Source organism: Lachnoclostridium sp. An138, assembly GCF_002160765.1.
Taxonomy (GTDB): Bacteria; Bacillota; Clostridia; order Lachnospirales; family Lachnospiraceae; genus Laedolimicola; species Laedolimicola faecalis.
Map to the genome: position 1 here is coordinate 1 of NZ_NFLF01000002.1, position 57,671 is coordinate 57,671.

At 50.9% G+C, this 57,671-nt stretch carries 51 protein-coding genes, 2 tRNA genes and 1 pseudogene (1 of these 54 running past the window's edge); 7 read left to right on the forward strand and 47 right to left on the reverse strand.

What is annotated here, in order from left to right:
- Positions 1–332: 332 nt before the first annotated feature.
- The 3 genes from B5E82_RS01760 to B5E82_RS18370 form a co-directional block, all read right to left on the reverse strand.
- A complete protein-coding gene (locus tag B5E82_RS01760) occupies positions 333–1,283 on the reverse strand; it encodes a hypothetical protein (protein WP_087305700.1) in 951 nt (316 codons plus the stop codon).
- A 394-nt stretch (positions 1,284–1,677) separates the two neighbouring features.
- Positions 1,678–3,354 carry an alpha,alpha-phosphotrehalase gene (treC, locus tag B5E82_RS01765; RefSeq protein WP_087305923.1) on the reverse strand — a complete coding sequence of 559 codons (1,677 nt, stop codon included), beginning with the start codon at positions 3,352–3,354 and terminating at the stop codon, positions 1,678–1,680.
- Positions 3,355–3,430: 76 nt separating this feature from the next.
- Positions 3,431–3,781, reverse strand: a complete 351-nt coding sequence (locus B5E82_RS18370; protein ID WP_242966222.1) for a PTS sugar transporter subunit IIA — start codon at positions 3,779–3,781, stop codon at positions 3,431–3,433.
- On the opposite strand from B5E82_RS18370, the pseudogene B5E82_RS18375 reads away from it, so the two are divergent.
- Positions 3,713–4,081 (forward strand): annotated as a pseudogene (locus B5E82_RS18375) (UTRA domain-containing protein); the annotation flags it as partial. The gene B5E82_RS18370 and the pseudogene B5E82_RS18375 sit on opposite strands and share 69 nt — an antisense overlap.
- 184 nt (positions 4,082–4,265) lie before the next feature.
- Here the strand turns inward: B5E82_RS18375 and B5E82_RS01775 are convergent.
- The 11 genes from B5E82_RS01775 to B5E82_RS01825 all read right to left on the reverse strand — a co-directional run bounded on the left by B5E82_RS01775 (position 4,266) and on the right by B5E82_RS01825 (position 14,016).
- Positions 4,266–4,583: a LiaI-LiaF-like domain-containing protein gene (locus tag B5E82_RS01775; protein ID WP_087305702.1), complete on the reverse strand. Its 318-nt coding sequence runs from the start codon at positions 4,581–4,583 to the stop codon at positions 4,266–4,268.
- Positions 4,552–5,124: a hypothetical protein gene (locus tag B5E82_RS01780; protein WP_087305703.1), complete on the reverse strand. Its 573-nt coding sequence runs from the start codon at positions 5,122–5,124 to the stop codon at positions 4,552–4,554. The genes B5E82_RS01775 and B5E82_RS01780 overlap by 32 nt, the downstream gene beginning before the upstream one ends.
- A gap of 4 nt (positions 5,125–5,128) precedes the next feature.
- Entirely contained in the window at positions 5,129–5,545 is a 417-nt protein-coding gene (locus B5E82_RS01785) for a hypothetical protein (RefSeq protein ID WP_087305704.1), read from the reverse strand.
- Entirely contained in the window at positions 5,542–6,057 is a 516-nt protein-coding gene (locus B5E82_RS01790) for an RNA polymerase sigma factor (protein WP_087305705.1), read from the reverse strand. The genes B5E82_RS01785 and B5E82_RS01790 overlap by 4 nt, the downstream gene beginning before the upstream one ends.
- Positions 6,058–6,482: 425 nt before the next feature.
- The gene (locus B5E82_RS01795) at positions 6,483–7,409 is read right to left on the reverse strand and encodes a YitT family protein (protein ID WP_242966223.1); all 927 of its coding nucleotides are present in this window, start codon (positions 7,407–7,409) and stop codon (positions 6,483–6,485) included.
- Positions 7,406–7,972: a xanthine phosphoribosyltransferase gene (locus B5E82_RS01800; RefSeq protein ID WP_087305706.1), complete on the reverse strand. Its 567-nt coding sequence runs from the start codon at positions 7,970–7,972 to the stop codon at positions 7,406–7,408. Before B5E82_RS01800 ends, B5E82_RS01795 begins: the two co-directional genes overlap by 4 nt.
- Before the next feature lie 96 nt (positions 7,973–8,068).
- Positions 8,069–8,860, reverse strand: a complete 792-nt coding sequence (locus tag B5E82_RS01805; RefSeq protein ID WP_087305925.1) for an SIR2 family NAD-dependent protein deacylase — start codon at positions 8,858–8,860, stop codon at positions 8,069–8,071.
- Between the two features lie 228 nt (positions 8,861–9,088).
- A complete protein-coding gene (locus B5E82_RS01810; protein ID WP_087305707.1) occupies positions 9,089–10,273 on the reverse strand; it encodes an NAD(P)-dependent malic enzyme in 1,185 nt (394 codons plus the stop codon).
- Between the two features lie 236 nt (positions 10,274–10,509).
- Positions 10,510–12,045 (reverse strand): RsmF rRNA methyltransferase first C-terminal domain-containing protein, encoded by a 1,536-nt coding sequence (locus tag B5E82_RS01815; protein WP_087305708.1) that lies wholly within the window; start codon positions 12,043–12,045, stop codon positions 10,510–10,512.
- Between the two features lie 2 nt (positions 12,046–12,047).
- On the reverse strand, positions 12,048–13,250 hold the full coding sequence (locus B5E82_RS01820; protein WP_087305926.1) for a class I SAM-dependent rRNA methyltransferase: 1,203 nt from the start codon (positions 13,248–13,250) through the stop codon (positions 12,048–12,050).
- Positions 13,251–13,374: 124 nt separating this feature from the next.
- Positions 13,375–14,016: an endonuclease III domain-containing protein gene (locus tag B5E82_RS01825; protein WP_087305709.1), complete on the reverse strand. Its 642-nt coding sequence runs from the start codon at positions 14,014–14,016 to the stop codon at positions 13,375–13,377.
- Between the two features lie 252 nt (positions 14,017–14,268).
- On the opposite strand from B5E82_RS01825, the gene B5E82_RS01830 reads away from it, so the two are divergent.
- A tRNA-Val gene (locus B5E82_RS01830) sits at positions 14,269–14,342 on the forward strand.
- Positions 14,343–15,096: 754 nt separating this feature from the next.
- Here B5E82_RS01830 and B5E82_RS01835 read toward each other — a convergent pair.
- The 3 genes from B5E82_RS01835 to B5E82_RS01845 all read right to left on the reverse strand — a co-directional run bounded on the left by B5E82_RS01835 (position 15,097) and on the right by B5E82_RS01845 (position 17,598).
- Positions 15,097–15,819 carry an amino acid ABC transporter ATP-binding protein gene (locus B5E82_RS01835; RefSeq protein ID WP_087305710.1) on the reverse strand — a complete coding sequence of 241 codons (723 nt, stop codon included), beginning with the start codon at positions 15,817–15,819 and terminating at the stop codon, positions 15,097–15,099.
- A complete protein-coding gene (locus tag B5E82_RS01840) occupies positions 15,806–16,537 on the reverse strand; it encodes an amino acid ABC transporter permease (RefSeq protein ID WP_242966224.1) in 732 nt (243 codons plus the stop codon). The genes B5E82_RS01835 and B5E82_RS01840 overlap by 14 nt, the downstream gene beginning before the upstream one ends.
- Positions 16,538–16,725: 188 nt before the next feature.
- Positions 16,726–17,598, reverse strand: a complete 873-nt coding sequence (locus B5E82_RS01845; protein ID WP_087305711.1) for an ABC transporter substrate-binding protein — start codon at positions 17,596–17,598, stop codon at positions 16,726–16,728.
- A gap of 267 nt (positions 17,599–17,865) precedes the next feature.
- Here B5E82_RS01845 and B5E82_RS01855 point away from each other — a divergent pair, with 267 nt between their 5' ends.
- The gene (locus B5E82_RS01855; RefSeq protein ID WP_206415609.1) at positions 17,866–18,690 is read left to right on the forward strand and encodes an undecaprenyl-diphosphate phosphatase; all 825 of its coding nucleotides are present in this window, start codon (positions 17,866–17,868) and stop codon (positions 18,688–18,690) included.
- 167 nt (positions 18,691–18,857) lie between these two features.
- On the opposite strand, the gene B5E82_RS01860 is transcribed toward B5E82_RS01855, so the two are convergent.
- The 13 genes from B5E82_RS01860 to B5E82_RS01920 all read right to left on the reverse strand — a co-directional run bounded on the left by B5E82_RS01860 (position 18,858) and on the right by B5E82_RS01920 (position 33,683).
- On the reverse strand, positions 18,858–20,144 hold the full coding sequence (locus tag B5E82_RS01860) for an aminotransferase class I/II-fold pyridoxal phosphate-dependent enzyme (protein ID WP_087305713.1): 1,287 nt from the start codon (positions 20,142–20,144) through the stop codon (positions 18,858–18,860).
- 58 nt (positions 20,145–20,202) lie between these two features.
- On the reverse strand, positions 20,203–20,817 hold the full coding sequence (locus B5E82_RS01865) for an HD domain-containing protein (protein ID WP_087305714.1): 615 nt from the start codon (positions 20,815–20,817) through the stop codon (positions 20,203–20,205).
- 81 nt (positions 20,818–20,898) lie between these two features.
- Positions 20,899–22,188, reverse strand: a complete 1,290-nt coding sequence (locus B5E82_RS01870; protein WP_087305715.1) for a homoserine dehydrogenase — start codon at positions 22,186–22,188, stop codon at positions 20,899–20,901.
- 144 nt (positions 22,189–22,332) lie between these two features.
- Positions 22,333–23,100, reverse strand: coding sequence for a TIGR03915 family putative DNA repair protein (locus B5E82_RS01875; RefSeq protein ID WP_087305716.1), 768 nt, complete (start codon positions 23,098–23,100; stop codon positions 22,333–22,335).
- Positions 23,101–23,155: 55 nt separating this feature from the next.
- Positions 23,156–24,493, reverse strand: coding sequence for a putative DNA modification/repair radical SAM protein (locus tag B5E82_RS01880; protein WP_087305717.1), 1,338 nt, complete (start codon positions 24,491–24,493; stop codon positions 23,156–23,158).
- 218 nt (positions 24,494–24,711) lie between these two features.
- Positions 24,712–25,533: an Mrp/NBP35 family ATP-binding protein gene (locus B5E82_RS01885; RefSeq protein WP_087305718.1), complete on the reverse strand. Its 822-nt coding sequence runs from the start codon at positions 25,531–25,533 to the stop codon at positions 24,712–24,714.
- 108 nt (positions 25,534–25,641) lie between these two features.
- Entirely contained in the window at positions 25,642–27,084 is a 1,443-nt protein-coding gene (locus B5E82_RS01890; RefSeq protein ID WP_087305719.1) for a TrkH family potassium uptake protein, read from the reverse strand.
- A 59-nt stretch (positions 27,085–27,143) separates the two neighbouring features.
- Positions 27,144–28,502, reverse strand: coding sequence for a Trk system potassium transporter TrkA (trkA, locus tag B5E82_RS01895; RefSeq protein WP_087305720.1), 1,359 nt, complete (start codon positions 28,500–28,502; stop codon positions 27,144–27,146).
- A gap of 18 nt (positions 28,503–28,520) precedes the next feature.
- Positions 28,521–28,976 carry a DUF1653 domain-containing protein gene (locus B5E82_RS01900; protein ID WP_162610677.1) on the reverse strand — a complete coding sequence of 152 codons (456 nt, stop codon included), beginning with the start codon at positions 28,974–28,976 and terminating at the stop codon, positions 28,521–28,523.
- Positions 28,977–29,019: 43 nt separating this feature from the next.
- Positions 29,020–30,168 carry an AI-2E family transporter gene (locus B5E82_RS01905; RefSeq protein ID WP_087305722.1) on the reverse strand — a complete coding sequence of 383 codons (1,149 nt, stop codon included), beginning with the start codon at positions 30,166–30,168 and terminating at the stop codon, positions 29,020–29,022.
- 88 nt (positions 30,169–30,256) lie between these two features.
- Positions 30,257–30,712 (reverse strand): Lrp/AsnC family transcriptional regulator, encoded by a 456-nt coding sequence (locus tag B5E82_RS01910; RefSeq protein WP_087305723.1) that lies wholly within the window; start codon positions 30,710–30,712, stop codon positions 30,257–30,259.
- Between the two features lie 293 nt (positions 30,713–31,005).
- A complete protein-coding gene (locus B5E82_RS01915; RefSeq protein WP_087305724.1) occupies positions 31,006–31,959 on the reverse strand; it encodes a 4Fe-4S binding protein in 954 nt (317 codons plus the stop codon).
- A gap of 95 nt (positions 31,960–32,054) precedes the next feature.
- Positions 32,055–33,683, reverse strand: coding sequence for an FAD-dependent oxidoreductase (locus B5E82_RS01920; protein ID WP_087305929.1), 1,629 nt, complete (start codon positions 33,681–33,683; stop codon positions 32,055–32,057).
- Between the two features lie 187 nt (positions 33,684–33,870).
- Here B5E82_RS01920 and B5E82_RS01925 point away from each other — a divergent pair, with 187 nt between their 5' ends.
- A complete protein-coding gene (locus B5E82_RS01925) occupies positions 33,871–34,773 on the forward strand; it encodes a LysR family transcriptional regulator (protein ID WP_087305725.1) in 903 nt (300 codons plus the stop codon).
- A gap of 9 nt (positions 34,774–34,782) precedes the next feature.
- Here the strand turns inward: B5E82_RS01925 and B5E82_RS01930 are convergent, their stop codons facing one another.
- The 11 genes from B5E82_RS01930 to B5E82_RS01980 form a co-directional block, all read right to left on the reverse strand.
- Positions 34,783–35,733, reverse strand: a complete 951-nt coding sequence (locus B5E82_RS01930; RefSeq protein WP_087305726.1) for a TIGR03943 family putative permease subunit — start codon at positions 35,731–35,733, stop codon at positions 34,783–34,785.
- A 23-nt stretch (positions 35,734–35,756) separates the two neighbouring features.
- Positions 35,757–36,884 carry a CobW family GTP-binding protein gene (locus B5E82_RS01935; RefSeq protein WP_087305727.1) on the reverse strand — a complete coding sequence of 376 codons (1,128 nt, stop codon included), beginning with the start codon at positions 36,882–36,884 and terminating at the stop codon, positions 35,757–35,759.
- Positions 36,885–37,062: 178 nt separating this feature from the next.
- Positions 37,063–37,419, reverse strand: a complete 357-nt coding sequence (rplT, locus tag B5E82_RS01940) for a 50S ribosomal protein L20 (RefSeq protein ID WP_087165852.1) — start codon at positions 37,417–37,419, stop codon at positions 37,063–37,065.
- A 58-nt stretch (positions 37,420–37,477) separates the two neighbouring features.
- On the reverse strand, positions 37,478–37,675 hold the full coding sequence (gene rpmI, locus B5E82_RS01945; protein ID WP_087165851.1) for a 50S ribosomal protein L35: 198 nt from the start codon (positions 37,673–37,675) through the stop codon (positions 37,478–37,480).
- A gap of 114 nt (positions 37,676–37,789) precedes the next feature.
- Entirely contained in the window at positions 37,790–38,287 is a 498-nt protein-coding gene (infC, locus tag B5E82_RS01950; protein WP_087305728.1) for a translation initiation factor IF-3, read from the reverse strand.
- A 270-nt stretch (positions 38,288–38,557) separates the two neighbouring features.
- Positions 38,558–43,138 (reverse strand): hypothetical protein, encoded by a 4,581-nt coding sequence (locus B5E82_RS01955; protein WP_087305729.1) that lies wholly within the window; start codon positions 43,136–43,138, stop codon positions 38,558–38,560.
- 24 nt (positions 43,139–43,162) lie between these two features.
- Positions 43,163–43,462 carry a hypothetical protein gene (locus tag B5E82_RS01960; RefSeq protein WP_140393062.1) on the reverse strand — a complete coding sequence of 100 codons (300 nt, stop codon included), beginning with the start codon at positions 43,460–43,462 and terminating at the stop codon, positions 43,163–43,165.
- 16 nt (positions 43,463–43,478) lie between these two features.
- Positions 43,479–45,158, reverse strand: a complete 1,680-nt coding sequence (locus tag B5E82_RS01965) for a serine/threonine protein kinase (protein ID WP_087305731.1) — start codon at positions 45,156–45,158, stop codon at positions 43,479–43,481.
- A gap of 383 nt (positions 45,159–45,541) precedes the next feature.
- Entirely contained in the window at positions 45,542–46,771 is a 1,230-nt protein-coding gene (locus tag B5E82_RS01970) for an ABC transporter permease (RefSeq protein WP_087305732.1), read from the reverse strand.
- A 3-nt stretch (positions 46,772–46,774) separates the two neighbouring features.
- Positions 46,775–48,577: an efflux RND transporter periplasmic adaptor subunit gene (locus tag B5E82_RS01975; protein WP_087305733.1), complete on the reverse strand. Its 1,803-nt coding sequence runs from the start codon at positions 48,575–48,577 to the stop codon at positions 46,775–46,777.
- Positions 48,578–48,696: 119 nt separating this feature from the next.
- On the reverse strand, positions 48,697–49,395 hold the full coding sequence (locus tag B5E82_RS01980) for an ABC transporter ATP-binding protein (protein ID WP_087305734.1): 699 nt from the start codon (positions 49,393–49,395) through the stop codon (positions 48,697–48,699).
- A 207-nt stretch (positions 49,396–49,602) separates the two neighbouring features.
- Between B5E82_RS01980 and B5E82_RS01985 the strand changes: the two genes are divergently transcribed.
- On the forward strand, positions 49,603–50,301 hold the full coding sequence (locus tag B5E82_RS01985) for a gamma-glutamyl-gamma-aminobutyrate hydrolase family protein (RefSeq protein ID WP_087305735.1): 699 nt from the start codon (positions 49,603–49,605) through the stop codon (positions 50,299–50,301).
- Here B5E82_RS01985 and B5E82_RS01990 read toward each other — a convergent pair.
- The 6 genes from B5E82_RS01990 to B5E82_RS02015 form a co-directional block, all read right to left on the reverse strand.
- On the reverse strand, positions 50,290–51,363 hold the full coding sequence (locus B5E82_RS01990) for a dipeptidase (RefSeq protein WP_330398233.1): 1,074 nt from the start codon (positions 51,361–51,363) through the stop codon (positions 50,290–50,292). The two genes, B5E82_RS01985 and B5E82_RS01990, sit on opposite strands and share 12 nt — an antisense overlap.
- Before the next feature lie 266 nt (positions 51,364–51,629).
- Positions 51,630–53,858, reverse strand: coding sequence for a HAMP domain-containing sensor histidine kinase (locus B5E82_RS18380; RefSeq protein ID WP_242966225.1), 2,229 nt, complete (start codon positions 53,856–53,858; stop codon positions 51,630–51,632).
- Positions 53,821–54,531, reverse strand: coding sequence for a response regulator transcription factor (locus B5E82_RS02000; protein WP_087305737.1), 711 nt, complete (start codon positions 54,529–54,531; stop codon positions 53,821–53,823). The genes B5E82_RS18380 and B5E82_RS02000 overlap by 38 nt, the downstream gene beginning before the upstream one ends.
- Before the next feature lie 142 nt (positions 54,532–54,673).
- Positions 54,674–55,228, reverse strand: coding sequence for a hypothetical protein (locus B5E82_RS02005; RefSeq protein ID WP_087305738.1), 555 nt, complete (start codon positions 55,226–55,228; stop codon positions 54,674–54,676).
- Positions 55,225–56,271 carry an HAAS signaling domain-containing protein gene (locus B5E82_RS02010; RefSeq protein ID WP_087305739.1) on the reverse strand — a complete coding sequence of 349 codons (1,047 nt, stop codon included), beginning with the start codon at positions 56,269–56,271 and terminating at the stop codon, positions 55,225–55,227. The genes B5E82_RS02005 and B5E82_RS02010 overlap by 4 nt, the downstream gene beginning before the upstream one ends.
- The gene (locus B5E82_RS02015; RefSeq protein WP_087305740.1) at positions 56,264–56,587 is read right to left on the reverse strand and encodes a PadR family transcriptional regulator; all 324 of its coding nucleotides are present in this window, start codon (positions 56,585–56,587) and stop codon (positions 56,264–56,266) included. Before B5E82_RS02015 ends, B5E82_RS02010 begins: the two co-directional genes overlap by 8 nt.
- Before the next feature lie 212 nt (positions 56,588–56,799).
- Between B5E82_RS02015 and B5E82_RS02020 the strand changes: the two genes are divergently transcribed.
- Together B5E82_RS02020 and B5E82_RS02025 are read left to right on the forward strand one after the other, a co-directional pair.
- Positions 56,800–56,870: transfer RNA gene (locus tag B5E82_RS02020), tRNA-Trp, on the forward strand.
- A gap of 308 nt (positions 56,871–57,178) precedes the next feature.
- Positions 57,179–57,671: the 5' end (the start) of a hypothetical protein gene (locus B5E82_RS02025; RefSeq protein WP_087305741.1), read on the forward strand. Its footprint extends 620 nt past the window's final position; the window shows 493 of its 1,113 coding nt (coding positions 1–493); it begins with the start codon at positions 57,179–57,181; the stop codon falls past the right edge of the window.

Here is a 57,671-nt window from a genome sequence, read left to right on the forward strand (position 1 = left end):
ACCGAACTGACATTCGGTTTTTTGAAATACATACCGAAGGTCTATTAAAGTTACCCTTTTTTCTGAAAAACACATCAAAATCATCTTCAAAAAGTTCTTGACATATCACCAGAATGCTTCGTATCAGTGGAATGTACATTCTACTTATTAGACCATATAATGAGGGACTTGGATACATGAAAAATAAAAAATAAATGGGAGCCTGCCGCATGGGAACAGCACGACGGCAAAATCATACCGTTTTCACACAATAAAACAGCGCCCTGCACACAGCAGAACCCTGTCCACTGTATACCGGCGCCGTTTTTTCTTCACGTTTTTCTGATGTATTCTTATAAAATATTCAGTTCTTTCATCAATTTCTTCTGATAGTCTCTGTCTCGCAGGGCTCTTTGCAAATCCTCCATGCGATCTGATTCCAGCAGCTTCTTCATCAGAAGAAGCGCTCTGTCTTCTCCCTGCTCTATTCCCTGTTCTATCCCCTGTTTAAAGCCTTCTGCCCTTCCTTCCTCCAGTCCAAGCTCAATCGCTTCTTTTCGGAGATATTCTCTTTCCGCTTTCTCATCATATTCTGTCAACAGCATGTTCCGCACCTCCATCTTACTTTTGCTCAGAATATCAGCCAGTATCCCCTGTTCTATGCAGGTGTTCATTGCCTGATCCACAGCGTCCTCCAGCATCATCCCTTTCCGTAAATTCCGGCGGATTTCCTCGATGAACGCAGAATAGTCCCTTAATCTGGGGCAGCGCTCCATAACTGCCTGATTATGTCCATGGTTAATGTTTAGAACGAGAACTCTGCATTCCAGGCTGGGAGTTTCGTCCTTTTTCTGTCCCAGAAAAGAATCTGAAAGTAAAAGCTGTGTCTGATCAGGTTCCTCTTTTGTACCGTTGTAGAATACCACATATCTGGGAAATGGAAGCGGAAGCCTTTTCCCGATTCCGGTCAGGCGGTATCCGTTCTTCTTCAGATATCTCTGATATAAATCGGAAAAATAGAACAGGCCCCGCAGAGGCATGTTTTCGTTCCAGGTGCTCTGATGCTCATACAGATTTATGGAAGAGCACAGCAGAAAGGAAAGATCGTTTTTCATGCCCAGATAAAGCACATTTTCCAGCGTATTGATTTCCAGTTCCTTTGTATCTTTGTAATCTGTTCCGTTTATCGCATTGTACAGCTCCAGCAAATCCTTTTTATCATGAAAGACAAAGCGAAACAGCCTGTCCTTGTATCTGCGGTTTATCTTCTGTATGGTTTTAAAATAATACCGCTTTTTTGCCACTCAGTCAGCTTCTCCTCTCATTATACGTTTTCAGCGTCTGTTTTGCAAGATTGGAAAACGACAGTCAAGGGCATCATCTCCTTTATTTCCGCAGGGTATTGAACTGCTGCGTGATATGGAACTGAATTCTCAGTTTCGGGAAATGGAAAACAGAATTGCTTTCCTCAGCAGACGCGCGGCCGGCTTCCAAATGGACTCAAAGCCTGCCCGCAGATCCAGAATTTTATGACATTTTCAGAATAGCACAGCCACGCCTGTCCTGCAAGCGGAAATGTGAGAAAAGTGAGAAAACGGCCGCGGAAAGACGAAAATCCACCGGGGCGCTACTGTTCCGTCATCCGCAAAGATGTGGGACAAAGCTCTCTGCCCGGTGGATTTTTCTTTATACAATTCCTTACATGGTTTCCCTGTACCAAACCATGGACTCATAGGGGCGGAGAGTCCACTCGCCGGTCTCCGAAGCCGGATTCTCGTCCGCATAGTTGGTTAAAACACAGCGGTATCCTTTCATGGAAAGACCGGATTTCCAGGTGCACTCCTTCTCATAGAAATTATTCACCACAATCAGGTCCTGATTCTCATACGCCCGTCTGTAGGCCAATACCGACGGATGCTTCTCGGCCAGCGGCTCAAAGGAGCCATAGGCTATCACATCCAGGTCTTTTCTCATCTGTACCAGTTTCCGGTAATGGCTGAAAATGGAATTCTCATCCTCTGTCTGAGAGGCAGCATTGATGCGGTCATGGTTGGAATTGACGCCGATCCAGGGCTCCCGGGCGGAATCCGCGTCAGTAAAGCCTGCGTACCTGCTTCCATCCCACTGCATGGGCGTGCGGCCATTGTCGCGGGAATGAATCTGAACGATACGCAGAGCGTCCCGGGCTGCCAACCCTCTGTCCTGGAGGATCTGATAATAATTCAGGCTTTCCACATCCCTAAACTGGCCAATCTCTGTGAAATCCGTATTGGTCATGCCGATTTCCTCACCCTGATAGATGTAGGGTGTGCCGCGCATACAGTGAATCACGGTTCCCAGCATCTTTGCCGACTCTTTCCAGAGCCCTCCCTCGTCGCCGAAACGGGAAACCACACGGGGCTGATCATGATTGCACCAGAATACAGCGTTCCATGCGTTATGCTCTTCCATCTTTGTCTGCCAGGTGAACAGGATATCCTTCAGCTTTCCGAAATCTGCCGGGACCAGAACCCATTTTTCATTTCCCATAAAATCCACTTTCAGGTGATGGAAACTGAACACCATAGACAGCTCCTGAGTATCCGCGCCCGCATAGGAATAGCAGTTCTCAATGGAAGTGCTGGACATTTCGCCCACCGTAATGATCTCCGCGTCTGTTCCAAAGGTAGCCTGATTCAGTTCATGAAGATATTGATGCACATTGGGGCCGTCCGTGTAATACTTCCGTCCGTCTCCAGTCTCATCATCCTCAAAGCACCTCTTGCTGATCAGATTCACGACGTCGAACCGGAAGCCTTTTACGCCCTTTGCCATCCAGAAACGGATGACCTTCTGAAGCTCTTTTCTTACATTCTCATTATCCCAGTTCAGGTCCGGCTGGGTCACATGGAAAAGATGCAGGTAATACTCATCAAACTTCTCCACATACTCCCAGGCGTTTCCCCCGAACTTGCTCTCCCAGTTGGTGGGAGGCTCACCGTTCTCCTTTCCCTTGCGGAAGAAGAAGAAATCTTTGTAATAGGGATCTCCTTCCATGGCTTTACGGAACCACTCGTGGCGGCTGGATACATGGTTGAATACCATGTCAAACATCAGGCGGATGCCCCTCTTACCTGCCTCCGCAATCAGTTCCTCCAGATCCTCCATAGTGCCGTACCTGGGATCAATATTGTAATAGTCCTCTACATCATAGCCGTTGTCATTCTGGGGAGATACGAAAAACGGAGTCATCCAGATATAATCCACGCCAAGCTTCTGAAGGTAATCCAGCTTTCCAATGACCCCACGCAGATCGCCCAGGCCATCGCCGTTGCTGTCGCAGAATGATTTCGGATAAATCTGATAAACCGTACTTTTCTTAAAATCCTGTGCCATATGATTTTCCCTCTCTATTCCCTCTCTGTTTCCTCTCAGTTTTCTCTCTGTTTCCTTCTGTCCGGTCCTGTATCTTTTATTCATAGGTGATAACCGTAGTCTCCGCTGCCTTCGCCTCTATGCCGGAATGCATCGCCACATTTTTCGCGTCTCCTTCACCGGTCACAATCAGCATCGTGGTCAGCGGATGGCCTGCCGCCCTGATCTTTTCCGGGTCAAACTGAATCAGAGGATCTCCCGCGCGGACCTTCTGTCCCTCATCCACAAAGAGCTCGAAGCCGTCTCCGTTCATATCCACCGTATCGATTCCCACATGAATCAGAAGCTCCAGTCCGTTTGCCAGGGTCAGGCCGCAGGCATGGGAACCCAGCTCTACTACCTGCAGCGGCTCCGGTATCTGGATGATGTCCCGCTGATCCTGGATCACAATTACTTTCTGAAAGAACTGATGCCGGGACTGACCCCCGAAATCGCAGAGCATTCCATCTATGAGTATCTGGAGCAGACGCTTGGCTTCACTATCTCCACCAGCAAACGGACCATGACCGTGGAGCGGGTCACACAGGTGGACGAAACCTATCTGGATATGAACGACTACAACTGCATGGCTGTCATCTCCAGCCAGACCTTCAACGCCGACGGCATTCAGTTTGAATACACCCAGTCCCGCCACCGCCCGGATCATTTTCAGTTTCAGGACGTGGCAGTCCGGAAAAAGAACAGCTGATCATTTCTACGGGTGCCGCGCCGGAACCGGCCTTCATTTCCACGCTCAGATACTGAAACCGAGATACCGCGCAAAAAGCCCGCGGTCCGAAGTTCGGACCGCAGGCTTTTTCCTTATAAAAACATATCCCGGAATATGGCACCGGTGCAGCGCCGCCGGGACATCCGTTCCCGGTCCCTGCTGCCTAATATAATATACGCATTTCTTCCGCATGGGTGAAGGCCAGATCCATACCCGCCATTCCCATGGCAAACAGGACAAGCAGAATCAGGAGAAATATAGCAGCCCCATCATACACCAGCTTTTCCTCAGCCCTCCGGCTGCTGGCCAGCACCTCAATTCCCAGCGAAATAAAAATCAGAGGCCACAGGCGGAAAATCAATTCGTAATCCAGAGCCGGAAAAATCATCCGAAGAAGGAACAGCGCGCCCATCACAACCAGGATCAGGCCAAAAGTAACAGTTCCCACTCTATGCGTTCGTATCGTCCGTTTCTCTTCCATCCTCTTCTTCCTCCTTTTCATCCAGAAGCTCCCGCTTCTTTCCGCGGATCATCCAGACACCTGCCACGATAATCGCGATACCAAGCACAGTCTGCGGAAGCCGGTAACTGAGTACAGAAACGAAATCCTGCATAAAATCCGGAATAATATACCAGATCAGATCCAGAAGATTATTCCACAAAATCGAAATGCCGATCAGAATCAGTACCACTGCAGCCAGCTTCCGATAACGGGACACGGTCATTTTATTCCAAAACTCCTTTCCGGAACCATCCAGATGAAACAGGTAATCATCTTCCAGCGCGTAAAACTCTTCGTCATCCATAGCTCTCAAATTGTGCGCATGGAAGAACGCGTAAAACCACACTACGATATCCGCCAATACAAAAATGCTCTGTCCAAAGAAGCCTCCTATAATAAACAGACCGAAAAACAGGCCCATCAGGCTTACTCCCATTTTCATAAAGCCCATGTACATCTCCGCCGCTCCTGGCAGCAGAGAAAAAATAAATGTCCAGAATCCACTTTTTTTCTTTGTCATATCTCTAATCCTCCGTTTGACTGCTTATGTTCATATACCAGTTCATATTATTCAGCATCCGGTTCATGGTCCGCATGCCCTGATTCAGCTTATTGCCAAGAGACTCCTCCTGCTGCACCGTAATTCCTGCGGTATTGCTCATATCCGGTATCTCTTTCGGCACCATCATCACCAGGAACAGCGCCATCACCACGGCCGCCCCTACCTTCAGGCTGTAATAGAGGAACTGAAGCTTTTTCGGAATCTGCCGTGTCTGCACCCGGAGCTGATAATCCAGACTCCTGGAGCGCTCCAGGATTTCCTGTTTCATGTGTGCCGGAGCAGGAATCAGTCCTTCGGCTTCTGCCTGTCGGATCAGCTGTTCTGTATAAGCGTCCAGCTCCTGCTTTGATAAGTTCTCTATCCTTCCGTCTGTCCTCATACGCTTCTCTCCTCCTTCTTTCCGTATTTTTTGCGAAGCATACCCCGCGCTCTGTAAATCTGTGTCTGCACCGTCTTCACATTGCGTTCTCTCTTTTCTGCAATCTCTCCCACATCCATCTCGTAGTAGTAATAGTCCAGTGCGATTTCATCATAGGGCGGTTTCAATTCCTTACATGCTCTGTAAAGCTCATCTCTGACCTCCCGAGCCAGACAGCTCTCCTCCGGCGACTCTGCCGTATCCTCCTGCCAGGAAAACCATTCATCCTCTGTAGGTACACTCCGTCTTCCGGCTGCTTTCAGGTAATCCAGGCACTTGTTCGTGGCTATTCTGCAGATCCATGCCTTTTCATGGCGTCCGTCAAAGGAGGAATATTTTTCATAAGCGGATAGAAATGTTTCCTGAGCCAAATCTTCCGCCGCAAAATAATCGCCCGTCATCTTGAAGCAGATTGAGAACACAAGACTCTGATATCTGTCTATCAGCTCTTCCAGTTTCTCATCCCTGTTAATCTCATCCGCCTCCCCTCCTCACATATTACTTTTCCAGCTCTTGTTTTCTATTTCTTATTTTCTCCTGTTCATCTACTATAACGACAGCCGTTTTCCGATCTCTTCACTTTTTTCAAAAAAATTTGGAGTTTTATATAAGCGGACGGCTTTCGCCTTTCCTTATCCTGTGTTCGGACATTTCACGGACAGCTGTGTGCTCCCTGCCGGACCAAACGTCCGCAGGTATCCCACAGCTGTTCGCGAAAAGCCGGACACTTGGATTAAGGAAAGGCGAAAGCCTGGCCTATGTAAAACTCCAAAGTGTTTTGCGTGTCTTGTACATACTGCTGATACACAATATAGAAACAGCCAACCGCAGAACTCTTTCTTCTTTATCCTAATTCCCGGAGCAGTACAATACTTTCTGTCACTTTCTCCTATCTATCCTACGACAGATGCTTCTCAAATTTTCCTTCAACCGCTACATTCTCCTTGCTTACCAGAAACGCCGACGGATCTACCTGGCGCAGCTTGTGTTTCAAAGCCGAAAGCTCATGTTTGGAGACTACCGTAAAGATAATGTTCGTCTCCTGGTTCGTGTAACCGCCTCTGGCTTCCCAGTAGGTCACGCCTCTGACCAGATCTGTCAGAATATAGGCCATAACCCTCTGCGGCTCCTCCTTGGTAAAGATAAATACCCCTGTGCTGATGTTCTGGGTATGGGTTTTGTCCAGCGCCAGCGCGCTGGCGGCGCTGTAAATGATACAGTAAATGACAACCTTGATATCAAACAGCAGCGCGCAGGCCAGATAAATGCAGCAGTTTATGATCAGGTTCAGCCGCCCTACGCTGAATTCCTGACGGCGCTTTGTGATGAACATTCCCAGAATATCTGCGCCTCCGCTGCTGCCTCCGCCCCGGAGGGCAATTCCCATACCGGCGCCTGCCAGGATTCCACCCATCAGACTGGCAGTGATGGTATCCTCCACAAGCGGCGCTGCCGGAATCGGAATCAGTGTCAAAAACAGCGTCTGGCTGAAGATGCAGACAACGGTCCGGATAAAAAAGCCCCTGCCTATGGAAAAATAGGCCAGAAAGAACAGAGGAATATTCAGTACAAAGTTAATAATACCCGCTATATCCGTGCCGCCCATGCTGAAGTCTGTGTATCTTATCAAAAGAGTACGCAGAATCTGGCTGATTCCCATGACGCCGCCGCTGTAAAGATCCGCAGGCACGATAAAGGTATTGACGCCCACGGAATAAATAAACATACCAACCACTGCTATCAGAAGCCGGACTACATCCTTTCTTTCAAGCTTCCAGAGCATATCGTCAGCCGATCGGTGCAGCTTTTTCCGCTCTCTGCTCAAAATACCACCTTCCCGCCTTCAAAAGCTCTGATCCTGGCCTGGGCATATACCGGAATTCCCTGGCTTTCCAGCTTTTCTCTCCCCGGCTGGAATGTCTTTTCAATCAGAACGCCGATCCCTGCCACTGTAGCGTGAGCCTTACGGATCAGGCGCACCGCGCCGGTAGCCGCTTCGCCGTTTGCCAGGAAATCATCTACGATCAGCACATGATCGGAATCCGAGATATAATTTTTCGCAAGCGTCAGCCGGTAAGAGGTGTCTTTGGTATAAGATACCACTTCCGTCTGCCAAACCTCTGTGCCGAGATTCTCCGCATTCTGTTTTTTCAGAATTACCAGAGGAACTTCCAGGGCTCTGGCCGTAAAAAGCGCCGGCGCGATTCCAGAGGCCTCTATCGTAAAAACCTTTGTCACTCCCTGCCCCCGGAAGTGCTCTGCCATATCCTTGCCCAGCTCTTCCATAAGGTTCACATCAACCTGATGGCTGACAAAACTGTCCACCTTCAGGATATCGTCTCCCAGCACTTTCCCTTCCTGCAGTATTTTATCTTCCAGCAGCTTCATTTTCTGTCCTGTCCTTTCCCGTCGCAAATCTGTCCCGACTGTCTTCTTATTCTGTCTTATTCTGTCTTATTCTGTCCTATTCCGTTCTATTCCGTTCTAGTCTGCGTTTTCCGCGTCTTCCGCATTTTCCGATTCTGCACTCCCGTCATCTCTGCCCTCCGGCCAGACGATCCTGGGAAGCGCCGACTTTACTTCCTCATGAAGGACTACATCCGCCTTCTCATCTGTAAAATGCTTCTGCGCGTGAATGATAATCATGGTCTTTCCATGAAAATACTGTACATATCCATCGCAGAGACCGGAATTGATGGAAGTTCCCAGAAGCAGCAGTACTTCCGCCCTGGAAATCTCTCCTACCGCCTCCGTCATGACCTGATTGTCCACCTGTTCTCCGAACAGCAGCACCTTAGGCCTCACCGGAACCATACACTCCTGACAAAGCGGCACCTTTCGGGAATCGCGCATATATTCCATCGAATACTTTTTTCCGCAGCGCGGGCATTCATTGTCATAGATGGTTCCATGAAGATTCAGAATCTTTTTGCATCCCGCCCTGCCCGGAAGATTATGCACATTGTTGGCGATGCTGCACTGGAGTTTTCCCCGCCTTTCCAGCTCCGCCAGCGCATAAAATCCCTGGCTTGGCTCCAGAGGCGGCATCAGCATGTATTTCCTGTAATAGTTAAAAAACGTCTCTGTGCGGTTTGTATAGAATACAGATGAAAAAATCTCTTCCGGAGAATACCCGTACTCTTTTTCTACCTGATAGGCGATTTCCGGAGCTCTGAGACTCGGCATCCCTGACTCCTTCATCATATCGGTACCGCACATCGCCACCGTATAGCTGCTCTTATCCAAGATGTCACGAATCATTTCATACTCATTCATAGGAAAACCTCCGTGGAAATATGATTTTGACAGCATTCCTGCGCCTCTCCTGTCAACCGCATACTGCCTGCTTTTATTGTGCCATCTTCCGTCATTTATGTCAATATTTTTCCTTTGTTCTTTTCCTGTTTTATCGAATATGCACAAAACCCTTCGGCGCGGAAGTCATCTGAAACTCCGCATCGAAGGGTTCCTGTTTTCAGCCGTCCGGGTATCTGCCGATCCGCGTCAGATACGCGCTACGCCTGACTTTCTTGCAGCCTCTGCCACTGCCTCTGCCACTGCTTTTCCGACTCTCGGATCAAAAGCGGCCGGGATGATATAGTCCTCGGACAGCTCGTCCTCAGAAATCAGGTTCGCCAGCGCCTCAGCAGCAGCCATCTTCATCTCATCATTGATATCGCTCGCGCGCACATCGAAAGCTCCGCGGAAGATTCCCGGGAATGCCAGCACATTGTTAATCTGGTTCGGGAAATCACTGCGGCCTGTGGCAATTACCCGCGCTCCGCCTGCCTTTGCCTCATCGGGATAAATCTCCGGTGTCGGGTTCGCGCATGCAAAGATGATAGCGTCCTTTGCCATGGTCTTTACCATATCTGTGGTCAGGCTGCCCGGAGCGCTCACGCCGATAAACACGTCTGCGCCCTTCACAATGTCGGCCAGGCTTCCATGGATCTTGTCCCGGTTTGTGATCTTTGCCATCTCTTCCTTAATGGGATTCATGCCCTTCTCACGGCCTTCATAGATAGCTCCGGTACGGTCACACAGAGTCACATTCTTAATGCCTGCCGCAATCAGAAGCTTTGTGATGGAAATAGCAGCCGCTCCGGCTCCGTTTACAGCTACCTTAATCTCCTCTTTCTTCTTTCCAACCAGACGAAGCGCGTTGGTCAGACCTGCCAGCGTAATAACAGCCGTTCCATGCTGATCATCATGGAAAATCGGAATATCGCATTTTTCTTTCAGCTTTTTCTCAATCTCAAAGCAGCGGGGAGCAGCGATGTCCTCCAGGTTCACGCCGCCGCAGCTTCCGGAAATCAGATAAATCGTATTTACGATCTCATCCACATCCTTGCTCTTGATGCACAGCGGGAAAGCGTCTACATTACCGAACTCTTTGAACAGCACGCACTTTCCTTCCATAACCGGCATACCGGCTTCCGGTCCGATATCGCCAAGTCCCAGGACAGCGGTACCGTCTGTCACAACCAGACAGGTGTTCCAGCGGTTTGTATATACATAAGATTTGCTGATATCCTTCTGGATTTCCAGACAGGGCTGGGCTACTCCAGGCGTGTAGGCCAGAGACAGGTCTTCCTTAGTCTTTACCGGAACTCTGGACTTGATTTCGATCTTTCCTCTGAACTTCTCATGAAGCTCAAGGCTTCTCTCTGCAACAGTCTTTTCTGCCATTATTATAGCTCTCCTCTCATATTTTCATCTATACCCGCGCTCTCCGGCTCCTCGGCTTTCAAAGGCCGGAAAACACAGGTCTCCGTTTATTCAACTCTTTAATAATAATACATTTTTTCAGTCAGGTAAAGCATTTCTTTTCCCGTAAAACTGTTTTCCTGGTCTTTTTCTGGTCTTTTTTCCAGCCCTCTTTCTGCACTGTTTACTGAAGAAACCTTTTTCAGCAGAACACTCTCTTACCACGAAAGACGAAGTCCCTTCGGATAATGGTTTTTCAGCATTCCTCCGGCCAGTTTCCCCCAGCCCAGAGGATAGCCATCCACAAGTACCAGCGCCCAGCCTTTCTGCGCTTTCCCTGCTCTCTCTTCTTTCTGCCCTTTCTGTATTTCTCCCTGCTTTCCCGAAGGCTGCAGCTCTTCTCCACGGAGATAGGCGCGGATTTCCCCGGAATCCGCCGGATAAGAGAATACCCGGAGCGCGTCCTCCGCTCTCAGGGCAAGCGCCAGAGCATGAGACGGTTCAAAACGATTCTTTTTTACCATTCCCAGATGAAGGCCGGCCCGCAGCACCTTAAGTCCTGCCAGGTTCAGCTCACAGGGCAGTAGAAAGAGCTGGTCTCCAAAAAGAACCGGTATGCCTTCCGGCTGTCCCGCCAAAGTCTCCCGGGCAAATTCCTGATAAAGCTGAATCGCCTCTTTTTCTCTCTGGGCCATCCTGTCCTTTCCGAAACGGTTCCCGGCAGTCCGCCCTCTCTCTGCTTTTTTCCCGGCTCTCTCTTCCTCGTTCTGCTCCGCCCTGGAACCTGATTTTTCCAGCACAGCCAGATAATGTCCCTCCCCTTCCAGGAGGTGGGGCCAGAGCCGGAAGGTATCTCTGATCTGCATGGCAGCCTCTTCCACAGTTCTTCCCTGCCCTTTGCCTCTGTCCTCTTCCTTCTGAACATCTGCCAGAACCTCTGCCGCCCACTCCGGGCGGCCTGGCGCAAAGCTTTCGCAGGCTTCCACCTTTTTCACAGCAAATTCGGGATGACGCAGCAGGAAAGCCGCCATGCTTCCCTCGTCCTCCTCCGGCGCAAACGTGCAGGTGGAATATACCAGCACACCTCCCGGGCACAGCATTTCCGCCGCATGCTCCAGGATACTCTGCTGCCTTTCGGCGCACATCTTCACATTTTCAGGGCTCCACTGGGTGACAGCCTGCTCATCCTTACGGAACATTCCTTCCCCGGAACAGGGGGCGTCCACCACAATCCGGTCAAAAAAACCGGGAAAATGTTCCGCCAGGCACTCCGGTGTCTCATTGGTCACCACAGCATTTGTAATCCCCATACGCTCCACGTTAGAGGAAAGGATTTTGGCCCGGGCCGGATGAATCTCATTGGATACCAGCAGGCCCTGCCCTTTCATGGCTGCCGCCAGCTGCGTGGTCTTTCCCCCGGGCGCCGCGCAGAGGTCGAGAATCCTCTCGCCCGGCGCCGCGCCCGCCAAAGCGCCCACCGCCATAGCGCTGGGCTCCTGAATATAGTAAAGCCCCGCCTCATGCCAGGGATGTTTTCCCGGCCTGTCCGCCTCCCCGTAATAGAAACCGCCCGGCGCCCAGGGTACCGGGCGCAGCTCAAAGGGGCTGATCCTCTGAAATTCCTCCGGCGCCAGCTTGCAGGTATTCACACGCAGAGCCTGATAAGGTCTGTGCTCATAACTCTCCAGAAAGGCGGAATATTCCTTTCCCAAAAGCTCTTTCATTCGATTCTCAAATTCCTTTGGCAGCTTCATGCTCATTTTTCCTCACAGACCTGGAAAATATAGAATTTCAGATAATATGACTCGTCTGCCGCCCAGAGAATCGGATGATCCGGCGCCTGAGTCCGGTATTCCACCTGTCTCAGCCTCCTGTGCACACTTCTGGCAGCCTGCTGCAGAGTCTGGGTGAAAAGCTCATAGGTCATAAAATGAGAACAGGAGCAGGTAGCCAGAAAGCCTCCGTCCCGCACCAGTTTCATACCGCGCATATTGATCTCCCGGTACCCCTTCACCGCATTTTTCACCGAACTCCGGGACTTGGTGAAGGCAGGCGGGTCCAGAATCACTACATCAAAATGTTCCCCTTTTTTCTCCAGCTCCGGCAGAAGATCAAAGACATCGGCGCATTGAAAACGCACCCGATCCTGAAGGCCGTTCAGCTCCGCATTCAGCACGGCCTGATGAACCCCCAGCTCAGAAGCGTCCACGCCCAGCACTTCCCTGGCTCCGGCCAGTCCCGCATTCAGGGCGAAGGAACCTGTGTGGGTGAAGCAGTCCAGCACGCGCGCATTCCTGCAGAGTTTTTGCACAGCCAGCCGGTTATATTTCTGATCCAGGAAAAATCCGGTCTTCTGGCCGTCCTTTACGTCCACCAGATAACGAACACCGTTTTCCGTGATTTCCACGTTCGTATCAAAAGGCTCTCCCAGAAAGCCCTTAACCCTTTCCATGCCCTCTTTTTCCCGTTCCTTCGCATCGCTTCTCTCATAGACGCCGCGGACCCGGATTCCATCCTCCAGAAGCGCTGCTTTCAGTTCCTCCACAATCACTTCTTTCATACGATCCATGCCGAGAGCCAGGGACTGTATCACAAGCACATCTGAAAATTTGTCAGCAACGATTCCCGGCAGAAAATCTGCTTCTCCGAAAATCAGCCTGCAGCTTGCTGTATCCACAGTCCTTTTTCTGTATTCCCAGGCATCGCGCACTCTTTTTCTTAAGAATTCCTGGTCTATTTCCTGATTCGGATTCCTGGTCAGCATCCGCACACGGATCTTGGAATGACGGTTGATGAATCCTTTCCCCAGTCCATAACCGTCAAAGTCATGGACCTGGACAATATCTCCGTCCTCAAAACCTCCCAGCACAGACTCTATCTCGTTATCATAAATCCAGGCTCCTCCAGCCTTCAGCGACCGGCCCTCACCCTTTTTCAATGTCACTATCGCAGTTTCCAATTTCATTCTCCCTGATTGTTTTTTCTGTTTTCTCTTTTTCTCTTTTCCCGTTTTCCCCAGGCCTTTGTATCTGTTTTTCACGCTGCCTGCAGTTTCTTGTTCCGTTATTTGTTCCGTTATTTCTTCAGTTATCCACACCGTTTTTCGCGCAGATGTCAGACAGGCAGCAGCGCTCACAATGGGGCTTCGTTCTTGCAGTACAGACATCCCGCCCATGATAAACCAGTCTGTGGCAGAAATCACTGCCTTCCTCCGGAGGAATCAGCTTCCAAAGGGCCATCTCCACCTTCTTGGGCTCTTTGATATTATCCACCAGTCCCATGCGGTTTACAAGGCGGATACAGTGGGTATCCGTCACAATAGCCGGCTTTCCAAACACATCACCCATAATCAGATTTGCGCTCTTTCTTCCCACACCTGGAAGCTTCAGAAGCTCATCAAAGGTATCCGGCACATTTCCGCCATACTGTTCCATCAAAATCTTCATACAGGCGCTGATATCTCTTGCCTTGCTGTGTCCCAGGCCGCAGGGCTTTACTATAGCCTCAATGTCCCCCACCGGCGCTTCTGCCAGAGATTTCACATCCGGGTATTTTTCATACAGCTTTTCTACCACTACATTTACCCTGGCATCGGTACATTGAGCCGCCAGGCGCACGCTGACCAGCAGCTTCCACGCCTGATCATAGTCCAGAGTGCAGTCTGCGTCCGGATATTCTTTCTTCAGTCTTTCTATGATTTCCAGCGCAAGTTTTTCTTTTGTCATAACAATTCCTCTTATCCTGATCTGTGTCTGCAGTTTCTTTTCCGTATAGAAGTATAGACTATTTCAACGGGATTGTCACGCGGAAACCTCCGGATTCTCCATATTTCCCATTTCTTTTCCCCCGCTCTTCCCCAGACGGGTCTGACCGGCACATGCGCGATCCATTGACTCGTTGGTTCATTGACTGGCGCATCACTGTTCAGACTCCTCTTGTTATTTCCGTCTGTTCATGATATAATCGATACACCTGATGGAAGCATAGCTCAGCTGGGATGAGCGCTCGCCTGACTAGCGGGAGGTCAAGGGTTCGAGCCCCTTTGCTTCCATTTTTTATGCCCTGTTTTCTACATTTTCTGCTGCCGGAAAACGCATCATTTACGGCCGTTACGCAGAAAAGATATAAAAAGATATAAAGATATAAAAAAGGCTGCCCGGGGGAACCCTTGCATTTCCCTGGCTGCGGCAGTATAATAATCTTGGCGCCAGTTCCGGGGAGGAGTGCGGTTTCGCCCGTATCGCCGGTGTCCGGTCTCACACATATTTATCCCGAGAACACGCGGCGGCTGGAGCCCTTTGAAATTGAAAAAAAAGAAAAGCGGACAGATTTTCTTCATGAGAGGATCTGCCCGCTTTTTGTTAATCCTATCCTACGTGAGCAAGCTCCCTCCGGATTGTCTTCACAAGTCTTTCGCAGTAATTGGCAATGAACCCTGCTCACCCATGAGCAGGGCAGCCCGAAAATCTGAGATTTTCGGACTCGCGTGCTTCGCACTATGGAAGACGAAAGGAAAAAGCACTTACATGCAAGCATGACATGTTTTTTCCTTTCGTCTTCCGCACTGCTCATGGCTTACGCGCAAAAAAAGGAACCTGGGTACAGGTTCCTGAAATTTCGAGGGAGTGGGGGCTTCCTCCCGGAAGTCCCCGAGTGTTATGAATGAAATACTGATATGTGTTCTTGCTACATGTTTAATATAGCAGGGAATTGTGACTAATCTATGTACTCCCTCTAAAAAATGTATAAAGTAGATTAAGAAATTCTTACGAAAGACGAAAGAAATCGAAAACCGGATTTTTCCTCTATAATACCTTGGAGAGAAAGTCCTGGAGCCTCGGATCTTTCGGGTGATCAAAGAACTCCTTCGGCTCATTTTCTTCCTTAATGACTCCTTCATCCATGAACACCACGCGGGTTCCCACTTCACGGGCAAAGCCCATCTCATGAGTTACTACCACCATGGTCATTCCGTCGTCTGCCAGCCTCTTCATCAGCTCCAGCACTTCACCCACCATCTCCGGGTCGAGAGCTGAGGTGGGCTCGTCAAAGAGCATTACCTCCGGATTCATGGCAAGAGAACGCACAATGGCAATTCTCTGCTTCTGCCCGCCGGAAAGCTGGGCGGGATAGGAATCTGCCTTCTCTTCCAGGTTGACAAGCTTCAGAAGACGCATGGCTTCCGCTTCCGCCTCTTCCTTTGTCTTCAGCTTCAGCTGTACGGGCGCAAGCATGATATTTTTCTTCACCGTCAGATTGGCAAAGAGATTAAAATGCTGGAACACCATCCCCATCCGGCGTCTGATCAGATTGACATCTACACCGGGAGCTGTGATTTCCTGTCCATCGAAAACGATAGAACCGTCTGTGGGCTGCTCCAGAAGATTCAGGCAGCGCAGAAATGTAGATTTTCCGGAACCGGAGGGTCCTACTATAACCACCTTTTCTCCCGGCCTGATATGCATGTCTACGCCGGAGAGCACCTGCATATCTCCAAATGTTTTCTTTAATCCCTTAACGTAAATCACTCTGTCTCAGCCTCCTCTCCACCTTGCCCAGAATCCAGGACAGCACAAGCACCAGCGCAAGGTAAATCACCGCAATCGCAATATACGGCACAAATGCCTGATAAGTCTTGGACTGAATAAGCATAGCCCCCTTAGTCAGATCCTTAAGGCCTATCACTGTTACCACGGAAGTCTCCTTGAGAAGTGTAATCAGCTCATTTCCCAGAGCAGGAAGTACATTCTTAAATGCCTGGGGAATGATGACATGACGCATGGTCGCCGTATAGTTCAGTCCCAGAGAACGTCCCGCCTCCATCTGTCCTCTGTCAATGGACATGATACCGGAACGGATAATCTCTGCCACATAGGCTCCTGAGTTAATACCAAAGGACAGAATCGCGCAGCGAATCATATTTTCGTCTGTAGACCGGGCGCTGGCCCAGATTACAAACCACATAATCAGCAGCTGCACCAGCGTCGGCGTTCCGCGGATCACCGTCAGATATACCTTGCAGATTCCGTTCAGAACCCGCAGTACAATTCCCTTTTTCTTTTCCGGCTGCTGATCGTGAGCGGAACGGATAATTCCCACAAGTACGCCCAGAGCCAGACCAATCAGCAAGGCAAATGCCGTAACCAGAAGCGTAACTCCTATACCCCGGACAAAATACTGATAATTATTGTCCAGAATAAAGGTCTGATAAATGCCAAGTTTCAAATCTTCTATAAATCCTTCCACGCCGCATGGCCCCCTTTCGTAATTTCTTCCTAACGTCCGTGTACAAAGGGCAAAATCTTTTGCCCCTTGTATACTGACGTCAGAAAACGAGGGTGTTCATCTTTTGTCTGAACACCCTCGCTGATGCTCTTCTGATTCGCAGCCGCCGTCCGGAAAAGTCTTCCCGCCTTACCGGCCCTGCGCCTGTCTTATTCTGCTGTGATATACTTATCCAGGATTCCCTGAACAGTGCCGTCCTCAATCAGCTCGTTCAGCGCTGTGTTGATGGCGTCACGAAGAGCGGTATTGTCTTTGGATACAGCGATTGCGTAATCCTCTACTGCATACTCTGTCTCCAGAATCTTCAGGCCTTCATTTGCCTCTACAAAGCTGAGAGCCGGCTGCTGGTCGATAACGACACAGTCTACCTTGCCGTCCAGAAGAGCCTGCACAGCGGTAGCTCCGTTTGTATACGGAATAACCATGTCATCGCCGTAGTCTGTAGAGCAGTAATCCCATCCAGTTGTTCCTTCCTGAGTACCGATCAGCTTTCCTTCCAGATCGTCTACAGACGCGATATCGGAATCCTCTGTGACAATGACAACCTGTACGCCTGTCGCGTAGGAATCTGTAAAATCTACATTCTCCAGTCTCTCCGGATCTACCGTCATTCCGGCGATACCTACATCCACCTTACCAGACTGAACCGCAGTGATGATGGAGTTGAAATCCATATCTACAATCTCAAGAGAAAGTCCAAGCTTCTCCGCGATAGCCTGAGCAATCTCAGCGTCGATACCTACCACGGTATCTCCCTCATAGTACTCATACGGTGGGAATGCCGCGTTGGTTCCCATAGTCAGAATTCCTTCTGTCACCGTAGTCACCTCTCCGGCTTCAGCCGTCTCGCCTTCTGTATCTGCTGCGGCAGCGTCATCCGCTGTCTCTTCCGTCTCTTCCACTGTCTCCTCTGTGGCGGTCTGTGTGTCTGTGGACGCAGCGTCATCTGCCGCGCCGGAACCGCAGGCTGCCAGAGATGCACACATAATGCCTGCAAGAAATACAGCTGCTAATTTTTTCATAGTTCTTCCTCCCATATCATGAAAATAAGTGAACCATAATAAATTCACTCTGCTACATTTTATCATCATTTCAGAAAAATACAAGAGACAAGACGCATAAATCCGAAGAAAAAATGCATAATTTTTCGTTTCTTATTAATAAAACTGCTTCTGCTCTCCCCCTGTTCGACATTGACAACCAAGCGGAGTGTGGTATACTGAAAATCTGAATAACGGCCTTCTCCTTTCAAACGGGAGTCTGAGCGCCGGGAAATGAGGTTTGAAAACATGAATATTTTGGAATGGCTGAAGGTTCTGCTGCTCGGTATCGTAGAAGGTCTGACCGAATGGCTTCCCATCAGCAGTACAGGACATATGATTCTCGTTAATGAATTCATTCAATTGAATGTAAGCAAAGAATTTATGGAAATGTTCCTGGTTGTCATTCAGCTGGGAGCGATTCTCGCTGTCGTAGTCCTTTATTTCTGGAAACTGTGGCCCTTTACCACCCCTTCCAAAGGCTGGATTAAAAAAGGCACCTGGTCTCTCTGGTTTAAGGTAATCGTGGCCGTACTTCCGGCAGCCCTGATCGGAATTCCATTTGACGATCAGATTGACGCCCTGTTCTACAATTACCAGACTGTAGCAGCCACGCTGATCATTTACGGCGTTCTATTTATTATAATCGAAAACCGCAACAGACACCGAACGCCGGTTATCACCACCTTTCAGGAGCTGAGCTATTCCACCGCTCTTCTGATCGGCGCCTTCCAGGTACTTTCCCTGATTCCCGGAACCTCCCGCTCCGGCGCTACGATTCTGGGAGCCATGCTTTTGGGAACTTCCCGCTACATAGCCGCGGAGTTCAGCTTCTTTCTGGCAATTCCGGTCATGTTCGGAGCCAGCCTTCTGAAGCTTGTGAAATTCGGTTTTAACTTTACCGGGACGGAAATCGCAATTCTGCTGGTCGGAATGCTGACTGCCTTTGTAGTATCGATTCTGGCTATTAAGTTCCTGATGAGCTATATTAAGAAAAATGATTTCAAGGCTTTCGGCTGGTACCGTATCGTCCTCGGAATCCTTGTGATTCTCTATTTTGTATTTGCGGGCTGAGCCGCGCCTGCCCGGCACAATGCCCGCAGGAATAAAATTCCGATTTCTATAAAGGGCCGGCCGGTCATCTGATTCAGATGACCGGCCGGCCCTTTTGCAGTTCTCTAAATCTTCCAGATTCTCTCTGACATATCTGAATATCTGCTGTCTATCTTTTCAAAATGCTTTTACATGGTTTCCAGAAGCTTCTCCACGCTTGCCAGCTTCACGCAAAGCACAAACAGATCTGTTGCCATGGCCAACTCTTCCTTCGTCGGATAGGAAGGAGCAATACGAATGTTGCTGTCCTTCGGGTCTTTGCCGTAGGGATAGGTAGCTCCAGCTCCGGTAAGCACTACGCCTGCCTCCTTACATTTCGCCACGATAGACTTTGCGCAGCCCTCCATGGCATCGAAGGAAATGAAATAGCCTCCCTTGGGACGTATCCAGCTTCCAATCTCCAAACCGCCCAGCTCTCTGTCCAGAGTATCCAGCACTGCCTCGAACTTCGGACGCATGATATCGGCATGTTTGCGCATGTGCTCATGAATTCCATCCAGATTCTTGAAGAAACGCACATGTCGAAGCTGGTTTACCTTATCATGTCCGATGGTCTGCACCGTCAGCTGCTTTCTGATATCCTTCAGGTTATTGGGAGAAGCCGCAATACAGGCTACACCGGAACCCGGGAAGGTGATTTTGGAAGTAGAACAGAATTTATATACCATATCCGGATTTCCGGCTCTCTCACATTCTCCGAGAATCTCAATCAGGAAATCCTGATCATCGTCATAGAGATGGTGCACACAATAAGCGTTATCCCAGTAAATGCGGAAATCTTCCGCAGCAGGCTTTAATCTGGCAAAACGGCGTACCGTCTCATCTGAGTAAGTGATTCCCTGGGGATTGGAATATTTCGGCACGCACCAGATTCCCTTGATGGCCGGATCAGAGCTTACCAGTTCTTCCACCATATCCATATCGGGGCCGGCAGGCGTCATCGGGACATTGATCATCTCGATTCCAAAATACTCCGTAATAGTAAAGTGGCGGTCATATCCCGGCACCGGGCAGAGGAATTTCACCTTATCCAGCTTGCACCAGGGAGTGCTGCCCATCACACCGTGAGTCATGGATCTGGCTACAGTGTCGTACATCACATTCAAACTGGAGTTTCCATAGATAATAATCTTATCCGGGGATACCTCGGACATCTGGCCCAGAAGCTCCTTTGCTTCCTTTACACCATCCAGAACACCATAGTTCCGGCAGTCTACGCCCTCAGAATCCTTCAGATCTGTGCCGCTGTTCAGCACATCCATCATTCCCATGGACAGATCCAGCTGCTCTGCGCTGGGCTTTCCCCGGGACATATCCAGATGGAGATCCTTTGCCTGTACCTCGCGGTACCGGGCATCCAGCTCCGCTTTCAGCGCAAGCAGTTCTTCCTTACTCATTTCACGGTATGGTTTCATAATTTTCCTCCTCTTTGCGTTTTTCTCTATAGCAGATTATCCTTTCTCAGAGGGTTTGTCAAGCTTCATTTTCACCGTTCTCTGCTGATTCGCCCGTTTCTTTTCCAAAAACCTCCTCTACCAGCCGGTTGTACTCCTGCCACATGGGATGATCCCGAAGCTCCTCCAGCGCCGCCGCGATAGAGCGGTACATCCAGGCATGCATGTTCTTGTCCTTCTCATTAAACCGTTCCCAGACCTTGTCTCCTATGATACACTGATCCCTGTATATTGCCCGGAGATTGGCAAGCTTGTCCGCCAGCGCCAGCATCTTGGCGTCGGTATCTGCCTCAGTCTCCAGAAAAGTAATCGTCTCCTGCTTGCGGGTCTTCCAGGTCAGCGCCGCCGGAAGATTTCTTCTCTTGTCCTCGCTTTCGTTCATTACTAAATCAGTAATTCTCCGCCCAAATCTGGCAAGCAGATCCTCTCTGGTGGCCTCCGTGTCTTCAATCACATCATGAAGTACAGCGGCCGCAATCACCTCTTCATCATCCGTCATAGCCGAAACAATCGCAGCCGCTTCAATAGGATGCACAATATAAGGAACATTCGTGCCTTTGCGGGTCGTACCGGAATGTGCCTTCGTAGCAAAAATAATCGCGTGGTCCAGTAACGTCAGTGTCTTATTTTCCATTTGTCTCCTTCACTTCTGTCCTCACCGGCCAGCTGTTCCTGAAAATCTGCTGCCGGGCGTTCTGTTTCCCTTTCTGTCCTGTTATCCGTGAACCCGCAGTACAGAGGATATCTCCTTTACCATTGACATCTCTTTCATCACCAGCAGCGCGTCGCGGAAATGACGCTCCAGCACCAGATCCGTGATTACCACGATCTCCGCTGTTCCCTCTGCCACATTTTTCTGAATCACCTGGGAAATGCTTACATTATTGTTTCCAAATACAGAAGCAATTCCTGCCAAAACACCGGGGCGATCCTCAACGCTGAGCCTCAGGAAATACCGGCTCTGCATCTCTTCCGCCGGCTTTACCGGAAGATTCTTATAGCAGGTACAGCTGATTTTCCCCGTACAGCCCGCCTGAATATTTCTGGCAATCTCAAACATATCTCCCACAACCGCGCTGCCTGTGGGAAGCTTTCCTGCTCCTCTTCCAAGGAACATGGCGTCATCCACCGCGTCTCCATGCACAAACACCGCGTTAAAAGAATCGTTTACTGTCGCAAGGGGATGAGAGGCCTCAAGCAGCATGGGGTAAACCCCTACTTCAATACCGTCTGCCGTGTTTCTCGCCACGCCCAGCAGCTTAATCACCATGCCAAGCTCAGACGCGTAACTGATATCCGCCGCCGTAATCTTTGTAATTCCTTCCGTAGCCACATCCTGAAAGGTCACCCTGGAATTAAAGGCGATAGATGCCAGAATCGCCACCTTCCGGGCCGCGTCAAAGCCCTCGATGTCTGCCGTAGGATCTGCCTCCGCATATCCCAGCTCTGCAGCCAGAGCCAGAGCCTCGGAAAACTCCATATGATCTGCTGTCATCCGGGTCAGGATATAATTCGTGGTCCCATTGACGATTCCCATCACTTCCGTGATATGATTGGCCGCCAGGCACTGCTTGAGCGGGCGGATAATGGGAATCCCCCCTGCCACAGCCGCCTCAAACATCAGATCCCGTCCATACTCCTCCGCCGTATCCAGAATTTCCCGCCCGTATTCCGCCAGGAGATCCTTATTTGCCGTCACTACATTTTTACCGGCGCGGAGCGCCTCCAGAATATAAGTTTTGGCAGGTTCTATGCCTCCCATTACTTCTACCACTATCTGAATCTCCGGATCTTCCAGTATCTCCTGCCAGCTGTCTGTCAGCAGCGCACTGTCAATTCCTTCTCTCTTTTTCGCTGTATCACGCACCAGTATTTTTTTCAGTTCTATAGAAACCCCGAGCTTTTGGGGCATCTCCTCCTTCTGCCACTCAAGAATCTGGCAGACGCCCCCTCCTACTGTTCCCGCACCCAGAAGCGCGGCTTTTATCACCGGAACACTGTTCATCTTCTTTTCTCCTGTCTTTACCAATGATCTAACCGCATGGGCAGAGACTCCATGCCTCTGCCCATGTCTTCTTTTTTCAGTGTACTATGATTTTCCGGGCCTGTCAAATCCGAAAGCCGCTGTCTGAATGCTTTCCGACTCTTTTTACTGCTGAAATTCTGTCATGCACGGACGGAACCGGAGCGGCAGAAGATTCTGCTGGCATCTGGGATTTCTCCGTTCTTCAATGGCAATACTTTTACAGAAGGCTCTCCACAGAGACTGAAATTCCGCTTCCGCGTCCGATCGTCTTTCCATCTGCCGCAGATCCAGCATCCGGGCATCTGCAAGAAACCAGGGACTATCCTTTCTATGGACAGCAATCTGCCCCCGTCCCACATCATGAATGATCCAGTTCTCCTGACGAAGCCGGTCCGCAAAATGCGGCGCAATTAGGGACAGCACCGCGTAAGGCGGTTCCATCCGGGCATAAAGGATGGCTCCGGGCAGTTCTTCAAACCGCAGGAATCCCAGCATCCGTTCCGCTTCATGCCACGCCTTATACCGGAGCTGCTCCACCAGAAGAACCGATGGGTCCTGAAGGCAGTTGACCGCCTTTCTCCCATCGCGCATGGATAGCCCCAGCACAATCAGACGGTATATAGCGTCTGCCTTTCTTTCATCAGGACAGGCGGCCGCGTAACAGACAGCTTCTTCCGCCTTTACTCCCATTCTGCATCTGACGGTCTGCAGAACCTTTTCCGCTTTCTCCAGTTCCGTGGAAACCGTGCGGTATTCACAGAACAGCTCCATCGTATCTTCTGTATCTGTCTTAAGCTTCACATTCCTGTGCCCCAGCCTGCTGTCCCAGGCCTCATATACTCCTGTCAGAATTCCGTCCAGACTGTCCTCACATAAAAATACTGTCATCATTACACTCTTTCTCTCTTTCTCCCATTTTCATGCAGGAGCGCCCGCATTTTTATCATCAGGTTATCAGAAGCTGCTGTTCCTCCGCAGACAGGGGCATTCCGTCGTCAAAAAGGGAAAGCTGCCGGTAACTTACATCTCCCCGGAGCTCCGGCGGCAGTTTTTCCTTTACATACAGAAGATTTCTCGTAATATAGTCCTCGTCTATCCGGATGGGATACATGGTCCTGCCTCTGCAGGTAATGAAATAAAGAGCTCTTTTCAACACTACGCCCATCTTCTTTAAATCCGGAAAATCCAGGCTTCCATGCCTCCTCGCCTTTACAATCCGCTGAGCCGACTTCACTCCGATCCCCGGCACACGCAGAAGCGTCTGGTAAGACGCCCGGTTAATCTCCACCGGAAAGTGCTCCAGGTGCCGGAGCGCCCAGTCACATTTGGGGTCAAAGACCATATTGAAATTCGGCCTGTCCTCCGAGAGAAGTTCTCCGGCTTCAAACCCGTAAAACCGCAGAAGCCAGTCTGCCTGATACAGTCGGTGCTCCCGAAGGAGCGGCGGCCCTCCTGGCAGAGCCGGGAGGGCGCTGTCTTCATTCACCCTCACAAACGCAGAATAAAACACCCGCTTCAGATCGAATTTCTGATACAGGGATTCTGCCACGGACATGATTTGGAAATCATTCTCCGGCGTGGCTCCGATAATCATCTGCGTGGACTGGCCTGCCGGAACAAAACGGGGCGCGTTCCGGTAGAGCACCAGCTCCTGCCTGTTCTCTTCCATACGGTTCTGCACCTGTCTCATGGGCTTCAGAATCTTTTCTCTGGTCTTTGCCGGAGCCAGCTTCTTCAGGCCTTCCGCCGTAGGCAGCTCCAGATTCACACTCATACGGTCCGCCAGAAAACCTGTCTTTTCAATCAAAAGCGGATCGGCTCCCGGAATCGCTTTCACATGAATATAGCCCCCGAACTGGTACTGCGTCCTCAGTTTCAAAAGAGTCTGGTACAAAAGCTCCATGGTGTAATCCGGACTCTTCAGAATCCCGGAGCTTAAGAACAGGCCCTCAATATAATTTCTCCGGTAAAAGCCGATAACCAGTTCACAGATTTCATCCGGCGTAAAAGTTGCCCTCGGCACATCGTTGGAAGAACGGTTCAGGCAGTAGCGGCAGTTAAAAATACACTCGTTGGTAAAAAGAATCTTCAGCAGGGAAATACACCGGCCATCCGCCGCAAAACTGTGGCAGATACCGGCGTCAAAGCAGTTCCCGATTCCTTTTCCGTTATTTCCCCGGGAAGTGCCGCTGGAAGTGCAGGCCACATCGTACTTGGCCGCGTCTGATAATATTTTCAGTTTTTCCATAACCGGGAGCTGTTCCGGAATTTTGTGCTGCTGCATGGCGGTCTCTTCTTTCTGTCACTTCATCTCTGTTATTCGCAAATGCGTAAAATCGAACATATGTTTGTATTCAGTGTATCATACTCTTTTCCGGATTGCAAGAACTTTTCATTCATGGCAAAACATTATACAGAATCCTCTAATGTCAAAAAGCCTTCCGGAAGCGGATATCTCTATCTCCGCCCACGGAAGGCCTCTTTTTTTGAACTGTTATCTCATTAAAACTCCGCCTCAATCCACGGATTTCTGACCTTGTCAAACTCACCTGCGTCCGCCGCCTCGGCATAAGCCGGGTCCATCGGAATCCTTCCAAGCACCTTCAGATTTTCCTTTTCGGCAATCTCATCCAGATGGCTCTGTCCGAAGGGATAGAGCTTCTTTCCGCAGTCCGGACACTGAAGATAGGAATAGTTCTCCACGACGCCCTTCACCGGAATCTTCATCTGCTCCGCCATGCTCAGCGCCTTCTTCACAATCATCTGTACCAGATCCTGCGGAGAAGTCACCACCACAATCTCATTGACCGGCAGAGACTGGAAGACTGTCAGCGGCACGTCGCCGGTTCCGGGCGGCATATCTACCAGCAGATAGTCCAGATCGCCCCAGATCACATCGGTCCAGAACTGCTTTACAATGTTGGCAATGATCGGTCCGCGCCAGATGACTGGCGTATCCTCTGCCGGAAGCAGAAGATTCATGGACATAAGCTTAATCCCGTTTTTGGTAACACGGGGTTCGATTCCCATGTCGCTGGCCTCTGCAGGGCCATGGATTCCGTACATACGGGGAATGGACGGTCCGGTAATGTCCGCGTCCAGAATTCCCACCTGATAGCCCTTCGCAGCCAGCTCATTGGCGATGGAGGCCGTCACCATGGACTTGCCTACGCCTCCTTTGCCGCTGACCACGCCGATCACGCGGCGGATGCAGCTGTATTCATTGGCGTCCACCTGAAAACTTGCCGGCTTCTTCTCCCGGCTCGGACATCCTTCGCAGCTTGTCTTATCGCAGCTGCTGTTGTTACATGCTTTCTCACTCATGTATCCTTACCTCATCTCTCTTTTATTCTATCGCAGACGGCATATGGGCGGCCGCCTTCCGGATTCTGCCGGAGTTTTTGCGCGCCGCTTCTGCCGCAGACAGCGGATTTAAAATTTCTTTCTCCAGGTCTGTGGAGCAAACAGCATCAGAAGCGGCAGAATCTCAAGCCGCCCAAGCAGCATGTCCAGACTCAGAACAATCTTGGAAAAGCAGGAATACGCGGCGAAATTCTCCACAGGACCTACTTTCGCAAGGCCGGGTCCCACATTGTTCAGGGTAGTCAGCACCGCTGTGAAATTTGTGGTAAAATCGAAATTATCCACAGAAATCAGCAGTACGGAAACAGCCAGAATCGCAATATAGCAGATCATATATACATAGACGCCCCTGGTATTCTCGTCTGTCAGCCGCTTTCCGTCCAGCTTCACCACATTGACCGACTTGGGATGCAGCACCTGTCTGACCTCTCTTGTGACAGTCCTCGCCAGAATGATAATACGCGAGACCTTGATGCCGCCTCCCGTGCTTCCCGCGCAGGCGCCAATGGCCATTATAATCAGAAGTATGGTTTTGGAAAACTCCGGCCACAAATCAAAGTTTGCCGTCACGAATCCTGTCGTCGTGATGACAGAGGCCACCTGAAAAGCCGCATAGCGGAAAGCCTTCAGCGCAGTCCCGTAAATATGCGTGATATTTATGGTAATCAGGGCGATGGAGGCCGCCACAATCCCCAGATAGGTACGCAGCTCCTCGCTCTTAAATACAGCTTTAAACTCCTTCAGCAGCAGCAGGTAATACAGGCTGAAATTCACGCCGAACAGCAGCATGAAAACCGTAATCACTCCGTCTATATAAGCGCTGTCGTAAAAGGCCACGTTGGCATTCCGGTTGTCAAATCCGCCTGTGCCGGCCGTACTGAAGGTATGTACAAGCGCATCATAGAGATTCATCCCGCCTGCCAGAAGCAGGATCACTTCCGCCAGTGACAGCACAATATACATTCCATACAGAATCCGCGCCGTAGAACGGGCTTTCGGAACCAGCTTGTCACAGGTAGGTCCCGGCATCTCCGCCCGCATCAGGAACATGGAGTTCTTCGGGCTCAGCGGCAGGATGCTCATGACAAACACCAGCACGCCCATGCCTCCGATCCAGTGCGTAAAGCAGCGCCAGAAATTCATACCCATGGGAAGCGCCTCGATGTCCGTCAGTATCGTGGAACCTGTGGTCGTAAACCCGGACACAATTTCAAAAAAAGCATTGTCAAATCTGGGAATACAGCCGCTGAACACAAAAGGCAGGGCGCCGAACACAGACCAAAGTATCCACGCCAGCGCAACGATCACAAAGCCCTCCTTTGCGTAAAGCGTCATATCTTCCGGCTTTTTGGAAAGCAGCAGCGACAACACTGTTAAAATGGCTATTACAATCAGAAAATATACGCCGCTGCTCTCCTGATAGAGCAGCGACACAAAAGTGGGAATCAGCAGCAGCACGCCTTCCATCAGCAGCATCTTCCCTACGATATATCTTATTATCCCGTAATTCATATCTGTCCCTCTGAAACTGTAAAATACAGTTTTTAAACGGCTGCCGTTTTTCGAAACGGCTACCGCAGAATATCCTCCAAATCCTCAAGGCCCTGCGCCATAGATACCACGATAACGCTGTCGCCTACTTCCAGTGTATCATCGCCGCCCGGTATGATGATCCGGTTTTTCCTTACAATACAGGCCACGAGATGATTTTCCTTCAGCGTCAGGTTTTTCAGCGGAATCCCCGTATACTTCGCTTTCTCCCGTATCAGAAATTCCAGAGCCTCTATCTTTCCGCCGATCAGCTTGTAGACGGTCTCCACATTGCTGCTTCCCATGGAGTTCTTCATGGCGCGCACATAACTGGTAATCGCATTGGCTGTAACGTTTTTCGCCGAAACCACGCTTTCGATGCCAAGCTGCTCCACCATGCTCTCCAGACCTTCATCATTGACCTTCGTGACAATTTTGGGCACGCCCCGCATCTTTGCGTACATGGACATGATGATATTCTCCTCATCCATGCCGGTCAGCGTCACAAACGCATCCGCCTTTGCGACCCCTTCTTCTTCCAGAAGCTCATGCTCCGTGGCATTTCCATGAATGATAGTCGCCTTGGGCAGCAGCTCACAGAGTTCTGTACAGCGCGCTTCACTCTGCTCTACAATCTTCACCTGCATGCCAAGGGCCAGAAGCTGCCGGGCAAGATAATAAGCCACCCGGCCTCCTCCGCAGATCATGACATTCTTTGCCTTGTTCCGCATGGAATTTGTCAGGCGGAAAAACTTTTCGATCTCTCTGTGAGACGCCGCGATATTGATTTTGTCTCCTGCTTCCAGAACGAAACTGCCGTCCGGAATATATACCTTCTGTCTCCGCTGTACCGCGCAGATCAGCATCTTGATCTGATATTTTTTATAAAGCCCGCTTAAAGGTACTCCGGCAATCACGCTTTTTTCGTTCAGCGTCACCTCCACCAGCTCTACCCGGCCTTTTACAAAAGTCTCTATTTTGGCGGCGGACGGAAAAATCAGAACACGGGAAATCTCCCCCGCCAGAGCAAGCTCCGGATTTACTGCCATGCTCAGCTTCAGATCTTCTTTCAGAAGATGCATCTGCTCCGCGTATACAGGATTTCTTACCCTCGCTATGGTCTGCTTTGCCCCAAGCCTTCTGGCAAGCAGGCAGCAGAACAGGTTCATTTCGTCTGTAGAAGTACAGGCGATAACCAGATCCGCCCCCGGCACATCCGCCTTCCGCTGCACTTCCGCGCTTCCTCCATCACCAGCCACACAGGACACATCCATCTCATTGACTGTGTCCGACAGTTTCTTTTCACACTGATCGATCAGCGTCACATTGTAATTTTCTCCTGACAGCTGCATAGCCAGCTTATGTCCCACTTTCCCGTCTCCGATGATTACAATGTCCACATTTACTCCCCCTGTCTTTTACCGAAAACGATTTGTCTCAAAGTGCTCCATGGTCTTCAGACAATTCAGCACCTGTCTGTATTTTTCCTTTGTGCTTCCCTTTCCGAGAACAATATCCAGCGACACGGCAATGCTTTCCAGCAGCTGATCGTCCGCGTACGCCTCCCAGGACTGAAACAGTTCCAGCTTGTCCTCATAAGTCTCAGCGTCCAGAAAGCGCAGCAGAAGCGGATTGCTTTCCTTTGGTTCCTCTATCTTTTCAAACCGGTACTGCTGTTCCGCATCCGGGTACTTTGCCCGATCCACCTCGCTTACAAACTCCTCATAATCTCTGACCCAGAGTTCTTCCTCTCCGTACAGAGCCTGATAGACCACTACCGGTCTCTCTGTGCCGGCATCCTTTGCGATGCCCGTCACCTGATACAGTCCGCCCTTGAAATGGCGGTAATACTCTCCTGCCTTTACTTCTCTCACACACAAACCTTCTTTCCTATATTTCCGGAAATCCGCCCGATTTTTACAGCTCCTCTTGATCCAGATTCTTCTCTTTCAGCCTTCTGTATACCCACTCCCGAAGAAGCGTATACAGCACGGACGCAATGGGAATAAACACCAGCATTCCCGCAATCCCCATCAGATTTCCGCCCACCGTGACCGCTACCAGGACCCAGATAGAAGGCAGGCCTACGGAATTGCCCACCACATGAGGATAGATCAGATTTCCCTCCACCTGCTGCAGCACAAGAAACAGCACAATAAACGCCAGCGCTTTCATGGGATTGACCACAAGAATCAGAAAGGCTCCCACCGCGCAGCCGATAAAAGCTCCGAATATGGGAATCAGAGCAGTGACCGCCACCAGAATTCCGACCAGAAGCGCATAAGGGAAGTTCAGAACGCTCATCACCACAAAAAACATGGTTCCCAGTATGATCGCTTCCAGGCACTGGCCTGTTATGAAATTTGTAAAAGTACGGTAACTTAAAGAGAAGACATACATGATCCGCTCCGCATGCCTTCTCGGAAATACAGCTTTTAAAAGCTTCTGCGCCTGAGCGCTCAGCTTCTCCTTTTGAATCAGTACATAGCAGGAGAAGGCAAACGCAATGACAAAAGTATAGACTGCGTTAATAATCCCTCTGGCCACTACAACCGTATAAGTCAGTACACTCTCCGCTCCGGTACGCAACATATTCAGCGCCGTCTGCACCATGGCTTCCCAGTTCATTTCAACACTATTGAGCCAGGCTGTAACCTGCTCATTGTCACGGAACACGTTTTCCAGCCATTTCTGCCCTCTCGGAAGGGCGGCTTCTATCTGAACCGCCAGATTGGTAATCGTAGAGCTGAGCTCCGGCACGACGACAAAGATGACAAATACAATCATGGCAATCACAATCACAACTGTCAGAAGCAGGCTTAAAGGGCGTGCCAGCCCGTTTTTCTTCTCTTCTTCTCTCCTGCCGAACAGTTTTTTCTCCAGAAAGGCCATGGGAACATTCAGGAAAAAGGCGATGGCGCTTCCAAGCACAAAGGGCAGAAAAATCGTCCAAATCACATTCAGCGTTCCAAGCACCACATCCAGGCGCTGGACCCCTACCAGCAGCACAACCGTAAATGTGATCAGAAGCATCAGCTTTTTCATATTTTCCCGGTCCAGATTCATGTGTCCACTCCTTTGCCGCATCTGCAACTGTCTCTGTAGAGAGCATAATCCACCTGCCGGAAAGTGTCAAGTATCTGGCTGAAAATATTTACGCAAGCTGCTCCGGAAGCACGGAGACATCGTTCTTAATGGTGGACAGGACATACAGCGTCTTTGTCCAGGACACGCCTGGCATCTCCTTGATGTCCTGATGAATCAGTTCCAGGCTGTGGGAAGAATCTGTCACAATTTTCAGGAGATAATCTACATCCCCTGCTATATAATAGCACTCGGAAATATTGGGATGAGCGGAAGCCTCCTTTGCGAACGTTTCCCCGAATCTGGGATGCTCCAGGCGCACGGATATAAATACCGTCAAATCGTTGCCCAGCTGCTTTTCGTCCAGGACGACCGTATACTGCTGAATCATCCCTCTGGCCTCCAGCTTCCGTATCCGCTCAATGACAGCTGATACAGACAGGTTTATGGTCTGACTGATCATCGAAGCTGTCTGCCGCGAATTTTCCTTAAGACATTTTAAAATACTCAGATCGATGCTGTCCATACTTGATACCTCCCTGACACAAACCAAATTCACGCATTTGCGCGCATGGCGTCCTTTCTTCCACTATGGCGGGAAAATCTTCCAGAACGCAAAAAGGCAGCTTGCTTTCGCAAACTGCCTTTGTCTACTCTGAGAAACATCATAGCAGATAAAATATTTTTTGTCCAGAAGCATTTTTCACAAATTTTTATCCAAATGCCTCAATGATGCTTCTGAATTGCTGTATTTCAGCGGAAACAGCGCTTCCTCATTCCGTATACCGGGTATATGCAGGAAGCAAACCGGCCTGCGAATCAGCAGGTAGCTCCGCCAACCAGATGAAGCTGCGCATCCAGAATTTCCTGCTTTCTTGCCAGAATGTCATCAGAAAGAAGCTGTGCTTCCACATTCTCAAATCCAAGTCTCTCAATCGTCGTCGCGAAACGCTCTCCTGTATGACCCTGCTCGCGGTACAGAAGAATCGCCTTTTCGATAACAGAAAGCGCCTCTTCTTTATCTGTGAACACTTTGGAAAGAGCTCTTCCCTGCGCTACGCTCTTGCCCCAGCGTCCGCCGATATAGATTTTATAGCCGTAGGTGCCGTCTTCGATGCAGTCAAAGGGGCAGCTTCCGATGCAGCGTCCGCAGTTGTTGCAGACATCATGGTCGATCTCCATGACGCCGTCCACCAGCTTTGCCGCGTGAACGGGACAGGCTTTCTCCACCGCGCACTTCTTGCAGCCATTGCACTCATCCTCATCATAATTGGGAATCCGCTGGCCGATAATGCCCAGATCATTCAGATCCGGCTTCACACAATTATTGGGACATCCTCCTACCGCAATTTTGAATTTATGGGGAAGCTGTACCTGGCGGTATCCCTCATAAAATCTGTGATGAATTTCCTCGGACAGCCCGAAGGAATCCAGCAGTCCATACTGGCAGGTGGTTCCCTTACAGGATACTACCGGGCGCACCTTGGAACCGGTTCCTCCGGTTACCAGACCGGCTTTTCCGATAAACTCACAGAACTCATCGATCTTGTCATAGGGAACTCCGGGAACCTCCACCGTCAGACGCGTGGTATACGTTACCGTACCATTTCCGTATTTCTCCGCCGCCTCTGCGATCACTCTCTGCTGCTCGGCCGTAACCTTTCCGTTTACCGTGATAATACGGGCAGAAAAATTGTCTGTTCCTTTGTTGCTTAAGAATCCGCGGGCCTTTACCTTCTTTTCATCCGCCGCGCTGATGGTCAGTGTCGCCATACTTAAAGTCCTCCTTATTTATCTTTGTTCTTTGCTCTTTATCATAAGGCCGGTACCCGGTCGCCGCAGGCGCCGCGCCAGCCGCTGATCCGGTTTTACTCTTCCGTCCTGATTTCGTTGAAGGTTGTGCCGCCCTCCAGAACACGCGTATTGGTATATCCGTAATATTTCAGCCGGTTCTGAGTCATGTAGGCCCGTTTTCCTTTCGCGCAGACAATCAGAAGCTTTTCATCCTTTCCAAAGCCTTCTACCTCTCCGTTGATCTTTGTCAGATCAAGATAGGGCGCTCCTTCGATGGAGGGCTGCGGAGAAGCGTCTACCAGGCGGTAATCTTCCGCCGCTCCCGCCTCATACTCCGCCGGGGTAAAGGTCTCAAAAGCTCCGCTCATCTTATTCAGCAGAACATTCAGGGCATGGGCAAACGGATGAATCGCTGTGGAGAAAGGCGGGGCGTAAGCGAAATCCAGGTTCTCCAGCTGATCCACAGACGCATTCAGGGAGATGGCCGTCACCGCGATATCCGTTATCTTGTCTACCGCGCCGCTTCCCAGCACCTGCAGACCCAGGAATTTGCGCGTAGTCTTATCAGCCACCATCTTAATGATAAAATTTCCGGCTCCCGGATAATAATGAGCCTTGTCATCCACAACAGAAAGGGCCGTAACCACATCATAGCCTGCCGCCTTTGCCGCCGTCTCTGTCAGACCGGTGCGTCCCGCATTAATGCCGCCCGGAAGCTTCGCCACGCCTGTTCCCAGTACGCCTGCGTACTCCTTGTTCTTTCCGCAGATATCAGCCGCCAGCACACGGCCTGCGATATTGGCTGTAGAGCCCATGGGCGACCAGGCAGCCTCGCCGGTTTCGCGGTTCGTCACCATAGCGCAGTCGCCTGCCGCATAGACGTCTTCCACATTGGTGCGCATATATTTGTCTGTGAGAATCGTTCCCTTGAACATCTCGATTCCGCTTCCCTCAAGAAACGCGGTATTCGGACGGATGCCGATGGCGATCACTACAGCGTCTGCCTTTACAGCCCGCTTGCTGGTCTGCACCTTCTCCACCTTCCCATCTCCGAGAATGGCTTCCAGGGAAACTCCGGTCATGGGGTTTACGCCAGCCTCAGACATCTTATTTTCCACATATTCGCTCATCTCCGGGTCCAGGAAATTGGGGAGCACATGAGGCGCAAAATCAATCACATTTACACGGATGCCTTTGTGGGCCAGATTTTCAGCCACCTCAAGGCCGATAAAGCCGCCTCCGGCCACTACCGCGCGCTTGATTCCGCCTGCTTCCACAGCTTTCCTCAGCGCAATCGCGTCATCCGGCGTTCTCATAAAAAATACATTTTCCAGATCAAGCCCCTCTATCTGCGGGCGGAACGGAGACGCTCCGGATGCAATCACCAGCTTGTCATAGCTCCAGGTCTCCTCCTCTCCTTTATGTACCGCCGTAACCGTCTTTGCCGCGGTATCCACCGCAGTTACCTCCGTCTCGGTCTGTACCTGCGCTCCTGTCAGCTTTGAAAAAGATTCCGGCGTGTTGACAATCAGCTGCTCTCTCCCCGGAATCAGACCGCCAACATAATAAGGAAGACCGCAGCCTGCATAGGAAATATCCTTTCCCTTTGTCAAAATTGTGACCTCACAGCTGCGATCTTCCCGCATAAGCTTTGCCGCGACCTTCGTTCCTGCCGCAACACCTCCAACAATCAATACCTTCATCCGTTCATTCTCCTTTCCACCTGCGCACTCAGCCTTCTGTATTTCTGCGTCCTGCCGGTTCAAAAACTGTGTTCCCGCCACTTTCATGGTGTTCTTGTTTTGTATTATAGCACTTGCCAATCAATAAGTAAAATGATATTATTTTATTAAAAATATAGGAATTGCCTATGATATAAGGAGGAAAACTGTGACTATCCGTCATCTGAAAATTTTCATCGCAGTCGCGGAAACCGGAAAGATGAGCCTCGCTGCCAAACGGCTTTATGTAACCCAGCCCACGGTAAGCCAGGCCATCCGGGAACTGGAAGAACATTATGAAACCAGACTTTTTGACCGTCTTTCAAAACGCCTCTATATCACGGAACCGGGTGAGCATCTTCTGAAAATGGCCAAAGCCGCCGTACATTCCTTTGATGAAGTAGAACGGCAGATGCAGAGCGAAACCAAGACAGAGCATTTCCGCATCGGTGTCACAGTCACCATCGGCTCCTGTATGCTTCCGGCTCTCCTGGAGGATTTTCAGCGCATACGGCCCCACGTGGATACCTTCTCCTTCATCGGAAACACCCGGACTGTGGAAGACAAGCTGCTGCGTTCTGAGCTGGATGTGGGAATTGTGGAGGGTGTGATTCAGAGTCCGGATCTGATCAACCTCCCTCTTGTGGATGATTATCTGGTTCTGGCCTGCAGCTCCGGGCATCCTTTTGCCTGCCGCAGCACCTTTTCTTCTTTTGATTTGAAGGATCAGGATTTTGTCATGCGTGAAAAAGGAAGCGGAACGCGGGCCCTTTTCGAAGACTATATGCGGAAGAATCATATTCCCATTCACTGCCGGATAGAAGCTCCCTTTCCGGAAGCCATGAAGAATGCCATACTCTTTAATAACTGCCTGGCCGTTATCTCCGTACGCCTGATCCAGGACGAGATCAGAAAAGGCACGATCCATATGCTTCAGGACCCTGAAAACATATGGGACCGCACCTTCAAGCTGGTCTATCATAAAGATAAATTCATTTCGGACTCCATCCTGCTCTTAAAAGAGCTGCTGAGCCGCTATCCGAAGCCGGAAATCCCTCTGCACAGGGAATGAGAACAGCCGTCAGAAGTATACCAGCTCTTCCTCCGGCGCCGGCGCCGATTTCAGCGCCTTGGTATAGAGCACCGGGCCTTCCTCTCCGGAATATTCCTCTCTTTTCTGTACGGATACCTTTGCCGTCACTGTCAGCCACTGGCCGTTCTTCAGCTTATCCACATTCTGGCTTCTGCAGAGGAACCCGAGGAAAACCGTATCGTCCGCGCAGCAGGTCATGGCCCGCCGTCCCGGCACAAAATAGCCCGGCGTGATGCCTCTGGGCTTCATGACCCGTGCCTTGAAGCGGATCGTCTTTCCGTCATAATGCTCCGGATGGTCCATGGCGTCCACGTACCAGATACCGTAATCTATATCTCCGATATCCACAATCTCCGCATTCAGGTCGAAGGGCAGCTCGTCCTCATATTCAAAGAGCTCGCCCCCCTCTTTTTCAAACTCCACCTGGGCTCTCGGATTGACTGCCCGGATATTGCGCTTGTAGGAGGCTGCCTTCGTACCCTCCACGCAGCGGTTGAAAATCACCAGGTCCGAATCCTGTACCATATCCATAAACAGGGACTTCATGTTCTGCATATACAGATCGAAGGTACCCGCGTCCACCAGCGTGATTCCCTGGGCCGGGAACCATCCCTTTGGAAACTTCATGTCCCGGAACAGCTGCATTCCCCACATTCCATTGTACTCAATCATGACCTGGGTTGGCTTATATTTCTTCCTGCACTCCTCCAGAAATTCCGGATTGAACGCTTCCTTTCCTTCTACCTGCACCAGTTCTGTGTCATAAGATTCCAGCACATGCAGATCATATTCCTCTTCTCCTTCCTCACAGGCCAGCAGAAGAGTCTTTCCTCCATCTGAAAAATACGGGTCTGACAGCGTCTCCTGGATAAACGTCGTCTTGCCGCTCTCCAGGAAACCGTTCACCAGATACACCGGTACTTTATTTCCCAAACTCATGCTTTCATCTCCTATCCCTGCAGCTATACCTGAAACAGTTCCTTCAACGCGTCCTCATTAAGCTTGGAACCGATTACGCAGAGACGGCCTGTATATTCCGGACTTCCGCCCCGCACCTCGTATTCCTCCGGAACAAGGTCAAACTGCATCCAGCTTCCGTCCGTATTCTGAAGAATTCCCTTTGCACGCAGAATGATGCCGTATTCTGAGGAACCTTCCAGCTTCTCCAGCATCTGCTGCAGTTCCTCTGCTCCATAACGCCGCGGTGTCTCTACGCCCCAGCTTGTAAATACCTCGTCTGCGTGATGATGGCCTTCATGATCGTGGTGGTGATGGTGTCCCTCATGATCGTGGCAGCCGCAGGTACATCCCTCGCCGTGATCGTGCTCATGATCATGATCTTCATGGCTGTGGTGATGGTCATGGTCTTCATGATCATGATGGTGATGATGGTCGTGATCCTCATGGTCATGACCGCAGCCGCATTCGCCCTCATGGCCGTGTTCATGAGAATGTCCTCCCTCTTCATCCTGGTGGAAGCTGCTCATATCCAGCTCTGCATGATGCATGGCATCCAGGATCTGCTTTCCATTCAGCTCATCCCAGGGCGTAGTAATCATCGTAGCCTTCGCGTTATGCTCCCGCAGAAGAGCTGCAGTCTCCTGAAGCTTCTCCTCCGTCATGCTCTGGGTACGGCTTAAGACGATAGTCCCCGCATGTTCTACCTGATTGTTGAAGAACTCGCCGAAATTCTTCATATACATTTTGCATTTCTTTCCATCTACCACAACGATGGCGCTGTCAATATGAACATCCATGGACCCTGCCACATTTTCCACTGCTTTTACCACATCGGAAAGCTTGCCCACACCGGAGGGCTCGATCAGGATGCGGTCCGGAGCATAGGTATCCAGCACTTCCTTCAGGGCTGTTCCGAAATCTCCCACCAGGGAACAGCAGATACAGCCGGAATTCATCTCATTGACCTGGATGCCGGAATCCTTCAGGAATCCGCCGTCAATACCGATCTCACCGAATTCATTTTCAATCAGTACAATCTTCTCCCCCTGGAATGCCTCTTCCAGGAGTTTTTTAATCAACGTAGTCTTTCCGGCCCCCAAAAAGCCGGATATAATGGTAATCTCTGTCATTATTTTTCCTTCTTTCTCACATGCAGAGGCTTCCGCCTCCCAAACATCAGGTTTTGTATTAGCACTCTCTTCCGCGCACTGCTAATTATAGCACGTTCTTATTGTTTGTCAAATCCTGACCGTATAAAAAGACCGCCTGTTTCCCGAAGGATACAGACAGTCCCTTTTTCATCATTTCTTATGCAATCTTGCTCTTGGCAACCTCTGCCAGAGTCGCAAATCCTGCCGGATCGTTTACTGCCATGTCAGCCAGCACCTTACGGTTCAGCTGAACCTCTGCCAGCTTCAGGCCATACATGAACTTGCTGTAGGACAGTCCATTCAGACGGGCCGCAGCGTTGATACGCGCGATCCAGAGCTGACGGAACTGACGCTTTCTCTCTTTTCTTCCTGCGTAGGAAGTCGCCAGCGCTCTCATCACGGACTGCTTTGCCACACGATACTGCTTGCTTCTTGCTCCTCTATAGCCCTTTGCGAGCTTCAATACTCTGTTATGTCTCTTCTTAGCGCCTAAACCGCCTTTAATTCTTGCCATTTCTCTTTTCCTCCTTGAAATTTCCCGATTCTACGATATCTCTCTGGAACAGTGCAGCTTACAGATACGGAAGAATCTTCTTCATGCTCTTTACATTGGTAGCATCTGTGATCGTTGCTTTTCTGAGATTTCTCTTTCTCTTCTGAGATTTCTTGGTTAAGATATGGCTCTTATAAGCTTTCATTCTCTTGAGTTTGCCGGTTCCTGTCACTTTGAAACGCTTTGCAGCAGCTCTGCTTGTCTTAATTTTAGGCATTTTATATACTCCTCCTATTCTAGTCTGCCTGTAACCGTTCAGTACCGAATAGTTACATCTGCTTTTTCAATTTCTATTAAAATCAATTCCACATCCGTGGCTGATTCTCAAAAACTACTGACGCTTCTCTGTAAGAAACATCATCATCTGCCGGCCTTCCAGCTTCGGAGCCTTCTCCACTACCGCAATATCTGACAGCTTCTCGGCAAACACGTCCAGAATCTGCTTCGTCTTCTGCACATGCGCCATCTCTCTTCCGCGGAAACGCAAGGTCACCTTGACCTTATCGCCTTTCTGAATGAACTTCCTGGCCGCGCTTACCTTCGTGTTCAGGTCATTCTCTTCGATATTCGGTGACAAACGAACTTCCTTAATCTCAATCGTTTTCTGCTTTTTGCGGGCTTCCTTCTCTTTTCTGGCCTGCTCATATTTGAACTTACCGTAGTCGATAATCTTGCAGACAGGCGGCTTCGCTGTCGGCGCAATCTTTACCAGATCAAGTTCTGCTTCCCGGGCAATCCGCATCGCATCTTTGGCAGACATGATTCCAAGCTGCTCTCCATTCACCCCTATGAGGCGGACCTCCTTATCCCGGATCTGTTCGTTAATCATTAAATCGCTAATTGTAGTACCCTCCTTATATAAGAAAGAATCCAAAAAAAGTGGATAGTCAGACTATCCACTTGAAATATCATAACACAGGGTATATACTGACTATACCCGTCATGCCATAATTATAAACCTGAGACGCCTGCTGCGCTGAGGTGAGAGTGGATACTCTGCTTGCTGTCACTGAGTTATCATAGCATATCCGTATTCCAGTGTCAACCCATTTTTTATATCTTTCTGCCGCTTTTTTCATTACTTTTTTCATAACCTTTTTTATATCTTTCTGCGCCCCTGTCTATCCCTGCGCCGCAGCCGGGCGCGCAGAAGCAAAAGTCCTGCCGTTTCCAAAGACAGCAGTATTCCCGCCGTGGTGTAAAGAACGGGTTTATTCATGAAAAACTGAACCATCAGATTGGGAGTAATCAGCAGACGCAGGCTCTTTGTCCCGGCAGTGTTCCCGGCGGCGTCCCTGGCTGTCACCATAAGCTCCTGCCAGTAGTTTGCGCCTTGGATCTGCAGCACGATCCTGCCTTCGTTCTCCTTCAATTCCGAAGCGCTGTACACGGTCCTCTGTCCGTTCAGGAGCACGCTTACCTCCCGGAGCCGCAGGTTATCCTGGATATCCAGCGTCAGTTCTTTCGTTCCTTCCCGGTAGCGGCCGCCGTCTTCCGCTCCCGACACGAGAATCACAGGAGCCGTCTTATCCACAGCAAATTCCAGTTTTCTTCCCTTCGTACCCGTATCTGAGGCATTTTCCGCCCTGTCCTCTGAATAAATGGTGACAAGATATATTCCTTCTTCTTCAAAATTTTCTTTTCCTATCGTATAAACGTACTGTTTCCATCCGGAAGACTCTTCCTGTTCCTCTGCAATATAATCTTTTCCTTCTTCCATGGTCCGTACTTTTCCATTCCGGCTGCAGATGATTTCCCGGAATTCCAGCGTATCCACATTGGTCTCTGTAATCACAAGATCCTGCTCCTGATTTGTGTAATAACTGCCCTCCGGACCTGCCAGAGCCTCCGTCTTTTCGTCAAATGTATAGACCGAGCCGAACCGGTTGACAGAAAAGCAGATCTGAGCCTGGCTTTGGTTTCCGGCCAAATCCCGGACAGATGCCTGAAGCGTATACAGATCATCCAGCTCCCGTACCTGCGGAAAGTCTTCCAGTTTCAGCGCCATACCGTTTTCCAGCTGCCTCCAGCTCCCTTTCCATTCCATCTGCCCATTCCGGTATCCGCTCAGAAGGATTTCCGTTCCGTCCGGATCGTAATTGGCATCTGAATACCGAAGGGCCGGGCGTACCTCTCCGTTGTTGGCCGACTGATCTGCCACATCGGAGAACACAAGCTTTGGCGGTGTCTGATCAATGACAAAGAGTTCTGTCCTGTATTCAGCCATTTCATTTCCTGCCAGATCCCATCCCCTGACCGCCAGCGTATAACTTCCATCCTGTGAAAAATTGATCTCAGCCGTATTGTGATCGCCTTCCCGTCTCCATTCGGAAATCGCCGGCAGGCTGTCTGCTTCTTCCTTGTCTGCTGTAACGATCACTTCTATCTGATCCTCCCGGAAATTATGCTCCAGGATATCTATGACCGCTCTGCGGCTGTCTGCATAATAGATTTCATTCCGGCTGTCCTCATTGTCCCAGGCCACACTCAGCTCCGGCGCTGTTCTGTCGATAGTAAATTCGTCTGTCTGTCCATAGACAGCCCGGTTCCCAGCCAGATCCTGGAAGGCCAGCGTAAATGTGTAATCTCCATCCTCCCGAAAGACAACCCTGCAGACATGGAGCGTATCGTCCCCGCTGCCGGAGGAGCTCCAGCCGCCGATCTCCGGAAATGCTCCATCTGTGCCGGTAATCTGAAAATCCACATCCCTTTCATCAAAGTTTCTCTCCCGAATCGTAACCACAGCTGTACGCTCCTGATTGTAATACTTTCCCTGAACCGGCTCAGCCGGATCATACTCCACCATAATTTCCGGAGGCGTCACGTCAATGTGATAGCTCCGGGTCACAGAATCTGCGTAACCCGCGTTATCCGTATAGCCGGCGCTGACTTGGACTCCATTCTCATTATTGGCAGCAGCATCCAGCGTCAGTTCCTGTACATATTCATAGATAAGCTTCCGCTCTGCTTTCCCGTCCAAGTCATTTCCCGCCTCTGCCGCGTAATCCCTGCTGCCTGAAAGGGTCGTCCCCCCAGTATACCACACAGTCTGAAGTCCGGAAAAGGTATCCCGAAGCGTCAGCCGAACGGTCAGATCGGTATTGTAGTACGCTGTCCCGTCTACTATCCGGGACGGAGGGGTTACAGCCGCGAGCTCTGCGGTGCCTGCCGCCCGGTGAAGGCTCTCACTCTCTACCGCATAATTCCTTTCCCTGGCCATACAGTGGCCTGCCCAGTCGTACACCTCCGTTCTGACCAGCCCCCTAAAATCTTCCGCGCCGAGAGGCAGCTCCACCTGAAAAGAACCAGCGGCGGCAGGCTGAAAACTCTGTGTCCGCACCTCCTCCTGTCCATCTTCGCTTCGGATCACAAACCGAATTTCACGGATTCCTGCCGTTTCATCCTTTCCGGATGCCTTCACAGCCAGCTTTTCCCCGGAAAAAATCCACCCGGAAGGCAGGTAATTCACCAAAGTTCCGCCGGAATATTCCAGGCTCACAGCCTCCGGCGGCGTCCGATCTACGACCGGATTCTCCCTGTGTACCACAGCGCCCGGCTCCTCCGGCCAGACCGCCTGATTTCCGGCCAAGTCAGATACCCCTATGGGGATGCTGTAGCAGGCCTCCGTATCAAGAGGAAGCTCTGCGCCCCAGACCCCGCGGCTGATTTCCCTGCCGGGAAGCTTCTCCAGATACGTGTTCAGCTCCGTCTGTTCCTTCCGGCTGGCTCCTCTGCTGTCCACTGCTTCAAACCCAAGAAGTGTCTCTTTCAGCTCCTGTACCCGGAAATTTCTGTCCTCCACCTGCAGACAGAGAGCCGCTGTTCCATCAAAATACACTCTTCCCTGACTTCTTTCCACCGGTTCCGCCGAATAGCTGAAGGAAATAACCGGGGCTGTCCGATCCACAACCAGCAGCGGGCTTTCATAAATACCTTCTTCCAGCGTGCCCTGGAGCAGAGTTTCCTCCCCTGCCGGGTTCTCTGCAGCATTTCCGGCCGCATCCCGGCAGGAAATCCGTATCCGGTAGTCTCCTTCTTCCGAGATCCGGAAGCTTCCCGACCAGACCGAATCCTCAGTCCGGCTCCATTGTATTTTTGTCTCTGTCAGCTCCTCCGTATTTTGTTCCATCCGAATAAGCTCACACCTGAAATTCTCCGGCGCCGCAGCATCTCCCTCTTCCGTCTCCGAAAATCCGGAAAACCTGTCCCGCACAGCGATTTTCACCGCAATATCCTCAGAATAATAGGAAACACAGTCTGCGTCCTGTGCCTGGGTCGCTGGCCAGTCTTCTCCATTTTTAAGAATATTTACCGCTTCCGGAACACTGACGCAGAGCCGGGGCGGCGCATGATCAAGGGCAAACCGGCTGTCTGCAGGGGGCTCTTCCTTCATAAAATTTCCAGCCCTGTCCCGGCAGCTGAGACGAAGCTCATAAACGCCTTCCTTTCCCGCTTCTCCATCGTAACCGAATTGGGCTGTATGTATTCCATCCGCATGGGTCCACTGCAAGGCTTCACTGTCTCCCGTATATTCTGCGGCTACCCGGTTCTCCGTCAGATTTACAACCTGAAGGCTTAGCAGACTGCTGTCCCACCCCTCCCTTTCTTCGATTGCAAATGTAAAAGCGATATCGTTCCCTTCCACATTTCTGTACAAGGGGATTCTGCCGTCCTCCCATTCTGCAGACCAGCTCCAGTCTCCCTGTGAGGAAAAGGATAAAAGCTCCGGTGCTTTGGAATCCACCACAAAAATCCCTGTGATAAAACCTCCTTTCCCGGTGTCTGTCAGCTGTCCAAAGCTTCCTTCTTCCATTGAAAGCGGATTTCCCGCGGCATCACAGTATGCCGCTTCTACCTGATACCGTATTCCGGTATTCTCTTCAGCAGGAAGTTCTACCCGTACGGAAATACTTCCGTCTTGAAACTCTCCCCATGTAATCCAGCCTTCCGTCTCCTCCCGGCTCAGAGGGCTTCCGTCTTTCAAAATTGTGATCTCCGGCGCCGTGATTTCTCCCGTTTCACTTCTCAGTTCTTCGTAAAAGGCTTCTGTAAAGGTCAGTGTGAGCCGGCACTCCTCCCGGGCGCTGTAGTGCTTTCCTTCCGCATCTTCCGAGGCCGAAGCCGTACAGACGGCACGGATAACAGGGGCTGTTTTATCCTTCCGGAACCTTACTGTCACCTGGGGCTCTTCCTGCTGCGCGCCCTCTCCCAGATCTTCATCCTGATTGCCATTCTGATTGTCGCTCTGTTCCTCGTTCTGATTGTCCTCCCGCTCTTTAAGCCGGAACTGATAAGCCCCGTCATAACAGAAATCTGTCTCTGTAAAAGCATAGACCGGCAGCTCTGAAGAAGCCTGTTCCATAACCGCCCACTCTGTGTCCTCCTGTTTCCTGTACTGAACGGCAGGCAGGCTTTCCCCAGCCCACTCCTCCGGCAGCGTAACGGTAAAAGTAGTGTCCCTGTTCACCCAGCCGTTTTCATTGGCCGTCTGATCCATACTGATATGTTCTTCCGATAAAGACAACTGTTCCTGCCCGCCGCTTTCCTCCACCATCGTTTCTTCCCCGGCAGACTGCGCCAGGATTTCCCGGTCCGTCCTTCCGCAAAGCAGCATCAGAAGGAGCAAAGCCGGAACCCAGCCGCTTTTTCTGCCCCTTATCCGGGATATTCCTCTTTTCACCTTCTCATTCCTCCTTTTTTCTAATCATCCGCAGTCCTTCGTCTCCTTTCCCCAATCCGCCAGCAGCTCAGTGGCTTCTTCCGGTCCGCTTCCCCCTTCCAGGTCTTCCTCTTCTTTCGGACTATTCTCCTCTTTCCTGTGATTCTCCTCTTCCAGCCTGCGGATCTCTCTCCTGGCACGACGTCCTGCCAGAAATTCTGCGGCCTCCCGGATATCCAGGCGGATAAACAGATACAAGGCGGTCCCGCTGCAGAGCAGTGTCCCTCCCAGACATAGCAGATACAGACTGCGATACAGGCTGATTTTCGACATCATTTCTTCCACTTATGATTTTCTCCATTTACATGCTCTCCTGTCCAAAAGCAGACAACACCACTCGTTCTGCCTGACGGAGCGCCGTCTCCAAAGCTTCCATCTCTTCCTGCAGCTGCCGGCGCATCTCCGGACTGATATCCTGAAAATCCTGTTCCAGATGTCTTTGTGTCTGCTCAATCTGCCCCAGCATCTCCTCCATCTCCACACCGTCATTCCGGAATTCGGCAGCATGAGAGATGATCTGTCCGGCCAGTTCTCCGTACATAACCAAGGCGGTACGTTCATTGTCCTCTTCCACCAGATTTCCCGCGGACAATTCTACCAGATCGTCCCAGTAGCCGCGAAAGCTGACAAAGCTGTCCCCCGCCTCATCTACCCTGCCGATTTGCGCATAATACTCTGAAATCCGTCCCAGCCTTCCGGCTCTCTCCTCCTGCCCCTTTTCCAGCTTTCCCGAAGCCGCCGCAAGTTTAAGATAATTTCCGGCATTCTTTTTATTCTCTTTCTCTTCAAATTTGTAAAAATACGCAAGGCCCGCCTCATAGGCAAACCGGGCGTAGCCTTTTCCGTTTTTCCGGAAGACCGCCTCAAAGGTCTGTCCATCTCCGGTGTACTGAATCAGAATCGCGCGCAGCCGGCTGCTTTCCTCTGACGTGAGAAGCCCGTCATCCAGAAAACCGTCCTTCAGAAGCCCCAGCCACGCATCCTCTCTGGAAGGACTTATACGGACAGCCTTCACATAGTTTTCGATCTCCTCTTCCTTATCCACGGAATTGCCTGCCGCCAGCAGGCAGGCTTCATAGCTGTTTCTCCGCGCTCCTGCTTCAAGGCCCAGGAAGATTCCCGCAGCAGTTCCCAAAAAAGCCGCTCCCAGAAGACAGGCCGCGAACTTTCGTACCTTCTTTTTCTGATTCTCCCGATAGGTTCTGTCCTGCTCCTGAAAATGCTCCAGCGCATAAAGAAGCTCCGCGCAGGACTGATACCTCTCTTCTTTCCTGCGCCGGGTACATCTGCCGATGATCTCATCCCAGCCCGCTAAGAAGCCTGGTCCGCATTCGCTGAGGGGCCGGAGCATATGGGGGCTTTCTCCCGTCAGCAGCTGAAACAGCATAACTCCAAGACAATAAATATCCGTCCTGGCGTCGCTCTGGTCCGTTTCCTCATACTGCTCCGGCGCCGCATATCCCCAGGTTCCCAGTGAAACTGTATCCTTCAGGCTCCCGGCCCTGTATTCCCTGGCCGCCCCGAAATCGATCAGAACCACTGTCCCGTCCGGCCGTTCCATCACATTGGAAGGCTTCAGATCCCGGTATATGACCGGAGGTTTTCTGCTGTGCAGATAGAGGAGCGCCCTGCACAGCTGCTTGGCCCAGTCCAACACCTTTTCCTGCGGCTGCGCCCCCTGCTGCAGAAGCAGCGTGTCCAGGGAAAGACCCTCCACGTAGTCCATGACTATCAGAAGCCGGCTGCGTTCCTCAATCACGTCCACGATGCTGGGAATTCCGGGATGCTTGAGCCTTTTCAGCATTTCGATCTCTTTTCTGTCCAGGGCCAGTCTTCCCCAGTCTCCCTTCGCAATCTCTTTGACAGCCCAGAATTTGTTTGCCCTTTCGTTCATGGCCAGATAGACCACACTCATGCCGCCCCTGCCTATGACATTCAGGATCTTATAGCTTCCGTTAATGACGGAACCGATTTTCAGCACATCCGCTTTCTCCTTCCCGTTGTTCTGTTTTAATATAAAATAAAAGCTGAAATTACTGGCGATACGCCGGAAATTCTCTCGGACCGACCGGTTCGATGAATCAGTGCATTTATGGTACTACAGAATCTTACAGATTTCAAGCCGAAACTTCTATTTTAGAAATTTTTAACATTTTGCGCGGCCGGCTGCCTCTGGGATCTCGGCCGTTCGGATATCTGGATAGGAGAAACAATTTTTCCTGTCCGCCGCGATCCTGCGCGCGCGCAAAAGACGGAGAGCAGCCGTACCGCCGCTCTCCGTCTTATTCCGCAGAAGAAACACCCGCCAAAGCTCTGCGTTTCATCTTTCTGCCTGCGTTTTCAAACCTTCTTTTTCTATCATTTTTAATTTCTTCTCAGTGCCTCGATAGGACTTAAGCGCGCTGCCTTTTTGGCCGGATAGATTCCAAAGAAAATACCGACCGCGGAAGAAAACAGCGTAGCCGTAATGATGGTCCCAATGCTGAGATCCGGTGAAATGCCAAGCATCGGAAGGGAACAAATGCCGTAGGCCCCCAGAAGGCCCAGGACAATGCCGATGACGCCGCCGATACAGGTGATGATCGCCGATTCTGCCAGGAACTGCATCATAATCGATCCGGTTCTCGCTCCAAGAGCTTTACGGATTCCGATTTCTCTGGTCCGCTCGGTAACGGATACCAGCATAATATTCATTACACCGATTCCGCCTACCAGCAGGGCAATGGCGGCTACCAGAGCGATAAAGGCCGTAATCATGTCCAGCACGCTTGTAATCTGCGCGATCTGGCTGTCTGCGTCCTGAAGCAGAAAGGCATCCTCACCCTGTACGTGATGACGGTTTTCCAGAAGCTTCATGGCGTCGCTTCCCACCGCCTGGGAATACTCGCTTCCCTCGGAAATAATATAAATAGAATAAAATTCATCCAGCTCATAGCCAAAGGCAAAGTTCGCTGTGTACGGCATGTACATGGTCACATAGCTGGAGGAATACATCATGGAATCCACAAGGCCTCCCTCTGACTGTTCTTCCTGGATCACGCCGCAGATGGTGATTTCGTGAGTGATATTATAGATGGTGGCCTCTACCGTCATACCCACCACATCGTCGGTGCCGAACAGCTTGATGGCGTCGCTCTGTCCGATCACCGCCACCAGATTCATTGCTTCCACATCCGAATCCGTAAAGTAATGGCCGTATTTCATCTCCGGATTATGAGTATACTCCAGATCTGCTGTTCCTGTAGAGGCAATCACATCAAAATTTCCCTTCGGCGACAGAAGTGTTCCCATCATACTGTCTGAAGGTGTCACTCCCTTTACATGGGGGACCCGTTCCTTAATGGCCTCCATGTCTTCCGGGGTAATATACTCTCCGGCATCTCCTCCATCGCTGTTGGAATAAATATAAATCTGTCCTCCGGCAATGGCATTCAGCGCATCGCTCATCTCCGTCTTCGCGCCTCCGCCCACGGACATAATCATGATGACAGAAGAAATTCCGATAATAATGCCAAGCATAGTCAGAAAGGAACGGCCCTTATTGGCCCGGATATTATCAATGGCCATTTTTACATATTCATACAGCTGTGCCATTTTTTATCCCTCCACCGGCGTCACGCGGGTTCCCTCCTGGATTCCGGCTGTGATTCCGCCGGATACGACCCTGTCTCCAAATTCCAGACCGGATTTGATTTCTGTATAGTCATCCGCAGACAGGCCTGTTTCCACATTCTTTCTCACCAGCGTGCCATCCTCCTGCACCACATAGCAGAAGCTTCCATCCTGCCCGGAGTTGATGCACTCTGTGGGAACCACAAGCACATCTGTCGCCTCCTGTCCGTTTACAGACACTGTGGCTTCCAGTCCCAGATAAATATTTTCATCTGGATTGTCAATCTTGATCTGGGCAGTGACTACCGGGGTTCCCTGGGCGTTGGCCTCTGCGATACGGCTTAAGCTTGTAACAGTGCCGCTGTACTCATGGCCTGCCAGCGTGACCACTGCCGTCTGGCCTTCTGCCATTTTTTCCAGATCGTATTTGGTAATGCTCATCTCCACCACCACGTCCTCGTTGCTGGCAACTGTGAAAAGCTCTCCGCCTTTGGCTGCCGGGCCGCCGGGAACGGCAGACACGCTTGTGACTACTCCGGAAAATTCGGCCTTGATTCCCTCTTTTCCTTCTGTAATATCATCCTTTGTCATCTGCGCGTTCAGATCGCTGAGGTTTTTGTTTGCAGCGAGTTCGCTCCTGGCTGCCGAGGACAGAATGGCTGCATCTGTGGAATCCTGAATTCCCTCTTCCTCCGCCTTGCTGCTCTCCAGCTTCTGCTTGTTTTCCTGGGAATCCTCCAGCCGTCCCTGATACTCGTCGAGTTTGATGACAATGTTATTATAATTATCCTGCTCTGCCTGAATACTCTTTTCCAGCTCCGGAAGCTTCGCCTGGGCCTCCTGAGCGGCCGGCGCGGCCTCATCCACTGCCGCCTGGGCCACAGTTACCGCATCCTGAAGCATTTTATACTCCTCAGACGCCGGGTCCAGCGTAGAAGATTCAAGAGCCGTCTGAGCTGATTTCAGGGCTGCGTTCTTTTCCTCCAGAGCCGCTACCGCCGCCTGCGCCTGAGCCTGCTGCTCCTTCAGGGATGCCAGCTTATTCGCGGAATCCCCCTGATATCCTGTGTACTCGCGGACTCTGTCATTCAGATGATCCAGATTATCGTCTTCCTCGTCCAGCTGCCGGTTGATGATATCCAGGGCTGCGGTGGAACGGTTATACTCTGCCACGTTTTCATTGTCTTTGGAAATAGAATCCTGATAACTGTAATTGGCCGCGCTTCCGGTCAGCTCCGCCTGCCGGTACAGCTCATCCAGCTCTGCCGCGTCATAGGTAAGAAGCGTCTCTCCCGCTTCCACCGTGTCTCCTACCTTCAGACTGAAGCTGTCTACAGTAGCTGCCACTGGTGAAAAATAAGTCTTTACCTCCTCAGACTGTACGGTTCCGCTGCCGTCTATCACCTGCTGCACCGTTCCAAGAGAGGCCTCCGCCACGGTGACCACCGGCAGGATCTCCGGCGCAAACAGTCTGGGAAGCACCGTAACCGCCAGCAGCGCCGCCACGATTCCCCCGATAATAATGCGTTTTTTCCGTTTCTTTTTCTGTTCAGGCGTAAGGGGCGCCTTCTCCTTTTTTTCCTTCTTTTCTTTTTTCTCTTTTCCTTCTTTCATCTCCCGGATCTTTCTGCCCTTTCCAAAAAGACCCTTCTTCCGTTCTTTCTCCGCCTGCGCCTCCCGATCCTCTTCCCACTCGTCCAGCAGGCTTTTCTGGCTTTCTTCCGGCTCCGGCTCCAGATAAGTCATGGTCTCAGAATCTTCCTCAAATTTTTTCTTCTTTCCAAACATCACTTATTCTCCTCATCTTTATAGCGAGCGCCGCGAGGATCAGCTCCCCCGCAGCTTTGCTGCGCTGACTATTTTCATGCCCCGTCAGTTTACTGCGGGGTATTTCATTTCCGTCCCTGTCAAAATGTCACATCAGGATTGATGGTATCTGACTCGATTCTGCCGTCCAGAATTCGGATGACCCGTTTGGCCTGGGCCGCAATTCCGTTATCATGGGTGATCAGAATGACTGTTCTTCCGCCTTTGTACAGTTCCTTCAAAATCTGAAGAATCTCTTTGCTGGAAGCGGAATCCAGATTTCCGGTGGGCTCATCAGCCAGAATCACCGGAGGCTTCGCCGCGATCGCTCTTGCGATAGCCACCCTCTGCTGCTGTCCTCCGGACATCTCATTGGGCTTGTGATCCATTCGATGAGAAAGACCTACGATCTTCAGCGACTCTACCGCCAGCCGGTCCCTTTCCTTTTTGGGAACGCCCCGGTAAATCAGCGGAAGTTCCACATTCTCCTGAGCCGTCAGATTACTGATCAGATTAAAGCCCTGAAAGATGAAGCCTATCTCTCTGTTGCGGATGTCTGACTGTTCATCGTCTGTCAGCGTAGACACATCCCGGCCGTTCAGATAATATTTTCCGGATGTAGGCACATCCAGACAGCCCAGCATGTTCATGAGCGTGGATTTTCCGGAGCCTGACTGGCCGATAATCGCCACAAACTCCCCCTTTTCTATGGAAAGACTCACATGGTCCAGGGCCCGCACCTCATTTTCGCCGGGATTATAGACCTTGCAGATGTCTTTCACCTCCACCAATGCACTCATTTCATTCTCCTCTTTTTACATTCTGTCTCTGAATTTGTGTTATTGTATTATTCACATAATACAATAACACATTTCGCTTTTAATACAAGCATCTTCATAAAATCTTAAAAAAAGCTTAAAAATCTTCTTCTCTCAGTTTCATAACGAACGTCAGACGTCTTTTTCTTCATTTTTTCCATATATTTTATAAAAAAGGTCCTGTTTCCTATGAAAAAACTTTTAATCGCAGGATATGAAACCCAAACTGCTGGCTACCGCAGCGCCTTTTCCTTGCTTGGAGCCTGCGCCGACCCGCTTGCTTTCCCACCGGAGCGTCATGACTCCGGCTCTCTGCGCGCGGCCCAGCCGGGTATCTGGTCCATGGCCTGTCTCTACGACGGGCTTGTCCTCCCGGGAGGCGGAGATATTTCTCCTGCCCTGCTTCATTGTCCGAATATGGGCTCCCGAAACATCGACGAGCCTCTGGACCATATACAGTTTTCCCTGCTCTACGCTTTTATAGAGGCCGGAAAACCTGTCCTCGGCATCTGCAAAGGCCTTCAGGTTATCAACGCGGGCTTTGGAGGGACGATTCGGCAGGATCTGTGCCCTGCCTCTCTGGATCTTCATGCCTGGGAGGGCCGGGACCGCATCCACCGGACAAAGGCCGCAAAAGGAACCTTTCTGTACCGGCTCTACGGTTCCCGCCCCCTGGTGAACAGCGCACACCATCAGGCCGCCGGCTCCATAGGCCAGGGTCTGCGTGTGGCCCAGTACGCGGAGGATTTTGTGGTGGAAGCCCTCTATCACGAACGTCTGCCTGTCTTTGCCGTCCAGTGGCACCCGGAGCGCTTGTGCTTTTCCCAGGCAAAAGACGGTATGGAAGACGGCTCCCGGCTGCTTTCATACTTTCTCTCACTGCTCTGAGCAGGGAAGGCATTCCCGGAAAAAGCGGAAAAAGTTTCCTCCTATAAGACCGGCTGCGGTCTCTTCCTTCATTCCGCGGGCCAACAGCATGGCTGTAAACTTTATCATTTCCCCGTGATGAGCCAGAATGTCATCGTTCTCCGTCTCAAAACGGATACGGGGCGTGGCGTCAGAAAGTCCCCGGCACAGGTCAAAACCGCAGCCCACATGGGCGCTGCCTGCCTTCGACACCAGATATTCCGCATGGCGGCAGAGCTGCTCCAGCTTCTCCTCCTGCGGACTGGCTGCCTGGCTTTCAGGCACGGAGGGACCGGCCAGCAGCGCGCAGGCGTTCAGACCGATGACGCCTCCCCTCCCGGCCACTGCTTCGATCTGATCGTCCCTTAAATTCCTGTAATTGGGATGTATCTTCCAGGCATTGGAATGGCTGGCGATAAAAGGCCTCTTCGCACAGGCGCACAGATCGGCAAAGCCCTCATTATTCAGATGGCTCACGTCCACATACATGCCAAGCTCCTCCATCCGTGCCACGGCTTCGCGGCCAAGGTCCGTGAGGCCGCCCGGAATCTCCCGGAATTCGCCGGCCTTGCAGCAGCCTGTGGCAAAAGCATTTCTGCGGCTCCAGGTAAGGCCTGCTCCCCGCACTCCCAAATCATAAAATGCCCGGAGAAGAGACAGATCATTTCCCAAGGGGTCCAGTCCTTCCAGAGAAAGCAGAACTGCTGTCTGCCCTCCGGCGGCCGCCCGTTCCAGCGCTTCCCGGCTGTCTGCCACGCAGATCTGATCCTGTACGGATTCCAGATCCTCCCGAAGAGCCGCAGTCTGTCCCAGCGCCCTCCGGAGTCCTGACTCCGGCAGCTCCCTGCCCGGCACATAGATCGAAGAAACAATCAGATTCACCGAAGCCTCACGAAAATGAGGGAGATACCGCCGTTCCACCACATGTCTCTCTCCCGCAAGCCGTCTTTCGTACACCTCCGCAGCCAGATCAAAGTGCGCGTCCACCACCATGTTTTCCCTATGTAACCATTTCGCCCATTCCAGAAATACCTCTTCCAGCAGAACCGCCTCCTGTTTTGTTTTACGTTTTACTGTGTGATGCCCTTGCCCGCAAGGGGAAACGTGCCTTAAAAGGGCTGCCGGTTCATACCGCTTTGGCCCCCCTTAAGATGCACGAAAGAGACTATCCGTAAAATCCATGTCTTGATAAAGCCCCGGATCTTTATGAAGTAGTCTCTTTCTGTACTCTCTATTTCAGAGCGAAAAAACCGTTGTCTGAATTTTGCGGAACGCTCCCCTTGTTCTTCTGCTTTCTTCTGTATTATAAATTATGCGCGCTCTGACGGAAAGGTCACCTCCGCCGTAAAAAGATCCGCGTCCACTTTGATCCGGAGCCGCCCTCCGCAGGCTTCCGTAAAACTTCTGGCAATGGATAGTCCCAAGCCGCTTCCTCCATCCGTACGGCTTGCGTCTCCTCTCACAAAACGCTCTGTGAAATCCAGCTCCGCATCCAGCTCCACCGCTGAAGTATTCTTCACCACAGCCTGCGCCTGCCCCTCTGCTGCAGAAAGGGACAGATATATCCGCGACCCCTTCAGGGAATACTGCAGCGCATTCTGCAAAAGGTTTTGAAACACTCTGTACAGACGCTGTCCATCCGCCCGGATCATAACCGGCTCCTCCGGAATATATGCGCGCAGCACAAGTCCGCTCTTTTCTATCTGCGTATCCATATCAGCCAGCGTCTGGCGCAGAAGCTTGCCGAAATCCAGTTCTTCCAGCATAACCGGAAGCTGTCCGGAGGCTGCTTTGCTCACCTCAAACACATCCTGAACCATAGTTCCCAGCCGCTCCGATTTTTCGCCGAGAATCCGGATATAGTCCTTCACATGCTCCGGCAGTTCCTCTTCCTGCTTTAGAAGCTCAATATAACTGACAATCGAAGTCAGCGGCGTCTTCAAATCATGAGAGACATTTGCCACCAGCTCTACCTTCATCCGTTCGCTCTTTGTCCGCTCCGCCAGGGCTGCCTCCATTCCCTGCTGTATCTCATTCAGATTTTCTGCAGCCTCTCTCAAATCCGTATCCCGGGGAAGCTCCAGTCTTTCTGACAGCTCCCCTGCCCGCACCGCCGCGATCTGCTCTGTCAGGGCCCCCATATCTTCCGCCAGCCTGCGGTTCTTCTTCATATAAATCAGACTGCAGATCAAGGCCAGCACCGCGCACACCAGCAGAATCAGGAGAACCAGTACCGCAGCATCCCAGTACAGCCAGTCCCAAAGCATCACCCAGAACCAGGCCAGCACCGCCAGCAGAAGCAGAAGGGGCGCAAATACCAGCCACTGCCTCTTCACCATCCGTTTCTGAAACGGCCGTTCCAGATCAGCGGTCCGCAGGCTGTCCCGGAAGGGCGCAAGAAGGCTTTTCTGCCTTCCTTTGCTGTATTTTCTGTCCAGAAAGCCAAAATACAGCAGCCAGAACCAGAGTACCGGCGCAATGCCGCCAAGAAACATGACCCGGAGGCTTCCGGTCAGAAATCCGAGCACCAGGAGCACAACCGGCAGGCACCAGAACAGCAGGAATTTTATTTCATACCATACTTTCCCCAATTGTTTTCCGAGCCATTCACGCGCTTCCTGCCGCTCTTTCCGAAGCCGGAAGGCCAGAAACAGAAAAAGGAGAGCCGCTCCCAGTAAGGCTGCCTGCACCGCGAGCGCCTGTCTCTGGTCCCGCAGGTTCTCCTGCATGGAATACAGATCCCATCCTCTCTGTACCGTTCCCTGTCCGTAGTTTTCCACATAAAGCTTCGGTTCCTTCGCCGCAGCCAGAAAGACTACCGCCTCTTTCGCGTCTCCTTCCACCTGAAAATTCGCATATCCCGGCACATACCAGCGGCTGTCATTCCGGTAGATTCCGTCCCCATAGACGTCTACCGGCTGTCCGTCTTTGGTAATCTCCACTCTGCCGTCCCCGTTTCCATTGTAAAGAAGAGTGAAATTGTACTCTTCTTCCGGAACAAAGGAAGCAAAATCCGGTATCCCGCTTTCCTGAACCTCCTGCCCGGACAGGCCGTCCAGATTCGTATACAGCAGCTTTCCCTGGTAAACCACCGCAAAAAGCAGATTTCTGTCCCGGGATAATTCTTCCATATAAGCTGTCAGCTCATCCGCCGGCGTACTGTCTGCCGCCTCATCCGAACCTGTGTCCATGGTTATCTCTACAGCTGCTTCCGAAGCAGCTGTAGAGCCTCCGAAAAGGCTCGCCCACCAGTCGGAGAAATCAAAGCCTGTTTCATAGGAGACAGCAGTCTCATAGGCTGTGCCATAGCTGTAATCATACCATTCTTCCCCTCCTGCCGCCGCGCCAATCAAAGTCTCCAGACGGCCGGAAATGAAAGCCGCAAATTCCTCTGTCTCCTGATAATCCGTCCCTGCCTGGAAATCAGTCTCTGCCAGCCGCTGCATCATGGAAAAGAAATTCACAAGCAGAAGCGTCAGACCCAGGAAGAAGGCTGCAAAACTAAGGATGATTTTCGATTTTTTCCATTTTGTATCCAATTCCCCACACCACCTTTAAATATTCCGGTTTTCTGGGATTGAGCTCGATCTTTTCCCGAATGCGCCGGATGTGGACCATAACCGTATTCTCCGCTGCGAAGGCATCCTCTTCCCAGACTCTCCGGTATATCTCTTCCGCCGGAAAAATCCGTCCCGGGTTTCTCATCAGAAGCTCTATGATCTTTGTCTCTGTGGCCGTCAGCTTTACCGCTTCCCCATCCGCGTAGAGTGTCCGCTCCGAAGGCCGGTAACAAAGCCGTCCGTTGCGGATTCCATCGTCCTGCGTCTCCGCATGGATATCACCAAGCATCGTATACCGCCGCAGATGGCTTTTTACCCGGGCTAAAAGCTCCTGGGACGAAAAGGGTTTTGCCACATAATCATCAGCTCCCATGGAGAGCCCGAGAATCTTGTCTGTCTCTTCGCTTTTGGCACTCAAGACAATGATCGGAATATTCTTCCGTTCCCGAATCTTCAGGACCGCCGACAGCCCGTCCAGGCGCGGCATCATCACATCCATGATAATCAGCCTCACCGGCTGCTCCACTGCCAGCTCCAGCGCTTCCATTCCATCATAGGCTTCCAGCACCCGGTAGCCCTCCTTCTCCAGTAAGAGAGCGATGGCTCTTACAATTTCACGGTCATCGTCCACCACCAGCACACACTCGTTCATCTCATTCCCGTCCCCTTCGTTTTATATCTCTGCACCCGGATTCCGCGCGCCTTCCGGATACGGTTACAGAGTACCCCTCATTTCTTACAAAAGCTTTGTGGGATTTCTTACAGAATTCTTACACTTTCTATTTTCAGTGTTTTCAGTATTTTTCCAGGTCTGCTTCATTGGCGGGATTGTAAAAGACCTTTACCTGCTCCACATATGCCGGCTCCTGGTAGGAAGAGATCTTTCCTTCCTTCAGTTCCTCAAGAAATATATCTTTCACTTTCATGAACAGCTTTACCTCATCCTGCTCCTCCCAGATCCCGTAAAGCTCCAGCACCGGCCATTCTTTTTCCTGATAATCTCCATTTTCATCTACATATTCCTCTGTGTAGACGGCTGCCTGAACCTTCGGCGTAATCCGTTTCGCGTTATACACCACCTGGAACCGGACAGTATTTTCCGGAACGCTTTCATCTGCCGCGAACTCTGTCTCCGCTCCCCAGGGCAGATTTTCGGACAGCGCCCATGTTCCTGCTTCCGGGTCAATCTCTGCTTCCAGCGTAGCTGTCTCCATGTCTGTCTCTCCCACAGTCCTCTCTCCCGCATAGGAAAGAGACGAAAATTCCGTAATCGCCACACCGGTTCCGATTCCGCAAAGCAGCACGCCGCCGCCCAGCGCTCCCAGCAATACTTTTTGAAGTCTTCTCATAACGCACCTCCCTGCCAGTCTGTCTCCGGCTCCGCGGATCTGTATTTCCTGACATACCCTTCTTCCTGCTCTTGCACAGTTCTTTCCTCATATGCAGAATCTGATTCTTCCGCAAAATCGTTCTCTGTCTCATCTTTTGAACCGTCTTCCGGAATGTCTTTTTCTCCGCCGCAGCCTCTCCTGTCTTTTTGCTCCTCCTTTTTCCTCTTACGCCTCAGCAGGCTGAAGCAGAGTCCGGACATACTTCCTCCGGCCAGAAAGCTGCCCAGACATACCAGCACAGCTCCCCAGAGAGGATAGCTCTGCACAGCGAGAATCATAAGCATCCCCGCTCCAAACAAAGCCATCAGTGCAAAGCATCCCGCGCTGACTGCGGCCCCTGCCCAGAACACATTCCAGATCAGGCGGACACACCAGCAGAAGAGCGCCGCGATTCCGCGAAAGAGTTTCCCAAAAAATCCTGACAGGCTCTGCAGAACCGTCCCGCGCCGCGATCCTTTCCCTTTTTCAGTGTCTCTCCAAACATAAGCTGTATCCGCTGACACATCCATTCCCATTCCTTCTCCGCCTGTTTTCTGTTCCACGGATAACGATGCCGTTCCTCCCGGCACTCCCCCTTCCCTCTGCTCTTTTTTTCTATAAAAGGGACCCGCCATCCAATGAAACCCTTTCTTTATCCCATGGCCCGCGCCGTGGAAAAGTCTTCCGATTCCGCCGCACAGCGCTTTCAGCTGTTTCTTCAAAAATGCGCCGATTCCCCGGAGCTTTTTCTCCCCGTCTTTCAGATTCATGCCGCCGATTCCAGGAAGCCCTTTCTGTCTTCTGCTCTCTCCGAATTCCGGCTTTACGTGATAGGCCTCCAGAATCTCCGCCGCCAGCTCTCTCACCGGCCCGAAATCCCGAATCGCCTCTTCCTCACTCTGTCCGTTCTGTACCTTGATATCAATATGCTGTTCATATTCTTCCAGAATATCCTGCTGCTCCTGATCTTCCAGAATCTCCAGATAGCCGCGCAGTTCTTCCAGAAATGTCTCTTTACTCATATGCCTTGCCCTCCTCTAAAAATCTGCTGACCTGCTGCTGAAATTCTTCCCATTCGGCTGCCAGCGAATCCCGGTACAGGATTCCCGCCGCAGTCAGATGATAATATTTCCGGGGCGGCCCCTCCGAAGATTCCCTCAGGTACGTCTCAAAATAGTGTTCATTGGTCAGTCTCTTGAGAAGCGGGTAAATCGTCCCTTCATTTACATCAATGACCCTGGAAACTTCTTCTACCAGCTCATAACCATACCTGTCTTTCCGCCGCACACATTCCAGCACGATGAGCTCCAGCACTCCCTTTTTAAACTGCGGATTCATAGCATTCCTCCTCATCTGCCGCCCTGCCTTTTCATGGACCTGTGCCTGCGCGCCGTTCCTCCCGGCGCTTCTTTTGTTCTCTGATATTAGATTATACCAACTACTATGCATTGTCAAGTACTAAAGAATTAAAAATACCGAAAGAATATTTCCAAAGATCTGCTTGACAAAAATACCGGTTATGTGATATAAATAATAAGCACGTTTCAGATAGGGGATTGGTCAAATGGCATGACAGGGGTCTCCAAAACCCTTAGTGGGAGTTCGATTCTCTCATCCCCTGCTTTTACAGTCTGGAAAGCCTTACAAAAGAGGATTCCGGACTTTTTTATTTCCTGTGATTTAAGCTTTATATGGCGCAACCCAGCAGCCTCTCCGCAGACAATCAGCCCGGCTGGCCGGCTGATTTCTTATTTGACCGGATTATCTGTACCCTGTTTTCTTTTTCACATTTTTTATCTGCGTGAAAACCTTTTTCCCCATTCAGACGTTATGTATAAATGAAAAAAGAAATCCTACCCTCCATTGACAAGAAGCGTGTGCTTCCCTGGCAATGAAAGGTAGAAAATCTTATCTGGCAGGAGGCATCTCATGGAGCTGTATAAAATAGAACTGTATAAACTGATTCACAGAAAATTTTTCCTGATAAGTCTGTCAGGTATATTTGCCGTTCTTTTGCTTTATTTTTGTTTTGTGAATATAGGCGGCGAGCGCTCAACCGTAAACGGGGTCGTATATACAGGCCTGCAGGCCATCAAAAAGGACAGGGAAATCACAGAAGCATTCCAGGGAATCCTGACGGACGATAAGGCAGAACAGATTATGGAAAGCTACGGGTTTCCTTCCGCAGTCAGTGAAAACTACGGCGGTTTCCGCGATGAAAATTATCTGAATGGCCTGATTACGGAATATCTGGGGAACGGTTATTTTTACAGTTGGGATGACTACCAGGTCTCCACTTCTCTGCTTCCCATCTCCCAGACAGAGCTGGGAAAAGCCGCGGAACTGGCAGGAAAAGAACTTTTGCTGGACTATACGAAAGGCTGGTCTGTATTTTTTGATCTGCTTCAGCTTGGAATGGTGC

Coding starts and splice junctions, on each gene's coding strand:
- B5E82_RS01930 (WP_087305726.1), bottom strand. CDS start 35,733: ATGAGTTTGGGAAATAAAGTACCGGTGTATCTGGTGAACGGTTTCCTG.
- B5E82_RS01865 (WP_087305714.1), bottom strand. CDS start 20,817: ATGGAAAATAAGACACTGACGTTACTGGACCACGCGATTATTTTTGCT.
- B5E82_RS01800 (WP_087305706.1), bottom strand. CDS start 7,972: ATGAAGCTGCTGGAAGATAAAATACTGCAGGAAGGGAAAGTGCTGGGA.
- rpmI (WP_087165851.1), bottom strand. CDS start 37,675: ATGCCTAAAATTAAGACAAGCAGAGCTGCTGCAAAGCGTTTCAAAGTG.
- B5E82_RS01780 (WP_087305703.1), bottom strand. CDS start 5,124: ATGACAAAGAAAAAAAGTGGATTCTGGACATTTATTTTTTCTCTGCTG.
- B5E82_RS01970 (WP_087305732.1), bottom strand. CDS start 46,771: ATGGCACAGCTGTATGAATATGTAAAAATGGCCATTGATAATATCCGG.
- infC (WP_087305728.1), bottom strand. CDS start 38,287: ATGATTAACGAACAGATCCGGGATAAGGAGGTCCGCCTCATAGGGGTG.
- B5E82_RS01775 (WP_087305702.1), bottom strand. CDS start 4,583: ATGGAAGAGAAACGGACGATACGAACGCATAGAGTGGGAACTGTTACT.
- B5E82_RS01985 (WP_087305735.1), top strand. CDS start 49,603: ATGAAAAAACTTTTAATCGCAGGATATGAAACCCAAACTGCTGGCTAC.
- B5E82_RS01885 (WP_087305718.1), bottom strand. CDS start 25,533: ATGAGTGAGAAAGCATGTAACAACAGCAGCTGCGATAAGACAAGCTGC.
- B5E82_RS01890 (WP_087305719.1), bottom strand. CDS start 27,084: ATGAATTACGGGATAATAAGATATATCGTAGGGAAGATGCTGCTGATG.
- B5E82_RS01935 (WP_087305727.1), bottom strand. CDS start 36,884: ATGACAGAGATTACCATTATATCCGGCTTTTTGGGGGCCGGAAAGACT.
- B5E82_RS02010 (WP_087305739.1), bottom strand. CDS start 56,271: ATGAGTAAAGAGACATTTCTGGAAGAACTGCGCGGCTATCTGGAGATT.
- B5E82_RS01975 (WP_087305733.1), bottom strand. CDS start 48,577: ATGTTTGGAAAGAAGAAAAAATTTGAGGAAGATTCTGAGACCATGACT.
- B5E82_RS02000 (WP_087305737.1), bottom strand. CDS start 54,531: ATGAACGAGTGTGTGCTGGTGGTGGACGATGACCGTGAAATTGTAAGA.
- B5E82_RS01980 (WP_087305734.1), bottom strand. CDS start 49,395: ATGAGTGCATTGGTGGAGGTGAAAGACATCTGCAAGGTCTATAATCCC.
- B5E82_RS01910 (WP_087305723.1), bottom strand. CDS start 30,712: ATGGACAGCATCGATCTGAGTATTTTAAAATGTCTTAAGGAAAATTCG.
- B5E82_RS01880 (WP_087305717.1), bottom strand. CDS start 24,493: ATGCAGCAGCACAAAATTCCGGAACAGCTCCCGGTTATGGAAAAACTG.
- B5E82_RS01855 (WP_206415609.1), top strand. CDS start 17,866: ATGAATATTTTGGAATGGCTGAAGGTTCTGCTGCTCGGTATCGTAGAA.
- B5E82_RS01875 (WP_087305716.1), bottom strand. CDS start 23,100: ATGATGACAGTATTTTTATGTGAGGACAGTCTGGACGGAATTCTGACA.
- B5E82_RS01805 (WP_087305925.1), bottom strand. CDS start 8,860: ATGAATGAGTATGAAATGATTCGTGACATCTTGGATAAGAGCAGCTAT.
- B5E82_RS01905 (WP_087305722.1), bottom strand. CDS start 30,168: ATGAATCTGGACCGGGAAAATATGAAAAAGCTGATGCTTCTGATCACA.
- B5E82_RS02015 (WP_087305740.1), bottom strand. CDS start 56,587: ATGAATCCGCAGTTTAAAAAGGGAGTGCTGGAGCTCATCGTGCTGGAA.
- B5E82_RS01815 (WP_087305708.1), bottom strand. CDS start 12,045: ATGAAGCTGCCAAAGGAATTTGAGAATCGAATGAAAGAGCTTTTGGGA.
- B5E82_RS01845 (WP_087305711.1), bottom strand. CDS start 17,598: ATGAAAAAATTAGCAGCTGTATTTCTTGCAGGCATTATGTGTGCATCT.
- B5E82_RS01860 (WP_087305713.1), bottom strand. CDS start 20,144: ATGAAACCATACCGTGAAATGAGTAAGGAAGAACTGCTTGCGCTGAAA.
- B5E82_RS01870 (WP_087305715.1), bottom strand. CDS start 22,188: ATGAACAGTGTTCCGGTGATAAAAGCCGCGCTTCTGGGTGCGGGAACA.
- B5E82_RS01785 (WP_087305704.1), bottom strand. CDS start 5,545: ATGAGGACAGACGGAAGGATAGAGAACTTATCAAAGCAGGAGCTGGAC.
- B5E82_RS01915 (WP_087305724.1), bottom strand. CDS start 31,959: ATGGCGACACTGACCATCAGCGCGGCGGATGAAAAGAAGGTAAAGGCC.
- B5E82_RS01920 (WP_087305929.1), bottom strand. CDS start 33,683: ATGAAGGTATTGATTGTTGGAGGTGTTGCGGCAGGAACGAAGGTCGCG.
- B5E82_RS01825 (WP_087305709.1), bottom strand. CDS start 14,016: ATGACAAAAGAAAAACTTGCGCTGGAAATCATAGAAAGACTGAAGAAA.
- rplT (WP_087165852.1), bottom strand. CDS start 37,419: ATGGCAAGAATTAAAGGCGGTTTAGGCGCTAAGAAGAGACATAACAGA.
- B5E82_RS02005 (WP_087305738.1), bottom strand. CDS start 55,228: ATGAGAAGACTTCAAAAAGTATTGCTGGGAGCGCTGGGCGGCGGCGTG.
- B5E82_RS01810 (WP_087305707.1), bottom strand. CDS start 10,273: ATGGCAGAAAAGACTGTTGCAGAGAGAAGCCTTGAGCTTCATGAGAAG.
- treC (WP_087305923.1), bottom strand. CDS start 3,354: ATGGCACAGGATTTTAAGAAAAGTACGGTTTATCAGATTTATCCGAAA.